This is a genomic window from Streptomyces sp. Tu6071, assembly GCF_000213055.1.
Taxonomy (GTDB): Bacteria; Actinomycetota; Actinomycetes; order Streptomycetales; family Streptomycetaceae; genus Streptomyces; species Streptomyces evansiae.
Genome location: NZ_CM001165.1, coordinates 172,570 through 228,927, shown reverse-complemented (window position 1 = coordinate 228,927; position 56,358 = coordinate 172,570). Strand labels below are relative to the sequence as shown.

The 56,358-nt window shown below is 73.5% G+C and carries 51 protein-coding genes and 1 riboswitch (1 of these 52 only partly in view); of the genes, 24 read left to right on the top strand and 27 right to left on the bottom strand.

The genetic code is table 11. From position 1 onward, the window contains the following. The 3 genes from STTU_RS00945 to STTU_RS00935 all read right to left on the bottom strand — a co-directional run. A protein-coding gene (locus tag STTU_RS00945) for a cell envelope biogenesis protein OmpA (protein ID WP_234019106.1) crosses the window boundary here: on the bottom strand, positions 1-24 show its start. 768 nt of this gene lie to the left of the window's left edge; 24 of the gene's 792 nt are visible here — the first part of the coding sequence; the start codon lies at positions 22-24; its stop codon lies beyond the left edge, outside the window. Positions 25-119: 95 nt separating this feature from the next. Continuing rightward, positions 120-254 (bottom strand): hypothetical protein, encoded by a 135-nt coding sequence (locus tag STTU_RS00940; RefSeq protein WP_010266534.1) that lies wholly within the window; start codon positions 252-254, stop codon positions 120-122. Between the two features lie 29 nt (positions 255-283). Further along, a riboswitch (SAM riboswitch) is annotated at positions 284-424 on the bottom strand. Between the two features lie 277 nt (positions 425-701). Further along, positions 702-1,262 carry a GNAT family N-acetyltransferase gene (locus STTU_RS00935; RefSeq protein WP_007818870.1) on the bottom strand — a complete coding sequence of 187 codons (561 nt, stop codon included), beginning with the start codon at positions 1,260-1,262 and terminating at the stop codon, positions 702-704. A gap of 183 nt (positions 1,263-1,445) precedes the next feature. On the opposite strand from STTU_RS00935, the gene STTU_RS00930 reads away from it, so the two are divergent. The 6 genes from STTU_RS00930 to STTU_RS00905 all read left to right on the top strand — a co-directional run bounded on the left by STTU_RS00930 (position 1,446) and on the right by STTU_RS00905 (position 9,492). Further along, a complete protein-coding gene (locus tag STTU_RS00930) occupies positions 1,446-3,299 on the top strand; it encodes an acyclic terpene utilization AtuA family protein (RefSeq protein WP_007818868.1) in 1,854 nt (617 codons plus the stop codon). Next, entirely contained in the window at positions 3,296-4,894 is a 1,599-nt protein-coding gene (locus STTU_RS00925) for an acyl-CoA carboxylase subunit beta (protein ID WP_043253682.1), read from the top strand. The genes STTU_RS00930 and STTU_RS00925 overlap by 4 nt, the downstream gene beginning before the upstream one ends. A 66-nt stretch (positions 4,895-4,960) precedes the next feature. Continuing rightward, the gene (locus STTU_RS00920) at positions 4,961-6,958 is read left to right on the top strand and encodes a biotin carboxylase N-terminal domain-containing protein (RefSeq protein ID WP_007818866.1); all 1,998 of its coding nucleotides are present in this window, start codon (positions 4,961-4,963) and stop codon (positions 6,956-6,958) included. Next, positions 6,955-8,121 (top strand): acyl-CoA dehydrogenase family protein, encoded by a 1,167-nt coding sequence (locus STTU_RS00915; protein ID WP_043253680.1) that lies wholly within the window; start codon positions 6,955-6,957, stop codon positions 8,119-8,121. The genes STTU_RS00920 and STTU_RS00915 overlap by 4 nt, the downstream gene beginning before the upstream one ends. A gap of 16 nt (positions 8,122-8,137) precedes the next feature. Continuing rightward, positions 8,138-8,872, top strand: coding sequence for an enoyl-CoA hydratase family protein (locus STTU_RS00910; RefSeq protein ID WP_007818860.1), 735 nt, complete (start codon positions 8,138-8,140; stop codon positions 8,870-8,872). Then, entirely contained in the window at positions 8,860-9,492 is a 633-nt protein-coding gene (locus STTU_RS00905; protein WP_043253678.1) for a TetR/AcrR family transcriptional regulator, read from the top strand. The genes STTU_RS00910 and STTU_RS00905 overlap by 13 nt, the downstream gene beginning before the upstream one ends. A gap of 67 nt (positions 9,493-9,559) precedes the next feature. Here the strand turns inward: STTU_RS00905 and STTU_RS00900 are convergent, their stop codons facing one another. The 5 genes from STTU_RS00900 to STTU_RS00880 form a co-directional block, all read right to left on the bottom strand. Continuing rightward, complete coding sequence (locus tag STTU_RS00900; RefSeq protein WP_010266506.1) at positions 9,560-10,585, bottom strand: ABC transporter permease; 1,026 nt, start codon at positions 10,583-10,585, stop codon at positions 9,560-9,562. Next, the gene (locus STTU_RS00895; RefSeq protein ID WP_009070869.1) at positions 10,582-11,544 is read right to left on the bottom strand and encodes an ABC transporter permease; all 963 of its coding nucleotides are present in this window, start codon (positions 11,542-11,544) and stop codon (positions 10,582-10,584) included. The genes STTU_RS00900 and STTU_RS00895 overlap by 4 nt, the downstream gene beginning before the upstream one ends. After that, on the bottom strand, positions 11,537-13,153 hold the full coding sequence (locus tag STTU_RS00890) for a sugar ABC transporter ATP-binding protein (RefSeq protein ID WP_007818856.1): 1,617 nt from the start codon (positions 13,151-13,153) through the stop codon (positions 11,537-11,539). The genes STTU_RS00895 and STTU_RS00890 overlap by 8 nt, the downstream gene beginning before the upstream one ends. Beyond that, positions 13,153-14,256, bottom strand: coding sequence for an ABC transporter substrate-binding protein (locus STTU_RS00885; RefSeq protein WP_010266499.1), 1,104 nt, complete (start codon positions 14,254-14,256; stop codon positions 13,153-13,155). The genes STTU_RS00890 and STTU_RS00885 overlap by 1 nt, the downstream gene beginning before the upstream one ends. A gap of 190 nt (positions 14,257-14,446) precedes the next feature. After that, complete coding sequence (locus STTU_RS00880; RefSeq protein ID WP_037934217.1) at positions 14,447-15,493, bottom strand: LacI family DNA-binding transcriptional regulator; 1,047 nt, start codon at positions 15,491-15,493, stop codon at positions 14,447-14,449. Between the two features lie 187 nt (positions 15,494-15,680). On the opposite strand from STTU_RS00880, the gene STTU_RS00875 reads away from it, so the two are divergent. Continuing rightward, the gene (locus tag STTU_RS00875; RefSeq protein WP_007818849.1) at positions 15,681-18,413 is read left to right on the top strand and encodes a glycoside hydrolase family 2; all 2,733 of its coding nucleotides are present in this window, start codon (positions 15,681-15,683) and stop codon (positions 18,411-18,413) included. Positions 18,414-18,567: 154 nt separating this feature from the next. Here the strand turns inward: STTU_RS00875 and STTU_RS00870 are convergent, their stop codons facing one another. From STTU_RS00870 to STTU_RS00845, 6 genes are all read right to left on the bottom strand, one after another. Continuing rightward, on the bottom strand, positions 18,568-20,046 hold the full coding sequence (locus STTU_RS00870; protein WP_007818847.1) for a GH1 family beta-glucosidase: 1,479 nt from the start codon (positions 20,044-20,046) through the stop codon (positions 18,568-18,570). A 42-nt stretch (positions 20,047-20,088) separates the two neighbouring features. After that, positions 20,089-21,009 (bottom strand): carbohydrate ABC transporter permease, encoded by a 921-nt coding sequence (locus tag STTU_RS00865; RefSeq protein WP_007818845.1) that lies wholly within the window; start codon positions 21,007-21,009, stop codon positions 20,089-20,091. A gap of 14 nt (positions 21,010-21,023) precedes the next feature. Continuing rightward, a complete protein-coding gene (locus STTU_RS00860; protein WP_007818843.1) occupies positions 21,024-22,019 on the bottom strand; it encodes a carbohydrate ABC transporter permease in 996 nt (331 codons plus the stop codon). A gap of 87 nt (positions 22,020-22,106) precedes the next feature. Next, positions 22,107-23,426, bottom strand: a complete 1,320-nt coding sequence (locus tag STTU_RS00855) for an ABC transporter substrate-binding protein (protein ID WP_007818841.1) — start codon at positions 23,424-23,426, stop codon at positions 22,107-22,109. 1,136 nt (positions 23,427-24,562) lie between these two features. Next, a complete protein-coding gene (locus STTU_RS00850; protein WP_010266473.1) occupies positions 24,563-24,787 on the bottom strand; it encodes a hypothetical protein in 225 nt (74 codons plus the stop codon). A gap of 241 nt (positions 24,788-25,028) precedes the next feature. Then, positions 25,029-25,601 (bottom strand): TetR/AcrR family transcriptional regulator, encoded by a 573-nt coding sequence (locus tag STTU_RS00845; protein ID WP_007818828.1) that lies wholly within the window; start codon positions 25,599-25,601, stop codon positions 25,029-25,031. A gap of 109 nt (positions 25,602-25,710) precedes the next feature. Here STTU_RS00845 and STTU_RS00840 point away from each other — a divergent pair, with 109 nt between their 5' ends. Both STTU_RS00840 and STTU_RS00835 read left to right on the top strand, forming a co-directional pair. After that, the gene (locus STTU_RS00840; RefSeq protein ID WP_043253675.1) at positions 25,711-26,595 is read left to right on the top strand and encodes an NAD-dependent epimerase/dehydratase family protein; all 885 of its coding nucleotides are present in this window, start codon (positions 25,711-25,713) and stop codon (positions 26,593-26,595) included. A gap of 173 nt (positions 26,596-26,768) precedes the next feature. Beyond that, complete coding sequence (locus tag STTU_RS00835) at positions 26,769-27,800, top strand: lactonase family protein (RefSeq protein WP_007818825.1); 1,032 nt, start codon at positions 26,769-26,771, stop codon at positions 27,798-27,800. Between the two features lie 158 nt (positions 27,801-27,958). Here STTU_RS00835 and STTU_RS00830 read toward each other — a convergent pair whose 3' ends face one another. Continuing rightward, positions 27,959-28,897, bottom strand: coding sequence for a sirohydrochlorin chelatase (locus STTU_RS00830; protein ID WP_199784990.1), 939 nt, complete (start codon positions 28,895-28,897; stop codon positions 27,959-27,961). Positions 28,898-29,062: 165 nt separating this feature from the next. Then, positions 29,063-30,049: an N-acetylglucosamine kinase gene (locus STTU_RS00825; protein ID WP_007818821.1), complete on the bottom strand. Its 987-nt coding sequence runs from the start codon at positions 30,047-30,049 to the stop codon at positions 29,063-29,065. Between the two features lie 131 nt (positions 30,050-30,180). Between STTU_RS00825 and STTU_RS00820 the strand changes: the two genes are divergently transcribed. Together STTU_RS00820 and STTU_RS00815 are read left to right on the top strand one after the other, a co-directional pair. Beyond that, a complete protein-coding gene (locus STTU_RS00820; protein WP_009070900.1) occupies positions 30,181-30,858 on the top strand; it encodes a uracil-DNA glycosylase in 678 nt (225 codons plus the stop codon). Between the two features lie 133 nt (positions 30,859-30,991). Beyond that, complete coding sequence (locus STTU_RS00815) at positions 30,992-32,101, top strand: MFS transporter (RefSeq protein ID WP_007818811.1); 1,110 nt, start codon at positions 30,992-30,994, stop codon at positions 32,099-32,101. Here STTU_RS00815 and mmuM read toward each other — a convergent pair. Further along, complete coding sequence (gene mmuM, locus STTU_RS00810; protein WP_043253671.1) at positions 32,064-32,978, bottom strand: homocysteine S-methyltransferase; 915 nt, start codon at positions 32,976-32,978, stop codon at positions 32,064-32,066. The genes STTU_RS00815 and mmuM overlap by 38 nt on opposite strands. Positions 32,979-33,148: 170 nt before the next feature. Here mmuM and STTU_RS00805 point away from each other — a divergent pair, with 170 nt between their 5' ends. Beyond that, positions 33,149-34,252 carry an NADH:flavin oxidoreductase/NADH oxidase gene (locus tag STTU_RS00805; protein ID WP_043253669.1) on the top strand — a complete coding sequence of 368 codons (1,104 nt, stop codon included), beginning with the start codon at positions 33,149-33,151 and terminating at the stop codon, positions 34,250-34,252. A 127-nt stretch (positions 34,253-34,379) separates the two neighbouring features. Further along, positions 34,380-34,739 (top strand): ArsR/SmtB family transcription factor, encoded by a 360-nt coding sequence (locus tag STTU_RS00800; RefSeq protein WP_009070907.1) that lies wholly within the window; start codon positions 34,380-34,382, stop codon positions 34,737-34,739. Here the strand turns inward: STTU_RS00800 and STTU_RS00795 are convergent. Next, positions 34,653-36,215, bottom strand: coding sequence for a nucleobase:cation symporter-2 family protein (locus tag STTU_RS00795; protein ID WP_007818806.1), 1,563 nt, complete (start codon positions 36,213-36,215; stop codon positions 34,653-34,655). The two genes, STTU_RS00800 and STTU_RS00795, sit on opposite strands and share 87 nt — an antisense overlap. Before the next feature lie 383 nt (positions 36,216-36,598). Further along, positions 36,599-37,243 (bottom strand): DUF305 domain-containing protein, encoded by a 645-nt coding sequence (locus STTU_RS00790; RefSeq protein ID WP_007818804.1) that lies wholly within the window; start codon positions 37,241-37,243, stop codon positions 36,599-36,601. A 171-nt stretch (positions 37,244-37,414) separates the two neighbouring features. Here STTU_RS00790 and STTU_RS00785 point away from each other — a divergent pair, with 171 nt between their 5' ends. Both STTU_RS00785 and STTU_RS00780 read left to right on the top strand, forming a co-directional pair. After that, entirely contained in the window at positions 37,415-38,902 is a 1,488-nt protein-coding gene (locus STTU_RS00785; protein ID WP_043253667.1) for an LVIVD repeat-containing protein, read from the top strand. 155 nt (positions 38,903-39,057) lie between these two features. Continuing rightward, positions 39,058-39,342 carry a HEAT repeat domain-containing protein gene (locus tag STTU_RS00780; RefSeq protein WP_007818800.1) on the top strand — a complete coding sequence of 95 codons (285 nt, stop codon included), beginning with the start codon at positions 39,058-39,060 and terminating at the stop codon, positions 39,340-39,342. Between the two features lie 7 nt (positions 39,343-39,349). Here the strand turns inward: STTU_RS00780 and STTU_RS00775 are convergent, their stop codons facing one another. The 5 genes from STTU_RS00775 to STTU_RS00755 form a co-directional block, all read right to left on the bottom strand. Beyond that, complete coding sequence (locus STTU_RS00775; RefSeq protein WP_007818798.1) at positions 39,350-40,063, bottom strand: HAD family hydrolase; 714 nt, start codon at positions 40,061-40,063, stop codon at positions 39,350-39,352. A gap of 31 nt (positions 40,064-40,094) precedes the next feature. After that, complete coding sequence (locus STTU_RS00770; protein ID WP_007818795.1) at positions 40,095-40,787, bottom strand: phosphatase PAP2 family protein; 693 nt, start codon at positions 40,785-40,787, stop codon at positions 40,095-40,097. Positions 40,788-40,898: 111 nt separating this feature from the next. Next, positions 40,899-41,834, bottom strand: coding sequence for a M56 family metallopeptidase (locus STTU_RS00765; RefSeq protein WP_007818793.1), 936 nt, complete (start codon positions 41,832-41,834; stop codon positions 40,899-40,901). A 149-nt stretch (positions 41,835-41,983) separates the two neighbouring features. Next, positions 41,984-42,544, bottom strand: a complete 561-nt coding sequence (locus STTU_RS00760) for a DUF5134 domain-containing protein (RefSeq protein WP_043253664.1) — start codon at positions 42,542-42,544, stop codon at positions 41,984-41,986. 255 nt (positions 42,545-42,799) lie between these two features. Then, positions 42,800-43,732, bottom strand: coding sequence for a sugar phosphate isomerase/epimerase family protein (locus STTU_RS00755; RefSeq protein WP_202532020.1), 933 nt, complete (start codon positions 43,730-43,732; stop codon positions 42,800-42,802). Positions 43,733-43,914: 182 nt separating this feature from the next. On the opposite strand from STTU_RS00755, the gene STTU_RS00750 reads away from it, so the two are divergent. The 5 genes from STTU_RS00750 to STTU_RS00730 all read left to right on the top strand — a co-directional run bounded on the left by STTU_RS00750 (position 43,915) and on the right by STTU_RS00730 (position 48,844). After that, positions 43,915-45,678: an FUSC family protein gene (locus tag STTU_RS00750; RefSeq protein WP_007818789.1), complete on the top strand. Its 1,764-nt coding sequence runs from the start codon at positions 43,915-43,917 to the stop codon at positions 45,676-45,678. Continuing rightward, positions 45,675-46,220, top strand: a complete 546-nt coding sequence (locus STTU_RS00745; RefSeq protein ID WP_010266372.1) for a MarR family winged helix-turn-helix transcriptional regulator — start codon at positions 45,675-45,677, stop codon at positions 46,218-46,220. The genes STTU_RS00750 and STTU_RS00745 overlap by 4 nt, the downstream gene beginning before the upstream one ends. Before the next feature lie 147 nt (positions 46,221-46,367). Then, positions 46,368-46,904: a hypothetical protein gene (locus STTU_RS00740; RefSeq protein ID WP_007818787.1), complete on the top strand. Its 537-nt coding sequence runs from the start codon at positions 46,368-46,370 to the stop codon at positions 46,902-46,904. 150 nt (positions 46,905-47,054) lie between these two features. Then, a complete protein-coding gene (locus tag STTU_RS00735) occupies positions 47,055-47,339 on the top strand; it encodes a DUF3311 domain-containing protein (protein ID WP_007818785.1) in 285 nt (94 codons plus the stop codon). Beyond that, the gene (locus STTU_RS00730) at positions 47,336-48,844 is read left to right on the top strand and encodes a sodium:solute symporter family protein (protein ID WP_043253661.1); all 1,509 of its coding nucleotides are present in this window, start codon (positions 47,336-47,338) and stop codon (positions 48,842-48,844) included. Before STTU_RS00735 ends, STTU_RS00730 begins: the two co-directional genes overlap by 4 nt. 128 nt (positions 48,845-48,972) lie before the next feature. Here STTU_RS00730 and STTU_RS00725 read toward each other — a convergent pair whose 3' ends face one another. Further along, positions 48,973-49,839 (bottom strand): aquaporin, encoded by an 867-nt coding sequence (locus tag STTU_RS00725; RefSeq protein ID WP_043253659.1) that lies wholly within the window; start codon positions 49,837-49,839, stop codon positions 48,973-48,975. Between the two features lie 266 nt (positions 49,840-50,105). Here STTU_RS00725 and STTU_RS00720 point away from each other — a divergent pair, with 266 nt between their 5' ends. Continuing rightward, positions 50,106-50,651: a GNAT family N-acetyltransferase gene (locus tag STTU_RS00720; protein ID WP_007818782.1), complete on the top strand. Its 546-nt coding sequence runs from the start codon at positions 50,106-50,108 to the stop codon at positions 50,649-50,651. A 160-nt stretch (positions 50,652-50,811) separates the two neighbouring features. On the opposite strand, the gene STTU_RS00715 is transcribed toward STTU_RS00720, so the two are convergent. Beyond that, the gene (locus STTU_RS00715) at positions 50,812-51,495 is read right to left on the bottom strand and encodes a glycerophosphodiester phosphodiesterase (RefSeq protein WP_043253658.1); all 684 of its coding nucleotides are present in this window, start codon (positions 51,493-51,495) and stop codon (positions 50,812-50,814) included. Positions 51,496-52,017: 522 nt separating this feature from the next. On the opposite strand from STTU_RS00715, the gene STTU_RS00710 reads away from it, so the two are divergent. From STTU_RS00710 to STTU_RS00700, 3 genes are read left to right on the top strand one after another with little or no spacing between them, the layout of a single operon-like run. Further along, positions 52,018-53,415 (top strand): DUF6421 family protein, encoded by a 1,398-nt coding sequence (locus STTU_RS00710; RefSeq protein WP_043253656.1) that lies wholly within the window; start codon positions 52,018-52,020, stop codon positions 53,413-53,415. Continuing rightward, complete coding sequence (locus STTU_RS00705; RefSeq protein ID WP_009070952.1) at positions 53,412-54,209, top strand: SDR family NAD(P)-dependent oxidoreductase; 798 nt, start codon at positions 53,412-53,414, stop codon at positions 54,207-54,209. Before STTU_RS00710 ends, STTU_RS00705 begins: the two co-directional genes overlap by 4 nt. Beyond that, a complete protein-coding gene (locus STTU_RS00700) occupies positions 54,206-55,276 on the top strand; it encodes a threonine aldolase family protein (RefSeq protein ID WP_199785054.1) in 1,071 nt (356 codons plus the stop codon). The genes STTU_RS00705 and STTU_RS00700 overlap by 4 nt, the downstream gene beginning before the upstream one ends. 127 nt (positions 55,277-55,403) lie before the next feature. Here the strand turns inward: STTU_RS00700 and STTU_RS00695 are convergent, their stop codons facing one another. Beyond that, the gene (locus STTU_RS00695; RefSeq protein ID WP_007818772.1) at positions 55,404-56,132 is read right to left on the bottom strand and encodes a lysophospholipid acyltransferase family protein; all 729 of its coding nucleotides are present in this window, start codon (positions 56,130-56,132) and stop codon (positions 55,404-55,406) included. Between the last annotated feature and the right edge of the window lie 226 nt (positions 56,133-56,358).

Here is a 56,358-nt window from a genome sequence, read left to right as displayed (position 1 = left end):
GGAGGGGGCAAGGGTTCCGGACATGGTTCTCCCAGACGAAGAGAGGGGGAGGAAGGCACGGCACAGGGGACGCACGGGGGCGCCGGGAGGTGGTGTGCGGACAGGGGCGCGGGGGCCCGTCAGCGGACGGGACGGCCCGTCGCCCCGCACACGCGCAGCAGGTCGATGTGGAGCCTGCGGGTGAGAGTGCGGCGCCGGGGGCGTACGGGCGCGGGGGCGCGGTCGGCGAGGCGCACGACAACGACTGCGGACATGACACCCACCCCTCCCCGGCCGCCCACGGGGGCCGCGCTTGTCCCGCCGCCGTGGCGGGACCAGGTCGTCACCCGGGGCACCCCATCGCGGTCGAAGGGTTGCCTGTCAGCGGGCCGGGGCCGATGAACCACGCGCGGGACGAGCCGCGCGGGCGCTGACGATCGTGACCGTCCCCCTCAGTGTCACGGCGCCACGACGGACCGTCAAGACGGTGTCCACGCGGCGGCTCGCCCCGGTGCGGGGGCGGCGACGCGGCGACGTCCGGTGAGGGTGTCCGGTGCGGCACGTCCGTCGCCCATGGTCCGCCTCGCCGCGCCCGTCGCGCGGCTCGCGGCGCCGCTGAGATCGGACGGTGGCTGACCGGACCACCCCGGCGCCGGAGGACACGACTCCTGGCTGTCGAACGGACGCTCCGCCCTCGCCTCACCCGAACTCACGCCCTCGCCTCATCCCCCGAACTCCCGCGCCAGCAGCCCGTAGACGAACTCGCTGCCCCATTCCCCCTCCCGCAGGTCGTTCTCCACCAAGTGGGCCTCGCGGCGCATGCCGAGGCGTTCGCAGACGCGGACGGACGGGGTGTTCTCGGTGTCGACGCGGGCGTGGAGACGGTGGGCGTCCAGGGTGGTGAAGGCGAAGGCCGCGAGGGCGCGGGCCGCCTCCGTCGCGTAGCCGTGGCCCGCCGCTCCCGGGTGCAGGGACCACCCGATCTCCGCCTGACGGGCGCGCGTGTCCCGCAGATTCACGCTCACCTCGCCCGCGAGCGCGGGCACCCCGGGCGCGGGCCGCGCCGGGCACACCGCCAGGAGCAAGCGGTCGCCGTCCCGCTCCCAGGCGGGCGCGACGGCGATCGTCGCCGCGCACTCGGCGCGCGTGCGGGGCGGGCGGTACAGGTAGCGGGCGACCTCGGGGAGGCGCTGGTAGGCGTGCATCGCGTCGGTGTCCTCCGGTGTGAAGGGACGCAGCGTCAGGCGCGGGGCGCGCAGGGGGAGGGCGGCGAGGAGATCCACGGGGGCGGCTCCGGGGTCGGGAACGGACGGCCCCGCCGATCCTTCGCCCGCGGGCCCGCCGGGAGCAAGCGGGATTCCGCTCCGCCGGGCCCGGGGAAAATCATGCAAGCACGCTTGCTTGTTTTCGTCCGCGCTGTGATGCTGCACTGTGCGTCGCCCCAACGTCCGTGAGGAGCAACCACGTTGACCCCCTCCGCCGTACCCGCCCCGCTCCGTGTCGGCAACGCCTCCGGCTTCTACGGGGACCGCTTCTCGGCCGTGCGCGAGATGCTGTCGGACGGGCCGCTCGACGTGCTGACGGGGGACTACCTCGCCGAGCTGACGATGCTCATCCTCGGCCGCGACCGGCTGAGGGACCCGGCCGCCGGGTACGCCCGCACCTTCCCGCGCCAGCTCGCCGAGTGCCTGCACCTCGTCGCCGAGCGCGGCGTCCGCGTCGTCACCAACGCGGGTGGCCTCAACCCGGCGGGACTCGCCGAGGAACTGCGGCGGCTCGTGCGCCGCGAAGGGCTCGACCTCCCCGTCGCGTACGTGAGCGGGGACGACCTCCTCGCGCACCCCGAGGCGGCGGGCCGCGAGAGCTGGGGCGAGGGGGTCCTCACCGCCAACGCCTACCTCGGCGGCCACGGCATCACCGCGTGCCTGCGGTCGGGCGCCCAGCTCGTCGTGACCGGGCGCGTCACGGACGCCGCGCTCGTGAGCGGAGCCGCCGCCGCGCACTTCGGCTGGGACCCGGGCGACCACGACCGCCTCGCGGGCGCCGTCGTCGCGGGCCACCTCCTGGAGTGCGGCGCCCAGGTCACGGGCGGCAACTACAGCGACTTCACCGCCCACGACGTCCGCCGCCCCGGCTTCCCGCTCGCCGAACTCTCCGCCGACGGCGGCGCGGTCCTCACCAAGCACCCCGGCACGGGCGGCGCCGTCACGACCGGCACCGTCACCGCCCAGCTCCTCTACGAGACAGGACCGGCCCGCTACCTCGGCCCCGACGTCGTGGCCCGCCTCGACACCGTACGGATCGAGCAGGTGGGCCCCGACCGGGTCCGCGTGCACGGGGTGCGCGGCGAGGCGCCGCCGCCCACGCTCAAGGCCGGCCTCAGCCGCCTGGGCGGCCACCGCGGCGAGGTCGTCTTCGTCCTCACCGGCCTCGACATCCCCGCCAAGGCCGCACTCGTCCGTGCCCAGCTCACCGAAGCCCTCGCGGAGCGGCCCCCGGCCCGCGCCGACTGGGAACTCGTCCGCACCGACCACCCCGACGCGGCCACCGAGGAGACCGCGAGCGCCCTGCTCCGCCTCGTCGTGCGCGACGCCGACCCCGAGGCCGTCGGCCGCAGGATCGGCGCCGCCGCCGTCGAACTCGGTCTCGCGGGCTACCCCGGCTTCCACCTCACCGCGCCCCCGGGAAAGCCGTCACCGTACGGCGTGTTCACCGCGACGACCGTCCCGCAGACCGCCGTGCGCCACACCGCCCACCTCGCGGACGGCACCACGCTCGACATCCCGCCGCCCCCGCACACCGCCGTACCCCCGCTGACCCCGCCCGCCGCGGAACTCCCCGCGCCGCCCCCGGTGGGACCCGTACGGCGCGTCCCGCTCGGGTACGTCGCCGGGGCGCGCAGCGGCGACAAGGGCGGGGACGCCAACCTCGGCGTGTGGGCGCGCGAGCCCGCCGCGTGGCCCTGGCTCGTCCACCACCTCACCACCGAGCGCCTGCGCACCCTCCTCCCCGAGACGGCGCGCCTCCCCGTGACCCGGCACGTCCTGCCGCACCTGCGCGCCGTCAACTTCGTCGTCGAGGGCCTGCTCGGCGAGGGCGCCGCCGCCCGCCACCGCTTCGACCCGCAGGCCAAGGCGCTGGGGGAGTGGCTGCGGGCCCGCCACGTCGACGTACCGGCCGGGCTGCTCGGCCCCGTGCCGCCAACACCGCCCGACACCGATCCCGCGCCCCCGCCGCGGACTTCCCCCGGCCCCGTTCCGCCCGCCCCCGCCCCCGGGCCTCCCGAGTCCCCCGACGCCCCTGAGGAGAGCCGCGCGTGACCGTCCTGCCCACCCTCGTGGACCCCGCCGCACCCGCCCACCTCGCGCGCCGCGCCGCGCTCCTCGACAAGCTCGCCGCGCTCGACGCGGAGCACGCCAAGGCCCTCGCGGGCGGCGGCGAGAAGTACGTGACGCGGCACCACGGACGCGGGAAACTCCTGGCCCGCGAGCGCGTCGAACTCCTCCTCGACCGCGACACCCCGTTCCTCGAACTGTCCCCGCTCGCGGGCTGGGGCAGCGACTGGACCGTGGGCGCCTCGCTCGTCACCGGGATCGGCACCGTCAGCGGCGTCGAGTGCGTCGTCACCGCCAACGACCCGACCGTGCGCGGCGGCGCGAGCAACCCGTGGACGCTCAGGAAGGCGCTGCGCGCCAACGAGATCGCCCGCGCCAACCGGCTGCCCGTCATCAGCCTCGTCGAGTCCGGCGGCGCCGACCTGCCCTCGCAGAAGGAGATCTTCATCCCCGGCGGCGCGCTCTTCCGCGACCTCACACGCCTGTCCGCCGAGGGCATCCCGACCGTCGCCGTCGTCTTCGGCAACTCGACGGCGGGCGGCGCGTACATCCCCGGCATGTCCGACCACGTGATCATGGTCAAGGACCACGCGAAGGTCTTCCTCGGCGGGCCGCCGCTCGTCAAGATGGCCACGGGCGAGGAGAGCGACGACGAATCACTGGGCGGCGCGGACATGCACGCACGCACCTCGGGACTCGCCGACCACCTCGCCCTCGACGAGCCCGACGCCCTCCGCCTCGCCCGCCGCGTCGTCGCCCGCCTCAACCACCGCAAGACCCACCCGGCCCCGGAACCCGCCGCGCCACCCCGTCACGACCCCGGGGAACTCCTCGGACTCGTCCCCGAGGACCTGCGCGAGCCCTTCGACCCGCGCGAGGTCGTCGCGCGGCTCGTCGACGACTCCGACTACGACGAGTTCAAGCCGCTCTACGGCACCAGCCTCACGACCGGCTGGGCACGCCTGCACGGCTACCCGATCGGCATCCTCGCCAACGCGCGCGGCGTCCTGTTCAGCGAGGAGTCCCAGAAGGCCGCCCAGTTCATCCAGCTCGCCAACCAGCGCGACATCCCCCTCCTCTTCCTCCACCACACGACCGGCTTCATGGTCGGCAAGGAGTACGAGCAGGGCGGCATCGTCAAGCACGGCAGCATGATGATCAACGCCGTCGCCAACTCCCGCGTCCCGCACCTGTCCGTCCTCATCGGCGCCTCCTACGGGGCCGGGCACTACGGCATGTGCGGACGCGCCTTCGACCCGCGCTTCCTCTTCGCCTGGCCCAGCGCCAAGTCCGCCGTCATGGGCCCCCAGCAGCTCGCCGGGGTCCTCTCGCTCGTCGCCCGCGCCTCCGCCGCCGCGAAGGGCCGCCCGTACGACGAGGATGCGGACGCCTCGCTGCGCGCGATGGTCGAGCAGCAGGTCGAGGCCGAGTCCCTGCCCGTCTTCCTCTCGGGCCGCCTCTACGACGACGGCATCATCGACCCGCGCGACACGCGCACCGTCCTCGGCCTGTGCCTCTCGGCCGTCCACACCGCCGAAGTCCGCGGCAACCGAGGGGGCTTCGGTGTCTTCCGCATGTGACGTACGGGACGCGGCACCACAGCCGCCCGCGCGCCCCGACGACGACTCCGCGAGAGGAGCCACCCCATGACCGCGGGACCCCGCCCCGTCACCCGTCTCCTCGTCGCCAACCGCGGCGAGATCGCCCGCCGCGTCCAGCGCACCTGCCGCGCACTCGGCATCACCACCGTCGCCGTCCACTCCGACCCCGACACGCACGCCCCGCACACCACCGAGGCCGACCTCGCCGTCCGCCTCCCCGGCGCCGCGCCCGCCGACACCTACCTGCGCGCCGACCTGCTCCTCGACGCGGCCAGGACCTCCGGGGCCGACGCCGTCCACCCCGGCTACGGCTTCCTCTCCGAGAACGCCGCCTTCGCGCGCGCCGTCACCGACGCCGGGCTCACCTGGATCGGGCCGCCGCCCGGGGCGATCGCGGCGATGGCGTCCAAGACCCGCGCCAAGGACCTCATGGCCCGCGCGGGCGTCCCCCTCCTCGCCGCCGTCGACCCCGCCGAGGCCACGGAGAAGGACCTCCCGCTGCTCCTCAAGGCCGCGGCGGGCGGCGGCGGGCGCGGCATGCGGCTCGTACGGCACCTCGCGGACCTGCCCGCCCAGCTCACCGCCGCGCGCGCCGAGGCCCGCGCCGCCTTCGGCGACGACGAGGTGTTCGCCGAGCCGTACCTCGACCGGGGCCGGCACGTCGAGGTGCAGATCCTCGCGGACCTGCACGGCACCGTGTGGGTCCTCGGCACCCGCGACTGCTCCCTCCAGCGCCGTCACCAGAAGGTGATCGAGGAAGCACCCGCCCCCCACCTGCCGCCCGCCCTGCGCGAGAGCCTGCACCGGGCCGCCGAGGCCGCCGCGCGTGCCGTCGCCTACACCGGTGCCGGAACCGTCGAATTCCTCGTCGACGAGGACCGCGCGCACTTCCTGGAGATGAACACGCGCCTCCAGGTCGAACACCCCGTCACCGAGGCCGTGCACGGCGTGGACCTCGTCGCCCTCCAGATCGCCGTCGCGGAGGGCGAGCCCCTGCCCCCGGGCCCGCCCGCCCCGAGCGGGCACGCCGTCGAGGCCCGCCTCTACGCCGAGGACCCCGCCGACGACTGGCGCCCCCGCACCGGCCGCCTGCACCGCTTCCGCGCCCCCGGCCACCTGCGCACGGACTCCGGGGTCACCGACGGCGACACCATCGGCGTCCACTACGACCCGCTCCTCGCCAAACTCGTCGCCCACGCCCCCACCCGCACGGCGGCGCTGCGCGCCCTCGCCGACGGCCTCGCCCGCACCACCCTGCACGGCCCCGTCACCAACCGCGACCTCCTCGTGCGCACCCTGCGCCACCCCGAAGTCGTCGCGGGCGGCGCCGACACCTCCTTCTACGACCGCCGCCTCGCCGCACTCACCGCACCCGGCGACGCCCGTGCGGAGGAACTGGCCGCGCTCGCCGCCGCCGTCGCCCAGGCCCGTACCGCCGCGCGAGAACGCGGCGGCCTCGGCGGCGGCTGGCGCAACCTTCCCTCGGCCCCCGCACTGCGCGCCTACCGCGCCGAACCCGCCGGTACCGTCCACGAGGTCCGCTACCACACGACGCGCGACGGCATCCGCCCGGAGGACCATCCCACCGTCACCGTCGAGCCGGAGACCCGGCCCGGCACCGTCCACCTCACGAGCGAAGGCGTCCGCCGCACGTACCACGTCACCGTGTACGGCCACGAGGTGTACGTCGACACCCCCGGCGGCACCTCGCACGCACTCACCGCCCTGCCCCGCTTCCCCGCACCCGCCGCCACCACCGCGCCCGGCTCCCTCCTCGCCCCGCTCCCCGGCACCGTCGTCCGCCTCGCGGAAGGACTCGCCGAGGGCGTCGAAGTCGCCGAGGGCGCGCCCCTGTTGTGGCTGGAGGCGATGAAGATGGAGCACCGCGTGAGCGCCCCGCGCGCCGGGGTCCTCACCCGCCTGCCCGTCGAGGCCGGCCGGCAGGTCGAGGTCGGCACGCTCCTCGCGGTCATCGAGGACGCGGAAACCGCCCCCGAGACGCACGACACCGCCCGTCCCCCGAAGGAGGACCCCGCACCATGAGCGCTTCCGACATCGTGGAGAGCCAGGAGCACCAGGACCTGCGCGCCGCCGTCGCCGCCTTCGCCCGCTCCTACGGCCGCGACTACCTCACCCGCGCGCTCGGCGCCGGGGAACCCCCCAGCGAGCTGTGGCGCGAGGCGGGCAAGCTCGGCTACCTGGGCGTGAGCATCCCCGAGGAGTACGGGGGAGGGGGCGGCGGGATCAGCGAACTCGCCCTCGTCCTCGAAGAACTCGGCGCCGCCGGGTCGCCGCTGCTCATGATGGTCGTGTCCCCGGCGATCTGCGCCACCGTCATCGCCCGCTTCGGCACCGAGGCGCAGAAACGCGCCTGGCTGCCCGGCCTCGCCGACGGCAGCCGCGTGATGGCCTTCGGCATCACCGAACCGGACGCGGGCTCCAACTCCCACCGCATCACCACCACCGCGCACCGCGACGGCGGGGACTGGGTGCTCACCGGGCGCAAGGTCTTCATCTCGGGCGTCGACCTCGCCGACGCCGTCCTCGTCGTCGGGCGCACCGCCGACGCCCGCAGCGGTCGCCTCAAGCCCTGCCTCTTCCTCGTCCCGACGGACGCGCCCGGCTTCACGCGGACACCCATCGCGATGGAACTCAAGGCCGCCGAGAAGCAGTTCGAGCTGACCCTGGACGACGTCAGGCTCCCCGCCGACGCGCTCGTCGGCGACGAGGACGCGGGACTCCTCCAGCTCTTCGCCGGGCTCAACCCCGAACGCGTCATGACCGCCGCCTTCGCGATCGGCATGGGCCGCTACGCGCTCGGCCGCGCCGTCGCGTACGCCAGGGAACGCACCGTCTGGAAGACGCCCATCGGCGCCCACCAGGCCATCGCCCACCCCCTCGCCCAGGCCCACATCGAACTCGAACTCGCCCGCCTCATGACCCGCCGCGCCGCCGCGCTCTACGACGCGGGCGACGACATCGGCGCCGGCGAGGCCGCCAACATGGCCAAGTACGCCGCCGCCGAAGCCTGCGCGCACGCCGTCGACCAGTCCGTGCACACCCTCGGCGGCAACGGCCTCACCGCGGAGTTCCAGCTCGCCTCGCTCCTCACCGCGAGCCGCGTCGCCCGCATCGCGCCCGTGAGCCGCGAGATGATCCTCAACTACGTCTCCCACCAGACCCTCGGCCTGCCCAAGTCCTACTAGAAGAACGGGAGTTGTCGTGACCCTCCGCACCGGCCCCGACGAGCGGGGCGTGCGCACCCTCCTGCTCGACGCCCCCGAGCGCCGCAACGCGCTCTCCGCCCCGCTCGTCGCCGCCCTCACGACGGCTCTCACCGACGCCGGGACCGACCCCGGCGTCCGCGCCGTCGTCCTCGGCCACACCGGGACGACGTTCAGCGCCGGTGCCGACCTCAAGGAACCACCCGAACCCGCCGCGATCCTCACCCTGCTCCGTACCGTCGTCGCCCTCCCCAAGCCCGTCGTCGCCGCCGTCACCGGGCACGTACGGGCCGGGGGCCTCGGCCTCCTCGGCGCCTGCGACCTCGGCCTCGCCGGGCCCCGCGCCGACTTCGCCTTCACCGAGGCCCGCCTCGGCCTCGCGCCCGCCGTCATCTCCCTCCCCCTCGCCGCCCGCCTCGACCACACCGCCGCCCGCCGCTACTACCTCACCGGGGAACGCTTCGACGCCGCAGAGGCCGCCCGCATCGGGCTCGTCACCGAGGCCGTGGCGGACGTGGACGCCGCACTCGCCCCCGTGCTCGACGCCCTGCGCGCCTGCTCCCCGCAGGGCCTCGCCGAGAGCAAACGACTCGCCACCGCTACAGTGCTCGCGGACTTCGCCGCGCGCGGCGAGGACATGCTCGCCCTCTCGGCCGGGCTCTTCGCCTCGGCCGAAGCGCGCGAGGGGATGACGGCCTTCCTCGAACGACGGGACCCTCCATGGGCACGGTGACACGCACGGCACGCGGCGGACCGCCCCGCCAGGACCGCAGCCGCGCCACGCGCGAACGCCTCCTCGAAGCGGCCGTCACGTGCGTCGCCGAACACGGCTGGACCCGCTCCACCGTGGCCGTCGTCGCGGAACGCGCGGGCGTCTCGCGCGGCGCGGCCCAGCACCACTTCCCGACCCGCGAGGACCTGTTCACCGCCGCCGTCGCCTACATGGCGGAAGAGCGCTCAGCGGCTCTGCGCGCCCTCTTCCCCGGGCCCCCGCCCGGCCGCCACGCCGTGGTCGCCGCCCTCGCCGACCTCTACACGGGGCCCCTCTTCCGCGCCGCGCTCCAGCTCTGGGTCGTCGCCTCGCAGGAGGAGACGCTGCGCGAGGACGTCGTCGCGCTCGAAGCCCGCGTGGGCCGCGAGACCCACCGCATCGCCGTCGCCCTCCTCGACGCCGACGAAGCACGCCCGGGCGCCCGCGAAACGGTGCAGGGCCTCCTCGACATGTGCCGCGGCCTCGGCCTCGCCGACCTCCTCACGGACGACGGCCCCCGCCGCGAACGCGTCGTACGGCAGTGGGCGACCCTTGTCGAGGCGGCCCTGGGGGAGACCCGGTCCGGCGCTTCCGGCGGCTGAGGAACGGGGTCCGGCGCGGAGCCCCGTGACGGCACCGCACCAGGAACCCGCGCGCGGGCTTCCGCCCTCACCTCATGCGCCGCCTCCGCCTTGCCAGCCACGTCTGCGCGATCACCACGACCGCCAGGAACGCCCCGGACACCACCTGCTGGTACGAGGAGTCCAGCGAGCCGATCTGGTTGATGATGTTCTGGATCACCTTCAGGAGCAGCACACCGACGAGCGAACCGCTCAGGAATCCGGCGCCGCCGCTCAGGAGCGTCCCGCCGATCACCACGGCCGAGATCGCGTCCAGCTCCATGCCGTTGCCGAGGATCGTCACGCCCGAGGCCAGCCACGCCGCGTTCAGGGCGCCCGCGAGACCCGCGCACAGCCCCGAGAGCGTGTAGACGTACGACTTCGTACGGGCCACGGGCACCCCCATGAGCGCCGCCGCGTCCTCGTTCCCGCCCACCGCGTACACGTACTGCCCGAAGCGGCTGCGGCGCAGCGCGACCCCGCCGAGCAGGAACAGCGCCACCGTGATCCACACCGGCACCCCGACGCCGAGCAGCTTGCTCTGCCCGAGGTGCGTGAACCACGTCGACTTGTCCACGAGATACGTGTTCGCGCCCTCGTCCGTCACCGCGAGCAGCAGCCCGCGCGCGCCCAGCATCGACGCCAGCGTCACGATGAACGGGGCGAGCCGCGCCCGCGCGATGAGCAGCCCGTTCACCAGGCCGATGAGCCCGCACACCGCGAGCGGCAGCAGCAGCGCCACCGCCGTCCCGTACCGCGAGCCCCACGCCGCGAGCACCCCGCCGAGCGCGAAGAGCGAGCCCACCGAGAGGTCGATGCCGCCCGTGACGATGACGAAGGTCATGCCGAGCGCCACCACGGCGAGGAACGACGAGGACAGCGCCATGCCCTCCAGGTTGTCCCCGGTCAGGAAGGTGTCGAAGCACAGGCTCGCGACGACGACGGCCACGACGAGCGTGAGCAGCGCCCCGTGCTGCTGCGCGAGCGCGCTCAGCCGCTCCCCGCGGCCGGGCCCCCGCTCCTCGGGGAACACCTGCTTCTCCCCGGCCGGGACCTCGGCGATCGTGCCGTTCACCGCTTCCCCCTCTCCCGCGCCGCGTAGACCGCGAGGACGATGACGACCGCCTGCGCGATCTGCGTCCACGAGGGCGGCAGGTCGTGCTTGATGAGCGTGGCCGTCAGCAACTGGATGAGCACCGCGCCGGCGACCGTGCCGCCGATCCGTACCCGGCCCCCCGACAGCGGGGTGCCGCCCACCACGACGGCGGTGATCGCGGAGAGTTCCATGAGGGTGCCCAGCGAGGTCGGGTCGCTCGCCTGGAGCCGCGCCGTCGCGAGGATTCCCGCGACGGCCGCGAGCAGCCCCGACACCACGTACACGATGACGAGCACCCGCCGCACCGGGAGCCCGGCGAGCTTCGCCGCCGCCCGGCTGTCGCCGATCGCGAGCAACTGCCGCCCGAAGGTGGTGCGCCGCACCACGAAGGCCACCACGACCGCGAGCACCGCCGCGATGATCACCAGATACGGGATGCCGAGCACGGAGCCCGTGCCGAGTGTGTTCATCCCGCTGTTGCGCACGTCCTTGAGCTGGGGGAGCAGTACGAGCGCGAGGCCGCGACCGCCCACCATCAGCGCGAGCGTCGCCACGATCGGCTGCACCCCGACGAAGGCGACGAGCGCACCGCTCGCGAGCCCCGCGAGCACCCCGCCCAGCGCCGCCATGAGCAGCGCGACCACGAGCCCGTACCCGAGATACAACGAGAGCAAAGACGTCGCGAGCGCCATCACCGCGCCCACCGACAGGTCCACGCCCTCGGTGCCGATCGCGAGCGCCATGCCGAGCGCGACGATGACGATCGGCGCGACCTGCACGGCCTGGGTACGGAAGTTCTCGGTCGACAGGAAGTGCGGTGTGAAGGCGATGTTGACGAGGAGGAGGACGACGACGCCCGCGTAGACCCCGTACTCCTGGAGCAGGTGGCGCAGCCGCTGCCGGTCGGCGAGCGTGGCGCGCAGCGTCAGCTCAGTCATCCCCCTCCTCCTTCCCGGCCGCGCCGGTCCCGCCGCCGCTCCCGCCGAGGAGCGCGTCCTCGGGCGGCACCACCGAGGCGATCTCCGCCTTGCCCGACTGCTCGTCCGCCGAGGGGGCGGTGGCGATCGCCGCCATGAGGTGGTCCTCGCTCACCCCGTCCCCCGACAGTTCGGCGACCACCGCGCCGTCCTTCAGCACCACCACGCGGTCCGAGCCCTCCACGAGTTCCTCCGGATCGGAGGAGATGAGCACGACGCCGAGGCCCTCCCCGGCCAGTTCGTCCACGAGCCGCTGCACCTCCGCCTTCGCGCCGACGTCGATGCCCCGGGTCGGCTCGTCGAGGAGCAGCACCTTCGGGTGCATCGCGAGCCAGCGCGCGAGCAGCACCTTCTGCTGGTTGCCGCCGGACAGCTCGCCGACCTTCTGGCCGACGCCCGAGGTCTTGATGCGCAGCCGCTTCACGAAGGTGTCCACGATCTCGTCGACGCGCTTCTCGTCGACGAGACCGAAGCGGGAGAGCCCCGGGAGCGCGGCGAGCGCGATGTTCTCGCGCACCGAGAGACCCGGCACGATGCCCTCGGCCTTGCGGTCCTCGGGCAGCAGGCTGATCCCGGCGCGGATGGCGGCGGGCGTCGAGCCGGTACGCACCGGGGCGCCGTCCACCGCGACCGTGCCCGCGTCGGGCGGCAGCGCGCCGGCCACGGCCCGTACGGTCTCGCTGCGGCCCGAACCGAGCAGCCCGCCGAGCCCGACGACCTCCCCGGGGCCGACCGCGAACGACACCTTCTCCAGCTGGTGCCGCACCGACAGGCCGTCCACGGCGAGCACCGGCCGCCCCTCGCGCGCGTGATTGCCGGTGAACTTCGTGACGCCCTCGGCGCGCACCTCGCCGAGCTGCCTGCCCAGCATGAGCGAGACGAGCCGCAGCCGCTCCAGCTCCGCGAGAGGCCCGGTGTGCACCACCTTGCCGTCGCGCAGCACCGTCACCTGGTCGCACACCTCGTACAGCTCGTCGAGCCGGTGGCTGACGTACACCACCGCGATGCCCCGCTCGCGCAGCATCCGGATGACGCCGAAGAGCGTCTCCACCTCGCGCGGTTCGAGCGAGGACGTCGGCTCGTCCATGATGACGACCTTCGAGTTCACCGAGACCGCGCGGGCGAGCGCCACCATCTGCTGGGTACCGACGCTCAGTTCGCCGAGCGGACGGCGCACGTCCACCCGCACGCCGAGCGCCGCGAGCGCCTGCGCGGCCTCGCGGTGCATCCGGCCGAAGTCCACGAGGCCGAGGGCGCGGCGCGGCTCGCGGCCCAGGAAGAGATTGCGCGCCACGCTCATGAGCGGGACGAGGTTCACCTCCTGGTAGATCGTGGAGATCCCCGCCTCCTGCGCCTGGAGCGGCGTCGCGAACCGCACCTGCTCGCCCTGGTACGTGACGCTGCCCCCGTCGGCCCGGTAGACCCCCGTGAGCACCTTGATGAGCGTGGACTTCCCGGCCCCGTTCTCCCCGATGAGCGCGTGCACCTCGCCGGCGCGGGCGGTGAAGTCCACGCCGTCGAGGGCACGCGTCCCGGGAAAGACCTTGGTCAGCCCCGTGACGGAGAGCATCAGAACGCCTTGCCCAGGTCGGCCTCGGCGTTGGTCTTGTCGTAGGCGCTGTCCTTGATGACGATGTCCTGCTGGACCTCCTCGCCCTTCGTGAAGGTGTCGAGGGTCTGGAAGGCGAGCGGGCCGAAGCGCGGGTTGGACTCGATGACCCCGGAGATCCAGCCGTCCACGATCTGCTTGACCGCGTTGCGCGTCCCGTCGACCGTCACGATCTTGACGGCCCCGGGCTTCTTGCCCGCGCTCTTGAGGGCGTTGACGGCGCCGAGCCCCATCTCGTCGTTCTCGGCGTAGATGCCCTTGATCCCCGGCTTGGACTGGATGAGCTGCTCGGTGACCGACTGGCCCTTCTCGCGAGCGAAGTCCCCCGTCTGCTCGAAGACCACCTTGAGGTCGGGGGCCTTCTCGGCGATACGGTCCTTGAAGCCCTTGGTGCGCTCGGTCGTGACGTTGTTCCCCGCCGCGCCGAGCAGGATCGCGACCTCGCCCTTGCCGCCCGTCGCCTCGATCATCTTGTCCGCCGCGCGCTTGCCCTGCTCGACGAAGTCCGAGCCGATGAAGCTCACGTAGTCCTTGCACGGATCGGCGTTGATCTTGCGGTCGATCGTCACGATGGGAATCTTCTTGGCGCTCGCGGCCCGGAGCACCGGCTCCCAGCCGTCGGAGTTGAGCGGGGCGATGACGAGCAGGTCCGCGCCCTTCGCGATGAGGTCCTGCACATCGCTGATCTGCTTCGAGAACTGCGACTGCGCGTTGACGGCCAGGAGCTTGACCCCGCGCTTCTTCGCCTCGTCCTTGAGCGAGGCCGTCTCCGCGATGCGGAAGGGGTTGGCCTCCTTCTCGGACTGCGAGAAGCCCACCGTCGCCGAGGAGAGGTCGATCTTCTTCGCCCCGTAGGCGTCGAGCGTGCAGCCCTTGCCGCCGGCCGCCGGGGTCTCGACGACCTGCCCCGCGTCCTTGCTCTCCGTCGCGGTCGCGTTCTTGTCCTTCGACCCGCTGTCGTCGTCCTCCGACTTGGCACAGCCGGTGGCGAGGGCGAGACTCGCGGTCAGGGAGACGGCCACGAGGGCCTTGAGGGTGGTGCGGTGGTACGCGGACGACTTCATGGAGTTCTCCCGTAGCGGCACGGACCCGTGCGAGCACACGGGCACGAGGGAAAGGAACGTGGTCGTACTGCGGTCGGCCCCGTGACGCGGCGCCAACTCCGCTTGTGCGTCTGGTTTTTACATCGTTGGAAGGTGGCTGTAAACCCCTCCCGGCCAAGGCGGCCGGACGGGGTGCCCCCGGGCGCCGGTCTCAGCGCCGTCCGAGTGTGCTCTCGCGCTCCAGGAGCCGGAAGGGGGCGAGCACGGAGGGCTGCTGCTCGGGCGGCGCGTCCCCGTTCCCGTTCACGCGCTGCGCCGCGGCCCGCTCCAGCGAGCTGACCAGCGAGGACACCGCGAGCCGCGCGATCGCCTTCTTGTCCGGCGAGATCGTCGTGAGCGTCACGGCCCCGTACCGCGACTCGGGCACGTCGTCGAATCCGACGACCGCCACGTCCCACGGGACCCGCAAACCCCGCTCGTGCAGCACCCGCATCGCGCCCACCGCTACCAGATCGTTGTAAGCGAACACCGCGTCGGGACGCACCCCGGAGTCCAGCAGCCGCGCCATGCCCTCGGCGCCGTCCCCCCGGTCCCAGCCCCCCGTCGGCGCCGCGAGCCGCTCCCCGCCCTCCAGGCCCGCCGCCTTCAGTTCCTCCCGCCAGCCCTGAAGCCGCAGCTGGGCGGGCCTGTTCGGGGAATCCGTACGCGCCCCGAGGAAGGCGATCCGCGTCCGGCCGAGCCGGATCAGGTGCCGCACCGCGCTGCGGGCCGCCGCGACGTTGTCGATCGCGATGTGCGGGTACGGCAGCGCGTACTCCCGCTCCCCGAGCAGCACGAGCGGCACGTCGTCCGTCCGGGCCGACAGGTCCTCCGGTTCCAGTTCGAGCGGCGAGAGGATCAGCCCGTCGATGACCCGCGCCCGGAAGCCCTGGCTGACCAGGACCTCGCGCTCCCGCTCGCCGCGCGTGTGGTCGAGCAGCACCGTCAGCTCGTGCTCCGCCGCCGCGTCGATCACCTCCCCCGCCAGCTCGGCGAAGTAGGGATTGCCCAGCTCGGGCACCGCGAGCGCGATGATCCCCGTCCGGCCCTTGCGCAGGTTGCGGGCGGTCAGATTGGGGCGGTACCCCAGTTCGTCGATGGCCCGCTGGACCCGCTCCCGCATGGCCGGCGTGACGTGCTCGTAGTGATTGACCACGTTCGAGACGGTCTTGATCGACACGCCCGCCAGTTGCGCGACGTCCTTGAGGCTCACCCGCACGAAAACCCCTCCGCTTCACTCCGCGTCCCGGCGTCCGGGCGCGTCCGTCATGACCCTGGACAGTAGGCGAGAGGGCGTGCTCTCATGCCAACTGCCGTTCCTTGCAACGTTGTACAGACTGGAGCGGCGAGCCGCCACCCTTCCTCGACATGACATCGGGGGACCTTGCGCAAAGGCCCCCGTGGCAATGCCCCACGGCAAGAAGGAGGAGCACGTGCGCAACCGCAGCAGATTCTCCCCGGCAGGGGGCGTGGGACGCCCCCTCGCCCTGTGCGCCGCCGCGCTGCTGGGCCTCGCGGGACTCACCGCGACGTCCACCGCGAGCGCGGCGGACCCCGGGAGCACTCGCCCCGCGGCAGGCACCCTCACCCCCCACCCCACCTCCACCTCCACCTCCCACCGGACCGGCACCGCGGACGCCGCGGAGCTGCACGGCCTCCGGGGCGACTACTACACCCAGTCCGCCCCCGGCGCCTTCGACTTCGACCAGCTCAAGGCCACCGCCTTCGACCCCTCGCTCGACTTCGACAGCCTGGAGTCCCGCCTGCAACAGGCCACCGGGCAGGCCGACGACGTCAACGTCCGCTGGACGGGCCGCCTCGTCCCCGGCAAGAGCGGCGAGCACACCTTCCAGATCAAGGGCGACAACGGCTTCCGGCTCTGGATCGGCGACGAACTCGTCATCGACCACTGGGTCGACGACTGGGACAAGGAACAGGTCTCCCGGCCCGTCACCCTGGAAGCGGGCAAGGCGTACGACATCAAGCTGGAGTACTTCGAGCACGAGGGCGGCTCGAACCTCCACTTCTCCTGGACCCCGCCCGGCGGCACCCAGGCCCCCGTCCCGCAATCCGCCTTCCTCACCCCCGAGAACTGGGCCTACGACGGCGCCACCTCCGCGACCGTCACCAGCACAGGCCGCACCCTCGAACTCGGCTTCCCGCACTCCCTCGCCACCCCGCCGAGCACCGTCGCCCAGCACCTCAGCGCCAACATCGGCGGCGCCGACTGGCCCCTCGGCACCGTCCGCAAGGACCCCGCCGACCCGGCGAAACTCCTCGTGTCGCTCAAGGAACCCGTCGTCGGGGCGGGCGGCTCCGTCGACGTGCGCTACGACGGCGAGGGCGGCCTGCGCACGAAGGCCGACGCCGGGGACACCGCGATCGGCGCCTTCTGGGCGGGCGGCGCCAACGAGTCCACGTACCAGCTCAGCACCCGCTGGGCCAAGGACGTCGGCCCGAAGAACGCGCACCCCGAATACCCCCGCCCCCAGCTCACCCGCGACCGCTGGCAGAACCTCAACGGCACCTGGCAGTTCGCCGCGGCCAAGCAGGGCGAGGCCCCGCCGCTCGGCAAGAACCTCGCCGAGCGCGTCCTCGTCCCCTACCCGATCGAGTCGCAGCTCTCCGGCATCGAGCGCCACGAGGACCGCATGTGGTACCGGCGCACCTTCACCGTGCCGGCGAACTGGAAGGTCGGCCACGGGGAGCGGCTTCAGCTCAACTTCGACGCCGTCGACTGGCAGGCCGACATCTGGGTCAACGGGCACAAGGTCACCAGCCACAAGGGCGGCTACGACCGCTTCTCCGCGGACGTCACCGACGCGCTCAAGCCCGGCCGCACCCAGGAACTCGTCGTCGGCGTCTACGACCCGACCGACGCGAAGAACGGCGAGAACCCGCCCGTCGGCAAGCAGCGCCTCGACCCCAGCGGCATCTGGTACACGCCCAGCTCCGGCATCTGGCAGACCGTCTGGATGGAACCCGTCGCGGCCGAGCACACCGACACGCTCAAGCTCACGCCCGACGTCAAGAACCAGCGTCTGGCCGTCGACGTCAACGCCACCCGCGCCGGGCTCCCCGTGACCGCGACCGCCTTCGACGGCAAGCGCAAGGTCGCCACCGTCCACGGCCGCACCGGCACGACCCTCCGGCTCCCCGTCAGGAACCCGCACCTCTGGTCACCCGACGACCCCCACCTCTACCGCCTGGAGGTCACCACCGGGAACGACCGCGTCGGCAGCTACTTCGGGATGCGCGACATCGCCGTTGAGAACGTCGACGGCACCCCGCGCACCGTGCTCAACGGCAAACCCGTCTTCATGATGGCCACCCTCGACCAGGGCTTCTGGCCGGACGGCCTGCACACCGCGCCCACCGACGAGGCCCTGAAGTACGACCTCGTCCAGCACAAGAACCTCGGCTTCAACTCCGTGCGCAAGCACATCAAGGTCGAGCCCGACCGCTGGTTCTACTGGGCCGACAAGCTCGGCCTCCTCGTGTGGCAGGACATGCCCGCCATGTCCTCCGTCCCCGACAGCGCGAGCGAGAAGGCCGAGTACGAGCACGAGATGAAGCAGATGATCGACCAGCACGCGAGCAGCCCCTCGGTCATCATGTGGGTCACCTTCAACGAGGGCTGGGGCCAGTACGACCAGGCCCGCATCGCCGACCAGGCGAAGAAGTGGGACCCCAGCCGCCTCGTCAACAACATGAGCGGACTCAACTGCTGCGGCGCCGTCGACGGAGGCAACGGCGACATCGCCGACGCGCACGGCTACCCGAGCCCGGCCCTCCCGGCACCCGACGGCAAACGCGCCCTCGTCAGCGGCGAGTTCGGCGGCCTCGGCCTCGCCGTACCGGGCCACGCCTGGCCGGTCCAGCAGAGCTACATCGGCGTCGAGAAGGAGGCGTACACCGACGAGTACCTCAAGAAGGTCGACGAGGTCCACGCCCTCGCCTGCGAGGGCGGCAACGGCTCGGTCTACACGCAGATCGCCGATGTCGAGGGCGAACTCAACGGCATCATGACCTACGACCGCTCCGTCATGAAGGCCGACGTCGGCAAGGTCCGCGCCGCCCAGCGCGCCCTGATCGCCGACGCCTCGCGGGACACGGTACGGGGGTGCCCGACGAGCTGACCACGGCGCCGGGCCCGTACGGGACACCCCGTACGGGCCCGGCGCGCACGGCGAAGGGCGGGGCGCCCCCACGCGGCCCCCGCCCCCCACCGGGAGCGGGCGGTCGACCCCCACGGCGCCCGCCCGCTCCGTCCCGGCCCCCCGGCCCGGTGGCTCAGCCCGGCAGCCCGCCGCGCCGGATCACCTCCGCGTACCAGTGGGCGCTCGCCTTCGGGATGCGCCGCTGCGAGGCGTAGTCCACGTACACCGCGCCGAAGCGCTTCGCGTACCCGTAGGACCACTCGAAGTTGTCGAGCAGCGACCACAGGAAGTACCCGCGCACGTCCGCGCCGTCCGCGACCGCCTGCCGCACCGCCTCCAGGTGGGAGTGCAGGTACGCGATGCGCTCGGGGTCCTCGACGCGGCCCTCCGGCGAGACGTAGTCGTCGAACGCCGCGCCGTTCTCGGTCACCATGAGCGGCAGCTCGGGGTGCGCCGCGTGCAGTTCGGTGAGCAGGGTGTGCAGCCCCGAGGCGTCGACCGCCCAGTTCATCGCCGTGCGCTCGCCGGGGGCCAGGTGGAAGGCGACGTCCTCGGAACCGGTCCACGGCGAGTGGTCGCTCGCACCGTGCCCGTCGTCGCGCGAGTCGCCCGCCCCGTCCGAGGCGGAGACGATCGTCGGCGTGTAGTAGTTGACGCCGAGCACGTCGAACGGCGTCGCGATGGTCTCCAGGTCACCCGGCCTGACCAGCTCCTCCCAGTCCACGAGCGGCGTGGTGCGCCGGACCAGGTCCTCCGGGTAGCCGCCGTCGAGCAGCGGCCCGGTGAAGACCCGGTTGCCCACCTCGTCGATCCGCCGCGCCGCGTCCGCGTCCCCGGCGCTCGTGGTGAGCGGACGCACCTGGTGCAGATTGAGCGTGATCGAGGTCTGCGCATCGGCGGGGAGCAGCCCGCGCAGCACCTGGACGCCCTTGCCGTGCGCCAGGTTGAGGTGGTGCGCCGCGCGCAGCGTCGCCGCGGCGTCCGTACGTCCCGGAGCGTGCACGCCGGATCCGTAGCCGAGGAACGCCGAACACCACGGCTCGTTGAGCGTCGTCCACATCGGCACGCGGTCGCCGAGCGCGCCCGCCACGAGCGCCGCGTAGTCCGCGAACCGCTCGGCCGTGTCGCGCAGCGGCCACCCGCCCGCGTCCTCCAGCTCCTGCGGAAGGTCCCAGTGGTACAGCGTCGCCACCGGCGTGATCCCGGCCTCCAGGAGCGAGTCCACCAGGCGCCGGTAGAAGTCGAGCCCCCGCTCGACGGCCGGGCCGCGCCCCGTGGGCTGCACGCGCGACCAGGAGACGGAGAAGCGGTAGGCGCCGAGCCCCAGCTCCTTCATCAGCGCGACGTCCTCGCGGTACCTGTGGTAGTGGTCCGCCGCGATGTCACCGGTGTCGCCGTTGCGCACCTTGCCGGGGGTGTGGCTGAAGGTGTCCCAGATCGAAGGGGTCCGGCCGTGCTCCGTCGCCGCCCCCTCCACCTGGTACGAGGCGGTGGCGGCACCCCACAGGAAGCCGGTGGGGAAGCCGGTGGCGGACTCGGAGGGCGAGACGGAGGGCGAGGCGCCGGGTGCGGCACCCGGCCGAGAGCCGGACTCGGGTCGTACAGCGGTCATATGAGAGCGCTCCCATGATGTGGAGGGGAAGGAAGAAGAAGCTCAGCCCTTGACCGCGCCGGCCATGATGCCGCCCACGATCTGCTTGCCGAAGACGATGAACACCACGATCAGCGGCAGGGTGCTGATGAGCGCGCCCGCCATCACGATCGACTGGTCGGGGGTGTACGAGGCGCTGAGCTGGCCCAGCGCCACCTGGACCGTCGGATTGGACTGGTTGAGCGCGAGGAACGGCCAGAAGAAGTCGTTCCACGCCTGCACGAAGGTGAGCATGCCGAGCACCATCATGGCGGGCCGGGCGGCGGGCAGGACGACGCTGCGCACGACGCGCAGGTTGTTGGCACCGTCGACCTTGGCGGCCTCGATCAGTTCGTACGGCAGCGCCTCGATGAGGTACTGCCGCATGAAGAAGACGCCGAAGGCGCTCACGAGCGTCGGGAAGATGACGGAGGGCAGCTTCCCGCCCCAGCCGATGTCCGACATGATCATGAACAGCGGGACGACGCTGAGCTGCGGCGGGATGGTGAGCGTCGCGATCACCGCGGTCATGAGGACCCCGCGACCGCGGAAGCGCAGCTTGGCGAAGGCGTACCCGGCCAGCGTGCAGAAGAACAGCGTCGCCGCGGTGATGCAGCCCGCGACGATCAGGGTGTTGACAAGCGCCTTGCCGAGGCTCGCCTGCTCCCAGGCCGCCTGGAGGTTGTGCCACAGACGGCCGCCCGGCAGGAACGGCGGCGGGCTGTCGAGCACCCGCTGCTGATCGTGCGAGGCGGCCACCAGCGTCCAGTACAGCGGGAAGACGGAGAGCACGCCGACGACCGCGAGGGCGAGGTACGTGAACGGGCCGCCGCGCAACTGCTCGCCCGCGCCGATGCGGAAGCGGCGCCTGCCGGAGGTCTGCGGCCCGGGGGCGGCGGGGTCCGCGGCGGCGAGCACGGAAGGAGTGGGTGTGGTCGTGGTCATGGATTCGCTCCCTCTCAGCCCGCGCTCTTGCGCAGGAAGCGGCCGATCAGCCACTGGATCAGCGCGATCAGCAGCAGCAGGGCGAGCATCGACCAGGCCACGGCGGCGGCCGGGCCGAGGTGGCCGAGCTTCCAGCCGTAGTTGTAGAGATAGATGCTCAGCGTCTCGTACTGGTGCTCGCTGCCCCCGGTGGCGCCGAGCGTGCCGCCCTCCAGGAGCAGCGGCTCCCCGAAGAGCTGCATCGAGCCGATCGTCGAGATGACGATGGTGAAGAGGATCGTCGGCCGCAGCGAGGGGATCGTCACCTTGCGGAACTGCTGCCAGCGCGAGGCCCCGTCGATCGAGGCCGCCTCGTAGAGGTCGGCCGGTACGGCCTGCATCGCGGCGAGGTAGATGAGCGCGTTGTAGCCGGTCCAGCGCCAGATGACGATGACCGAGATGGCGATCTTCGAGGTCCAGTGGCCGTTGGCCCAGTTGGTGTCGCCCAGGCCGACGAAGTGCAGCAGGTAGTTGAGCAGGCCGCCGTCGGGACGGAAGACGAGCGCGAAGACGAGCGCGGCGGTGGCGACCGAGGTCGCGTACGGGGTGAGGATCACCGTCCGCCAGAACGTCGAGGCGCGCAGCCGGTAGTTGAGCAGGTGCGCGAGGCCGAGCGCCACGAGGAGCTGCGGCACGGTCGAGATGACACCGATGACGAAGGTGTTCGCGACCGCGTCCCAGAACTCGCCGTCGCCGAGGACGCGCTGGAAGTTGTCGAGACCGATCCAGGTGGACTGGTCGAGCCCGGTCAGCTCGACGCGGTGCAGCGCGATCCAGCCGGTGTAGAGCAGCGGGTAGAGCCCGAAGGCGGCGAAGACGAGGAAGAACGGGGCGATGTAGGCGTACGGGGACGCCTTGTCGTCCAGGCGCCACAGCCGGCTGCGCAGCCGGCGGCGGGCCTCGGCGCGCGCCGCGTCCGCCGCCGGGGGCGGGGGAGTGGCGGACGGCCTGGTGGGGGTTGAGGTGGCCACGGTTGTCCTTTCCTTCAAGGACGGACGGACGGGGAAAGGGGGCGCCCGGGGCGGCCCGCTCGCGCGCGGACCACCCCGGGCGGGCCGTCAGCCGATCGACTTGTCGATGGTCTGGGTGGCCGCCTTCCAAGCGTCGTCGGGCTTGGTGCCGCGCTGCTCCATGTTGTTGATCTGCTTCGAGATCTCGTCCTTGATCGAGGCGTCCTTCGCGCCGAGGACGGCCTCGGGGATCGCCTGCGCCTCGGCCGCGTAGATCTCACCGATCGGGGCGTTGTTGAAGTACGGGAGCGTCGCGCTCTTCACGTCCGCGAGGTCGTACGCCTTCTTGTTCGACGGGAAGATGCCGACCGCCTTGAAGGTCTTCGCCTGCTGCTCGGGAGCGGTCAGCCACTTGACGAGCGCCGTGGCCTCCTTGACGTGCTTTCCGCCCTTGGGAACGCTCAGGAAGGAGCCGCCCCAGTTGGCGGCGGTGTCACCGGGGGCCTTGGCGATGTCCCACTTGCCCTTGAAGGCGTCACCGGAGTTCGTCGAGATCTGCGCGGCCATCCAGGCGGGGCAGGCCACGGTGGCGATCGTGCCCTTGCGCAGCGCGTTCGTCCACGGGTCCTGGAACTGCGCGAGTCCCTGGCTCAGCTTCTTGTCGGCGACCTCGGCGGCCAGGTTCCAGCCCTGCTTGACGCTGGCGCTGTCCTTGTAGATCGCCTTGCCGCTCTTGTCGTAGTACTGCTCGGCGTTCGAGGAGACGACGGCGTTGAACATCGCGCTCGCGGAGTCCATGAAGTACGTGCCCTTGGGCGCCTTCTTCTTGTACTCCTGGCCGAGCTTGATGTAGTCCTCCCAGCCGCCCGCGACGGCCCTGGCCACGGTCTCGCGGTCGTCCGGCAGCCCCGCCTGCTCGAAGAGGTCGCGGCGGTAGCACAGGGACATCGGGCCGATGTCGGTACCGGCGCCGATGACCGCGCCGTCCTTCGTGGTGGCCTGCTTCTCCTTCCAGGAGACCCAGTCGTCCACGTTGAGCGACTTGCTGAGGTCGACGAACTTGTCCGCCTGGGTGTCCGTGACCTCCTTGACGCGCCCGACCTCGACACCGACGACGTCGCCGAGACCACTGTTGCTGTTGAGCTGCTGGAGCAGCTTCGGGTAGTAGTCCGCCTCGTTCGCGGTGGTGTCCTCCTTGACCGTGATGTTCGGGTGGAGCTTGTGGTACTCGGCGAAGAGCTTCGCCTCCTTGTACCCGAACTGGCCGTAGTCGGCGACGGTCAGGGTGATCGAGCCGTCGGACGCCTTGTCCGAGGAACCGGAGTCGTCACTGCAACCGGTCAGTACGAGGGCGCAGGCCGTCAGGGCCGTGGTCGCGAGGACCACGCTCTTCCTGGCGCGGCCCGGGGCCGTGCGGGTGATGCGCATTCCACTACTCCTAGGTTCCGGCAACGGTGCCGGGTCGAGAAAGCGGCGTGTGGGAGCGGGTGGTGAAGCGGGCCGCCAGGCGGGCCGGGCCGCGCATGCGTGCGGCTTGCCTGTGGAGCGCTCCCACGCCCGACGTGGGAGCGTTCCCACGTGATGCCGGAAGGTTGCTGCCTGGCTGGCGGCCTGTCAAGAGATGAAGTCGGTTCTGTTGCTGGCGCATGTCGTACGGGAGGCGGATACGGGCCTCGCGGGGGCGGAACGGGGCTCCGCGAAGCCCGAAAGACGCAGCTCAGGCGGTCCGTTGCGCCCGATGGCCTCGCTTTGGTAGCCGTGGGGTCACGAAGAGGCCACGTTCAGGACCTGACGGTTGGGAACGGTGACCTGGGCGGGGGAGGGGGTGAGGCGGGGTCAGGGAGGTGGGGGAGTGTGGCCGTTCGGGGGCGTGGGGTTCGCGCGTGCGCCGGACGAGGGGGTTTGCGAAGTGGGCGGTCGCGGGGGGCTTCGCTGTCTCTGGTCGGCGTGAGGAAAGCCGGTCGGGGTTTGCCGCAGTGAACGCGGCGCACAGTTGTGGGGGGTCTCGGTTCGCATCGGGCCGGACGCCTCTGTGCAACTCGCCGTTTTGCAGGTCTTGGTAGAGCCGTGCGAGGTGCGCGCGCGGGAAGCCCGGCGCGGCGGTGTCGCTCCCGTGGACGGCCGGAAGGTGGTCGGCCCCACGTCGCGAGGTGCGCGCCGGGCCCGTGGCTTGCGTACTGGTTCGCCATCGCCAAGTGCAACGTCGTGGGCATCGCCGCACCGCGTGCTGGGCCGGGAGGGGTGCTGAGTGTCGGCGCCCTGCCCCGGTTTTCGTCGCTCCGGAGCGGCACCCCGCGGTTCGCGCGGATGCCGCGTGCGCCGACCGGGACCGATCAGGAAGAAGTACGGGACTGCCGTACGTCACCTCGCGCCATCAGCCGATCGCGTCGGCCTCCGGTCCGTCGTGATCGTGTTCCTGGGGCCGCCGTCGTGCTTCGGTGAGGGTGGCGGCAATCAGCGTCTGCACCTGCCCCGCTGCGTTGCCACGCGCTCGGTCACTGGGGGCGAGTTCGCGCCGCTACGGCCGGTCGACCCTGGACCGCTCGCACGCGGCGAACGGCCGCTCAGCGGGTGCCCCGGCCCGTTGTCGCGGGGGGCTGGGGGGTGGAGAGCGCGGGGTTCTCGTCCGCCGAGTCGGGGACCTTGACCATCACGAGCCTGCGGGCGGCGCCGAGCCTGCGGCGCAGGCCGCGGTGGGTGTGGCGGGCGAGGACGAGGCCGAGTGCCAGCGAGGCGAGGAGCCATGCCCCGAGGACGACGAGAATCACGCCGAGAAGAGTCACGGCCATCGCCGCCTTTCCGTCGTAGAGGCCCGAACGGCATCCGTACCCGTCGTGTGACCGCTGAGGGTAGTCGTACACCTGTGCTGTACGGGAAACAGTATGCCCTTGACAGCGGCTCAGGCGGAGAGCCGGTTTGGGGAGGGATTGTGTGCGGGCCGCCGCGCGGTGTCGTCGCGCAGGGTGGGGGCGGCCCGCCCGCCGCGTACCGCCGGGGCCGTGCCCGCCCCGGCGTCGGAGTGGTGCCCGCTCACGCCAGTGCCGCCGCCGCGTCACGCAGTTCGGTCAGCGCTTCCCCGGCCAGGAGACCGAGGGATTCGGCGTTGTCCGGAGCGGTCCAGCGCGCGTAGGCCGTGTCGAAGGCGCGGGCGCCGAGTTCGGCGGCGAGGCTCGCGGACGGCTCGGGAACGCCCCGGGTGCGCAGCGCCTCGGCCATCGCCCCCGCGAGGCCCGCGTGCTTGAAGGCCGCGCGCTCACAAAGCTCCGGGTGGTGGGCGACGACGGCGAGGAGCCGGGCGCCGAAGTCCCGGCGCCCCGCCGGGAAGGACGCCGCGAGCGCGTCGAGCCCGGCACCGACGGCTTCGAGCGGGCCCGCCGCGCCCGGAGCCGTGCCGATCGCCTCCGAGAGCAGCCGCGCGTGCGTGTCCTGGCCCGCGAAAAGCACCTCCCGCTTGTCGGGGAAGTGCCGGAAGAAGGTGGTCCTGGTGAGGCCCGCCCGGTCGGCGATCTGGCGCACCGTGGTCGCGTCGTACCCCTGTTCGGCGAAGAGGTCCAGCGCGGCGACGACCAGGCGCTCCCGCGCGTTCGGTTCCCATCGAGCCATGCCTCACAGGATAGGTGAGGGGACTCGGTACCGTCACTCGGGTACCGTTGACGGTACTGAGTCACATCACTCCGCCCGGTGCCGGGCGGACCGGCACGAGGAGCTGTCCATGCGGGTATTCGTCACGGGTGCGAGCGGCCACATCGGTTCCGCCGTCGTGGAGGAGCTGACCGGGGCGGGGCACGAAGTGCTCGGCCTCGCGCGCTCCGACGCGTCGGCGGCGGTCGTCTCCGCCCTCGGCGGCGAGGTGCGGCGCGGCGACTTCGCCGACACGGCCGCGCTGCGGGACGCGGCGCGCGAAGCGGACGCGGTCGTCCATCTCGCCTTCGACCACGCCACCATGACCGCCGGGGACTTCGCGGGAGCGGCGGCCACCGACCTCGGCGTCGTGCGCACGATCGGCGACGCCCTCGCGGGCACGGGGAAGGCGCTGCTCGGCGTCGGCATGACCCCCACCGGGGACCCGGCGACGGACGCCGTCATCGCCGCGAACCCGCGCTCGGCGGTCTCCCGCGCCCTCGCCGCGTACACGGAGCGCGACGTACGCGTCGTGCACGTCGCCATCCCGCCCGTCACCCACAGCGCGCGCGACACCACGGGCTTCCTCCCGACCCTCATCGGGATCGCCCGCGCCCGCGGCGTCTCCGGCTACCTCGGCGAGGGCGCCAACCGCTGGCCGGCCGCGCACGTCCAGGACGTCGCCCGCCTCTACCGCCTCGCCGTGGAGAAGGCCCCGGCGGGCGCACAGCTCCACGCCGCGACCGAGCCCGGCGTCCCCGTCCGTGAGATCGCCGAGCGCATCGCCCTCCACCTCGGCATCCCCGCGCGCGGCGTTCCCGCCGAGCGGGCCGCCGCCCACTTCCGCGGCTTCCCCTTCATCGGCCTCGACCTCACGATGCCGAACGACTCCACCCGCACCCTCCTCGGCTGGACCCCGAGCCACCCGGGGGTCCTGGGCGACCTCGACGCGGGCCACTACTTCACGACGGCCTGAGCGGACCCGCGCCGCCGCCCGCGTCCGCCCTCGCGCCGACAAAGCGCCGCGCCGGTCCCCGTCCCGGGGTTGCCGCGGCCCCCCCACCAGCGCCGACCCCCGCCCGCCCTGCTGCTACCGTCGCCCCGGGCGCCCCGGAGGGGGGCGTTCGCCGGGTGCGGAGGGGTGGAGCAGTGGACGGTACGTGGGCCGGTCGGGCGTACATCGGGTCTTTCACGGCCGGGGGCGGTGAGGGCATCACGAGCGCCGAGGTGGACGCGGACACCGGGGCGCTCACGCCGTCGGGCGTCACCGCGACGGCGCCCGATCCCTCCTTCCTCGCGCTCGACGCGGCGGGGCAGCGGCTCTACGCGGTCAGCGAGACGACCGAGGGAGTCGCCGTCGCGCTCGCCCTCACGGCGGGCGCGCCCGCGCCGCTCGGCCCGCCCGTCCCCGTGCGCGGTGCGGGCCCCACGCACCTGTGCCTGTACGACGGGCACCTCCTGACCGCGAACTACAACTCCGGAAGCGTCTCGGCGCTCCCCGTCCGCGCGGACGGGGGCCTCGGACCCGTCTCCGGCGTCCTCACGCACAAGGGCTCGGGGCCCCACCCGCAGCGTCAGCAGGAGCCGCACGCCCACCAGGTGCTCCCCGACCCCTCGGGTCGCTGGGCCCTCACCGTCGACCTCGGCACCGACTCGGTACGCGTCCTCGAAGTCGTGGACGGCGTGCCCGTCGTGCACCGCGAGTTCGCGCTGCGGCCGGGCTCGGGCCCCCGGCACCTCGTCTTCCACCCGGACGGGGGACACCTGTACATCCTGAACGAGCTGTCACCCACCCTCACGGTGTGCCGCTGGGACGCCGGGGCGGGCACGCTCAAGGCGGTCATGGAGAGCGCGCTGCTGCCGCTCGCGCCGCAGGGCGACGCCTACGGCTCCGGGGTGCGGGTCTCGCCGGACGGGCGCTGGCTGTGGGCCGCCGTGCGCGGCGAGGACGTCGTCTCGGTCTTCGCGCTCGCGGGCGACGAGGCCCGTCTCGTGACCACCGTGCCGTGCGGCGGCACCTGGCCGCGCGACCTCGCGGTGCACCCCAGTGGCCGCTTCCTCTACACGGCCAACGAGCACAGCGGCAACGTCACGTGCTTCGCCGTCGACCCCGGCACGGGGGTGCCGCGCGAGACGGGCTCGGTCGCCGTACCCGCCGCCTCCTGCGTCGTCTTCGCCTGAGCCGGGCCCCCTCCGCACGGCCCGTGTACAGGGCCGGACCCGCACACACCGCAGGGCCCGCTCCGGCGCTTACGACGCCGGGAGCGGGCCCTGATGGATGAGCACGTGCCGCGCGGGCGGCAACGGGGCGGACGGCGGACAGGTGGCCGCGCGGCGCTTCAGCGCTGCGGGAAGCCCTGGGGGCGGGCCTGGGCGATACCCAGCGCGTCCGTGTACTTGTCGACAACGAGCTTGCCGATCGCCGGGTAGGCGCCGAGCGGCTCGGCCGCCGGGCACTCGGCCTCCTCGGCGGCACCCCGCAACAGCCCTTCGTCCAGCTCGGGGCCGACCAGGTACGGGGCCAGCGCGAGCTGGGTCGCCCCGGCCTCGCGCAGCTCGGCGGCCTTCGCCGCGATCGCGCCCTCCTGGTCGAGCGCCGCCGCCATGACCGGCACGGCGAGCCGCGCGGCGAGCAGCATGCCCGTGATCCCGGCCGCCTGCACGGCCTCCTCGCCGCCCACCGTGGCGAGGATGATGCCGTCCGCCGCGGTCGCCACGGTGAACAGCCGCGCGCGGTCGGCCCGCGCGAGCCCGGCCTCCGACAGACGCACGTGCAGGGCCTCGGCGAGCAGCGGGTGCGGGCCGAGCACGGCGGTCAGCTCGGCGACCGCGCGGCTGTCGTTCACCGCCTGGCGCACGCGGCGCAGCAGCGCGCTGTCGGGCCCGGCGAGCAGCGGCACCACGACGGCGGCGGGACCGTCGTCCACGGGCACGTCCGCGCCGGCCTCGGCGGCCCGCGCGCGGCGCTCGGCGCGCTGCGCGGAGACGTGCGCGAGCACCGCCTTCAGCTGCGGGTACTCGGCCTGGATCGGGTCGGTCTCCTCGCTGTCGAGGTAGCCGACGTGCGCGTCGAGGCCGGGCAGCTCGGAACGGGCGATGCTGGTGACCTCGTCCGCGAGCTGCCGGACCTCCTTGCCCGGGGTCCCTGGCACGGCCAGGACGAGGGCGGGGGCGTTGTCGGGCGCCACCACCGGTTCGGGTCGGCGGTGCCGTCCCGACTGGCGCGGACGGGGCATGCGTACGGGCAGGCCGGATGCGGGCCCAGAGGGGGTGCTCATGGCGCCGCATGGTACTGGTTTCCACCGGCTCGTCGTTCGGGCAGGGGGAGCGTGCGCGGTATCCGTCCGTATTTTTCCGGTCGGTACGGGAACGAGCCGGTGTCCCGCGCTTTCTCCCCCCGCCCCTGACGTCGCGAAGCCCCCGCGAGCACCGCCCGCCACGCCTCAGGCGGCCACCCGATGCACCGTCAGGTGCGCCTCGTCGGCGGGCAGTCGCAGCCCGTCGGTGGCGAGCGCCCGCGCGAGCAGGAGGGCGCCGTCCAGCGGATCGCCCGCCGCCGCCACCCGTGTCGCGTCCGGCAGGACGCGCGCCAGTTCCGTGCCGAGCGGCGCGAGCAGCGGCGCACCCATCCGGAACAGCCCCCCGGTGAGCGCGACGACACCGTCCGGTGGGCAGACGGCCGCCGCCGACGCCGCGATGTGGCCCGCCGCGTCCCGCAGCAGCCCGGCGGCGACTGCGTCCCCGTCCTCGCCCGCCGCGGCGGCGACCTGCGGGGCGAAGGAGGCGAGGACCGCCGCCCGGTCGGTACGCGGGTACAGCAGCGCGGGCAGTCCGGGCAGCGCCCCGAACTCCGCCTCCGCCCGGCGCCTCAGCGCCGCCGAGCCCCCGGGCCGCCCGTCGAGCGCCCGGAGGGCCGCGTCGAGGCCGGCCCGCCCGATCCACGCCCCGCTCCCCGCGTCCCCGAGCAGGTGGCCCCAGCCGTCGGCGCGGTGCCAGGCCCGCAGGTCGGTGCCGAGCGCGATCATCCCCGTACCCGCGGCGACGACCGCACCGGCCCGCTGCCCGAGCGCGCCCGCGTAGGCCGTCGCGGCGTCGGAGGCGAGACCGAGGACCGGCAGCCCGAGCGCGTCGGCGAGCGCGCCCGGGAGCACGGCCCGCAGGTCGGAGCCGAGCGTCGCCATCCCCGCCGCGCCCACCAGGAGCGCGGCGGGCCGCACCCCCTCCGGCAGCGCGCCGCGCACGGCGGGCAGGAGCTGTTCGAGCAGGTGCGCCGCCGAGATCCCCTCGGGGCCCGTCCGTACGGGCACGCGCGAGACGAGCACCCTCGGCTCCCGGTACGGGCCGCCCGCCACCGCGAAGCGCACCCCGGAACCGCCCGAGTCGACGCCCACCACGACGGGCTCACGGCCTGGGGTGTCGTACGGCGGCATGAGCGGGTCTCCTCGGGCTCACGGGACGGGGCGGGCGGCAGCCTAGCCCTCCGCGCGCGGGCCCCTCACGCCGGGGAGCCGCGCGCGAGCCCGGATTGGGACGTACGTCACTGCGCCGATAGAGTGACGCCGTGCCAGCACAACCCTTGAACGAAGTCGTCGAAGCGGGCTGGGCCGAGGCCCTCGCCCCTGTCGCCGGGCGGATCGCCGCCATGGGGGAGTTCCTGCGCGGCGAGATCGCCGCCGGTCGCACGTACCTCCCGGCCGGGAAGAACATCCTGCGCGCCTTCCAGCAGCCGCTGGACGAGGTGAAGGTGCTGATCGTGGGCCAGGACCCGTACCCGACCCCCGGCATGGCGATCGGCCTCAGCTTCGCCGTCGCCCCCGAGGTGCGGCGCCTGCCGGGCTCGCTGGTCAACATCTACCGCGAACTCCAGGCCGACCTCGGCGTCCCGCAGCCCTCCAACGGCGACCTCACTCCCTGGACCAGGCAGGGCGTCCTCCTCCTCAACAGGGCACTCACGACCGCCCCGGGCAGCCCGGCCGCACACCGGGGCAAGGGCTGGGAAGAGGTCACCGAGCAGGCGATCCGCGCCCTCGTCGCGCGCGGCAAGCCCCTCGTCTCGATCCTGTGGGGCCGCGACGCCCGCAACCTGCGCCCGCACCTCGGGGACTACCCCGCCATCGAGTCGGCCCACCCCTCCCCGATGTCCGCCGACCGCGGCTTCTTCGGCTCCCGCCCCTTCAGCCGCGCCAACGACCTGCTCCTCAAGCAGGGCGCCCAGCCCGTGGACTGGCGCCTTCCGTAGCGCCGGGAGCCACAGGACGCGGCGCCGGGGGAGGCGGAATCCACTTGCGCGCGTCCCGCGCGGCGTGTGGTGTGGGCGCGTGAACGCCTTAGCGGAAAGCCGGTGGCGCGCCCCCGCCGTACTCCTCGGGCTCATGCTCGCGGCCTTCACCTTCAACACCGCCGAGAACCTGCCGGTCGGTCTGCTCGGCCGGATCGCCGCCGGTCTCGACGTGCCGCTGTGGGCGGTCGGCCTGCTGGTCTCGTGCTACGGGCTCACCGTCGCGGTCGTCTCGGTCCCGCTCGCCCACCTCACCCGCGCCGTGCCCCGCCGCCACCTCCTCACCGGCGTCCTCGCGGCCCTCGCCGTCTCCGGCCTCGGCGCCGCCCTCGCGCCCGCGTACCTCCCGCTCCTCGCCGCGCGCTTCGTCACCGCGCTCGCGCAGGCGCTCTTCTGGGCCGTGCTCGGACAGGTCGCCGTGGGCCTGTTCGCGCCGGAACGCCGGGGCCGGGTGCTCGGGGTCGTGTCGGTCGCCGGTTCCCTCGCGCTCGTCCTCGGCGTACCGGCCGGGACCTGGATCGGGCGGCACGGCGACTGGCGGCTCCCCTTCGCCCTGCTCGCCGTCCTCGGCCTCCTCGCGCTCCTGCCGGTCGCCGCCCTGCTGCCCATCACGCCGCCGGAGAGCGCCCCGGCCTCGTACGCGAGCGAGCCGGACGCACGCCGCTTCCGCACGGTCCTCGTCGCCGTCGCGCTCTCCGCGACCGGTGGCTTCGCCGGATTCACGTACGTCGTCGAACTCCTCGGCAGCGAGAGCGGATTCGCCCCGGGAACGGTGAGCCTCCTGCTCCTGTGCCTGGGCCTCGGCTGCCTCGCCGGTGTGGCCGCCACGGGCCCCTTCCTCGACCGCTGTCCCTGGGCCGCCCTCACCACCGCCGTCGTGGTGCAGGCCGTAGCGCTCCTCGGCCTCGCCGCCGGGGCCCGCCACCAAATCCTCGCGGTGTGCGGCCTCGCCGTGCTCGGCCTCGCGCTCGGCCCGGTCTTCCTCGCCGCCCAGAACGCCATGCTTCGCTACGCCCCCCGCCGCACCGACCTCGCGCTCGCCGCCAACTCGGGCGCCTACAACGCGGGCATCGCCGCGGGGGCCGCGCTCGGCGGGCTCGTCCTCGCCGGAGCCGGAGTACGCGGCACGTTCCTGACGGGCGGCCTCGTGAGCCTCGCCGCCGGGCTCACGCTCCTGCGCGCAGCACGTCCGCGACACCCCTGATCCCGTCCGGCCCCACCCGGCAGCACCCGCCGACGAGCCGCGCCCCGGCCGCGTACCACTCGGCCGCGAGTTCCGGCGCGAAGCTCGGGTCGCTGCGCCAGCCGCGCGCGTGCGCGTCCCACCGCTCGCCGCTGTTCGGATACGCGACGCCCGGCTTCCCGCTCGCGGCGACGGCGCGCCGCACGGCGTCCGCCACCTCCAGCGGCTCGCAGCAGTTGACCCCCACCGCCACGACCTCCTCCGCCTCCGCCGCGAGCCCGAAGGCCGCGTCCAGCGGCTGCCCCGCCCGCGTCCGCCCGTCCGCCACGCTGTACGAGAGCCACACGGGCACGCCGCAGCCGCGCACGACGGCGAGCAGCGCCCGCGCCTCCTCGGCGTCCGGGACGGTCTCCAGCGCGAGGACGTCGGGCCCGGCCGCGAGCAGGGCCTCGACCCGGGGGCCGTGGAAGCGTTCGAGAGCGGCGCGGCCCACCCCGTACCGCCCCCGGTACTCCGAGCCGTCCGCGAGCATCGCGCCGTACGGGCCCACGGAGGCCGCGACCCACCGGCTCCCCGCGGCGCGGGCCGCCGTGACCGACAGGGCGAGCAGCTCGCGGGTGCGGGCCGCGTCGATGCCGTGCCGCGCGAAGCCCTCGAAGCTCGCCTGGTAGCTCGCCGTCGTCGCGACCTCGGCGCCGGCCTCGGCGTAGGCGCGGTGCGCCTCGGTGAGCGCGGCGGGCTCGTCGCGCAGCAGCCGCGCCGACCACAGCGCGTCCGCGAGGCCGTGCCCCGCCGCCTCCAGCTCGTTCGACAGCCCGCCGTCGAGGACGACGGCCCGCTCGCCCAGCGCCCGGACGAACCCGGCGGAGCCGGTCCCGCGCGCATCCGTACCGTCCATGCCCCCAGGCTAGGGCGCGGCGCCGGGACCGCCACCGGTCGGGCGCCGGGACCGCCATCCGACCGGGCGGCGGGACGGTCACCGGTCGCTTCGTACGAGAGGTTTCGTATTACGAGGGAATTCGTACTATGCTCGGCCGCCTCGCCACTTCACCATGAAAGGGGAATCGCGTGAGCGCGCTCTTCGAGCCCTACGCCCTCCGGTCGCTGACCGCCCGCAACCGGCTCTGGATGGCGTCCATGTGCCAGTACAGCGCCGTCCCGGACGGGCCCGAGCAGGGCGTGCCGAACGACTGGCACTTCCAGCACCTCGCCGCGCGCGCCACCGGCGGCACCGGGCTCATCCTCACCGAGGCGACCGGCGTCAGCCCCGAGGCCCGCATCAGCCCGTACGACCTGGGGCTGTGGAACGACGCGCAGGTCGAGGGCTTCCGCCGCATCACGCGCTTCCTCGACGAGCAGGGCGCCCTCTCCGGCGTCCAGCTCGCTCACGCGGGGCGCAAGGCATCGACGGAGCGCACGTGGGTCGACCGGGGCGCCCCGATCCCCGCCGGCGCGGAGCACGGCTGGACGCCCGTCGCCCCGAGCGCGCTCGCCTTCACGGAGGCGCACACCGTGCCCGAGGAGCTGACCGAGGACGGCATCCGCGAGATCGTCGGCCAGTTCGCCGACGCGGCGCGCCGCGCCCTCGACGCCGGGTTCCGTACCGCCGAGATCCACGGCGCGCACGGCTACCTCATCCACCAGTTCCTCTCCCCGTACAGCAACCACCGCACCGACGCCTACGGCGGCTCCTACGAGAACCGCACCCGCTTCGCGCGCGAGGTCGTCGACGCCGTACGCGCCGTGTGGCCCGAGGGGCTGCCGCTGCTCTTCCGCATCTCGGCCACCGACTGGTTCGAGGAGGACCCCGAGGACCCGCGCACGGGCTGGACCGCCGACGAGACCGTCGCCTTCGCCCGCACCCTCAAGGAGCACGGCGTCGACCTGCTCGACGTCTCCACGGGCGGCATCTCGCCCACCGCGCCGATCGCGGCGGGCCCCGGCTACCAGGTGCGTTTCGCCGAGCGCGTCAAGAACGAGACCGACCTCGCCGCGGCGGCCGTCGGGCTCATCACCGAGGCGCGGCAGGCCGAGAAGATCCTCGCGGACGGCCAGGCCGACGCGATCCTCCTCGGCCGCGAACTCCTGCGCGACCCGTACTTCGCCGCGCACGCCGCCACGGAACTCGGCGAGCAGCCGTACGTGGCACAGCCCTACCACCGCGCGTACTGAGCCCACCCGCGCACCATCCGCCGTGTGCCGGTGCCGCCCCCGTCGTCCGGGGAGCGGTACCGGCACGCGTCGTACGATGGCCGCGCACCGACCGCCCGTACCCCGTCCGCCCCGCCTGGAGCCCGCCGTGACGACCCCCGCCGCAGGCAGCCGCGCCCTGCCGCACCCCGAGCGCGCCGACATCCGGCTCGAAGCGGTGCTCCACGCGCTCGCCGACCCGCTGCGGCTGCGCATCGTGCGCGAACTCGCGGCGCGGCAACGGGAGCTGAACTGCTCGGAGTTCCCCCTCCCGGTCACCAAGTCGACCTCGACGCACCACTTCCGTGTCCTGCGCGAGAGCGGAGTGGTGCGCCAGGTCTACCGGGGCACGGCGAAGCTCAACGGGCTGCGCAGGGACGACCTAGACGCGCTCTTCCCCGGGCTTCTCGACCACGTCCTCGACGCCGCCGCCCGCGAGGCCGACCGGCTCGGCGAGCCCGTCCGCTGAGGAGGCCGAGGGCGCGGGGGGCGCCGAGGGCACAGGGGGCGTCGAGGGGTCGGGAGAGGCGGAGGAATCCGGGGAGTCGGGGGATTCCGGGGACACGGGGGAGACGGCGGCCTCGTCGGCCGGTTTCCCGTCGGCTTCCGGTGACCCCTTGCCGCCCGGCAGGTGGTTGAAGAGCAGGTTCAGGACGAGCGCGGTGAGGCACCCCGCGCTGATCCCGCTGTGCATGACCGTCTGGAACCAGTCCGGGAAACGGTCGTAGACGGTCGGGACGCCCACCGGGAGCAGCCCCACCGCGAGGGCGACCGCGACCACGGTCAGGTTGTGGTTGCCCTTGAAGTCGACCTCCGAGAGCGTGCGCAGTCCGCTCGCCGCGACCGTCCCGAACATGACCAGCCCCGCCCCGCCCAGCACGGGCGCGGGCACCGCGGCGACCACCGCGCCGAGCTTCGGCAGCAGCCCGAGCAGGAGGAGCATCCCGCCCGCCGCCGCGACGACCCAGCGGCTGCGCACCCGCGTCATCCCGACGAGCCCCACGTTCTGCGCGAAGGCCGTGTAGGGGAAGGTGTTGAAGACGCCGCCGAGCACCGTCGAGACCCCGTCGGCGCGCAGCCCGTCCGCGAGCGTGCCCGGTTCCGCCCTGCGGCCCGTCATCTCGCCGACCGCGATGATGTCGCCCGAGGTCTCCGTCATCGAGACCAGCGAGACGATGAGCAGCGACACGATCGCGCCCGCCTCGAAGGTGGGAGCGCCGAAGTGGAACGGGGTGCTGATCCCCGCCCAGTCCGCGTCACCGACACCGCCGAAGTCCGTGAAGCCGAACGGGATCGCGACGAGGACACCCACGACGATGCCGACGAGCACCGCGATCCGGCTCAGGAACGGCGGCGCGAAGCGCTGCACGCCGATCACCACGAGCAGCACGAAGAGGGAGAGCGCGAGGTTCTTCGGCGCGCCGAAGTCCTTCGCCCCCTCACCACCCGCGACCCACGCCCCCGCGACGGGCATGAGCGAGAGACCGATCACGAGGATGACCGTGCCTGTCACGAGCGGCGGGAAGAAACGCAACAGCCGCCCGAAGACCGGAGCGAGCAGGACCATCGCGAGCCCCGCGACGATCACGGCACCGTAGATCGCGGGCAGCCCGCCCGAGCCCGTGCCGATGAGCACCATCGGGGCGACGGCAGCGAACGTACAGCCCTGCATGAGCGGAAGCCGTACCCCGAAGCGCCACACGCCCACGCACTGGATGAGCGTCGCGATCCCGGATATCAGCAGGTCGGCGGTGATGAGGTACGCGAGGTCGGCGGGCGGCAGCTTCATCGCCCCGCCCACGATCAGCGGGACGGCGACCGCGCCCGCGTACATCGCGAGCACGTGCTGGAGCCCGAAGGCGAAGAGCTGGAGGGGTGGCGGCACTTCGTCCACGGGGTGAACGGCCTTCGCGGGCCGCGCGGCGGCCGGAGGTGCGCTCGGCATGGGCACTCCTGGGGAACGGCGGACCGCACGGGCCCGCGGCGGACGGGGACAGGGCAGAGTGTGGGGGACGGTGCAACTGGCTGGAACCGTAGGGAAGTTAAACATTCTGTTGATGTCCGCGGGGTTTCCGTGCCGTTTCCCCGCCCCCGGCCCCGAGCCACCCGCCGACAACCCCCGCGCGGACATCCCGCTCGGCCCGCCCCGCCGCCATGCTCGATCCGCGCCGCCGCCATGCTCGGCCCGCCCCGCTCACCCGTGCGCCGACAGCCGCTCCGTCCTCGCCGCGAGCTCGCTCGGCCCGCGCCGACGCCGCCGCTCGATCGGCGTGCTGACAGGCAGTCAGCCCTCGCCGAAAGCCCGCTCGATCCGCGCCGACGCCCCGCTCAGCCCTTCGCCAGCGCCTCCATGCGGTGGATCTCGCTGCTCTGCTGCGCCACCACGTCGTTCGCCATCTCCTCGACCCGCATGTTGTTGCCGCCCCCGAGGACGTCGCCCGCCATGTCGATGGCGCCTTCGTGATGCTTCGTCATGAGGCGCAGGAAGAGCCGGTCGAAGTCCTTGCCGCGCGCCGCCTTCAAGCGGGCGAGCTGCGCCTGCGTCGCCATGCCCGGCATCGCGCCGTGCTCGTGCTTCGGGGTGCGGGTCCCCTTCGGGTCGTACTCGGCCTGCCAGCCCTTCATCGCGTCGATCTCCGGGCCCTGCGTGTCCGCGATCCGCTCGGCCAGCGCCTTCACCCCGGCCGAGGACGCCCGGGCCGGAGCGAGCCTGCTCAACTCGATCGCCTGCGCGTGATGCGTCATCATCATCGCCACGTAGCGGAAATCGGCCGTGTTGGGCCGGTCGTCCTCCTTCTTGGCCGATTCCGCGTCCTCGGGAGAGAGCGTTTTCGCGGGCTCGCCGGGCTTCGCCGGCGCGATCACCGAACTCGCCGAGGTCTTGGGCTTCTTGACCCCGCCGTCCGGCTCCTGACCTCCCCCTCCGCACGCCGCGAGTCCCAGGCACAGGGCGAGCGAGAGTACGCCCCGCACGCCCCACCGGACACCAGGGGAACCAGAAGATTCCATGACGATCCTGTTACCCGCTCTTGATATGTGCATGAGGAGCACGATACTTCGATCAGTCCCCGAACCATTCAACTCCGTTCACTCGCCGCCGAGAACAGGGCGAAGACGGACGGAGAAGAGGGAGAAGAGGAAGCAGTGACCCTGTCCAACCACCCCCACACCCGGCGCAGACGCCTCGGCGTCGGTGCCGCTGCGGCGGGACTGCTCGCCGCGCTGCTCGCCGTGAGCCCCGCGGCGGCGACGCCGGGGCCCGGCGACGAGAGCGCGTCCCGTACGGCGGTCAGTTCCGAGGCCGCCGCGTCGGCCAAGAAGGACGTGGCCGCGGGCGAGATACCGGGCCAGGACGAGATAGTCCACTCCCGCAACATCGAGCACCTCAGCAACACCCCCAAGGACGCGCTGGCCGGCACCAACTCCGACCTCGCCTTCCGGGGCAAGTACGCCTTCGCGGGCAACTACGACGGCTTCCGCGTCTTCGACCTGAGCAACCCGAAGAAGCCGCGCACCGTCACGCAGGTCCTGTGCCCCGGCTCGCAGAACGACATCTCCGTCTCGGGCGACCTGCTCTTCCTGTCCACGGACTCCTCGCGCAGCGACGACTCCTGCAACAGCACGACGCAGCCCGCGACCGAGAAGTCCTCGTGGGAGGGCATCAAGGTCTTCGACATCAGCGACGTGCGGCACCCCGAGTACGTCGCCTCCGTCGAGACCTCCTGCGGCTCGCACACCCACACGCTCGTCCCCGAGCGCAAGGACGTGTACGTGTACGTGTCCTCGTACTCGCCGAGCGCCACGTTCCCGGACTGCCAGCCGCCGCACGACGGGATCTCCGTCATCAAGGTGCCGCGCAAGTCGCCGCAGCGGGCGAAGGTCATCGACTTCCCCGTCCTCTTCCCGGACGGCGGCAACCCGGGCGGCTCCGTCAACCCGGGCGTCTCGGCCACGACCGGCTGCCACGACATCACCACGCTGCCCTCGAAGGACCTCGCGGCCGGGGCCTGCATGGGTGACGGCATCCTGCTCGACATCAAGAACCCGGCGAAGCCGCGCGTGATCGACCGCGTCCAGGACAACAAGAACTTCGCGTTCTGGCACTCCGCCACCTTCAACCAGAAGGCCGACAAGGTCGTCTTCACCGACGAACTCGGCGGCGGCGGCGCGGCCACCTGCAACGCACAGGTCGGGCCGGACAAGGGTGCCGACGGCATCTACGACATCGTCGGCAAGGGCGACAAGCGCAAGCTCGTCTTCCGCTCCTACTACAAGATCCCGCGCCACCAGGCCGACACCGAGAACTGCGTCGCCCACAACGGCTCGCTCATCCCGGTCAAGGGCAAGGACCTCATGGTCCAGGCGTGGTACCAGGGCGGTGTCTCCGTCTGGGACTTCACCGACTCGGCCAAGCCCCAGGAGATCGCCTACTTCGAGCGCGGCCCGATCAGCACGGACCAGCTCGCGCTGGGCGGCTCCTGGTCCGCGTACTACTACAACGGCTACATCTACTCGAACGACATCGAGAAGGGCTTCGACGTCCTCAAGATCGACGACCGCAGGACCGATCCCGCCAAGCGGGTCAAGGTCGGCGAACTGAACGTCCAGACCCAGCCGGACTACTTCGACTGAGCCCCCGGGCGCGAGCCCACGAGGTCCTGGCGCGTGCGAAGTCTTCCGCACGTGTCCCGGACCGCGCACCACCGCGACGGGCCGCCTCCCCACGGAGGCGGCCCGTCCGCGCGCCATGGGAGGCTCGCGGGAGGCAGCAGGGAAGGGGGAGTGCGATGACGGAGCCGTTGGAGGGGGCCGACTGGGCCGCGCGCGCCGACGAAGGGCGGCGCCTCGCCCCCCGCGCGGGAGAGCCGGCCGCCGACGCGGTCCTGCTCGCGCTGCTCCTCGACGCGTCGGACAGCGCCGTGAGCCGCCGCACGGCCGAGGCGCTGGCACGTATGGGTTCGCCCGCCGCCGCGCGGCTGCTGACCGAGGCGCTCGCCCGTGCCGACGCCGCCCTCGGCGACTGGATCGAGACTGGCGTCGAGGACGCGACCGCGCCCCCGCCCACCCGCTGAGCCCCTCTCAGCCCCCCGCGTCCACCAGCCCCAGCACCGGCCGCAGCCCCGCCGGGCGGGCGGTCACGGGGAGGTGTTCCACGAAGTGGACCGCGCAGCCGAGAGCGCTCGCGCCGCCGTCCGCCTCGCGGCTGTCGCCCACCATCAGCGTCTCCGGGCCGCTCGCGCCCAGCACCCCGCACGCCGTCGCGAAGAGCCGCGCGTCCGGCTTCTGCACCCCGTGCTCGAACGAGAGCGTGTACGCGTCCACGAAGGCGTCCAGGCCGTGCGCCCGGAAGACCGGGCGGATGTCCCAGCCGACGTTGCTCACCACGCCGACCCTGATCCCCCGCGCCCGCAGCCCCGCGAGGACGTCGTGCGCGTCCGGGTAGGGCCGCCAGCCCTCCGGCCGCATGTGCCGCGCGTACAGCTCCTCGTGCAGCGCGTCGTGCGGCAGCGGTACGTGCCGGGACAGCCCCGTGTACGCGGCCCGGTGCGCCGCCGCGCTCTCGTCCCGTACGGGCCACAGCTCCGCCGTCCGCGCGTCGGGGAACCGTGCCGGCGCCCCCGGAGCGCCGCCCGGCTGCGCCCCCACCCGTTCCAGCGCGGCGGCGAGTTCGACGAGCCGCGCCTCCGGCAGGACGTGCCCCGTCGCGGCGAGCGCCCCGCGCAGCCACTCCTCGGCCGACTCGATGCGCAGCAGCGTGCCGGAGAAGTCGAAAAGGACCGTCTTGATCGTCATACGAAGATCCTCGGGGCGGTCTCCGGCCCGGTCAAGACGCCCCCCGCTCCCGCCGCACCCGTGTCCCGAGCACGACGAGGAGTGCACCGAGCAGCCAGCCGCCCACCACGTCGCTCGGCCAGTGCACCCCCAGCCACACCCGCGTCAGCCCCACCCCTACGACGCTCGCGACGAGCACCGCGCCCACCGCCCCCAGCAGGGGGCGCGGCGCCCCGTACAGCCGCAGCACCCACCACAGCAGCCCGCTCACCACCGTCGCGGTCAGCGCGTGGCCCGAGGGGTACGCGGCGAAGTGCGCGGAGTCCACCGGGTCGGGCCACACGGGCCGCTCCCGGCCCAACGCCGCCTTGACGAGTTGCTGGAGCAGCGTGCCCGCGACACACACCACCGCGATCCGCACGGCGAGGTCCCGTGCCCCGCGCAGGAACAGCCATACGACGAGCAGCGCGGCGAGCAGCCGGAACGTCCACGGGTCCCACACCCAGTCGCTCAGCACCCGGCACGTGTGCGTCAGGCCCTCGTGCCGCACGGCCTGCCGGTGCGCGGAGCGGGCCAGCGAGGAGTCGAGCGAGAGCAGCGGCTGCCACGAGGCGGCCACGAGCGCGAGGAGGAGCGCCGAGAGCGCGCCGAGGACGAGAGCCGCCGCGTCCCCCTGCCCGTGCTCGCCCGCGGGCTTGTCGTGCCCCCGCGGGGTGTGGGGGGTGCCGGTGGTCGCTGGAGCCATACGGGTTCCTCGGTGGGGCCGGGGGCGGAACGAGCACGCACGCCGGATGCCCGGCGGGCGGGGAGCGTGCGACGCGTGCGTCCGCAGAGCCTACGGCCCCCGGCCGCCGTCTCAGCCGAGCGCGCGCAGGGCCGGGACGAGCGCGACGAGCACGGGGACGAGCGGGACGAGCGCCCCCGCCGCCGTCCACTGGAGCCTGCGGCCCGCCGTCAGTCGCGGGTGGGCCTCCAGGAGCCGGTCCACGCGGCGCGGCACGTCGGCGTGGGGCGTGGGTGCCGGGCCGAAGACACCCCGGTCCTCGTTCAGCTCGACGAGCGCGAGGGCCGTGGTCAGCCGTCCGAAGCGGCGCGAGGCGACGTCGTCGGCCGCCAGCTCGACGAGCCGGTGCATCTCGTCGCGGAACGCCGCGAAGACCGGGACCTGCGGAAACCCCCGGGCGAGCGCGCCCGAGCAGTACAGGAGCCAGTCGTGGCGCGCGTGCGCGTGGCCGAGTTCGTGGGCGAGGACCGCGTCGAGCTTGCGGCCCTCCAGGCGGCGCAGCGCCGCCGTGGTGATCACGAGCTGCGGGGGAGTGCCGGGCAGCCACCACGCCTCGGGCTTCTCGCCCTCCAGCACCCGCAGGCGCTCCTTCGCGGGTCCCTCGCCCGGGAGCCGCGGCGCGCGCGTCCTGAGCGCCGCGCGCTCGGCGCGCCTGCGCCGCCTGCTCTCGCGGATCTCGCGGGTCAGCATCGCCGCCGTCCAGGCCCCGCCCGCCGCGAGGACGAGCGCGGTCGCCCCCGCCCAGGGGCCCGCGGTGCCGAGCGCGTACGCGTCGATCACCCCGTGCGGCGCGGAGGCGAAGAGCTGCCCGCGCACCGCCTTCCAGGCCGCCGCCGCGCTCAGCGCCATCGCGAGCGCGCAGCACATGAGCACGCCCCCCACGGCGCACTGCCACAGCCACAGCGCCACGATCGGCTCGCGGTCCGTCCAGGGGACACGGGCGATCACGCGAGGAGCGAGCACAGCGGTGAGCGCGCCGAGCAGGAGCAGGGCCACCGGGACCATCATGCGTCCAGCCTATGGGGGCGGCCGGTTCGGAAGATACAGGCTTTCATGGCAAGTGACGCACGCCACGAGGAATCGCGCCCCGCCACAGGGCGCGCACGCCCCGTGCTCGCGAGGCGCCCGTGTCGTCGGGCGAGAGTCAGGGGCCGGGTTCACACCGTGAGCAGCATCGCGAGCATGCCCGTCGCCATCGCGAGCCGACAGGCCCGTACGACCTCGGTGCGGCCCGTCCAGTGCGACGGCGCGGGCCCCTCCGTGCCGCCTGCGGGAACGAGACGCGTACCGGTGTAGAGCACGTAGCCCGCGTAGTAGACGAGGAGCAGCCCCGTGACCAGCGGCACCCCGCCGGACATGTGGCCGCCGCCGTGGCCGGCGTGCCCGCCGGGCGTGCTCGCCATCGCCCAGGCCATGTAGACCATGGCGAGGGTGCCGACGAGGTGGTGCGCGTGGTGCGCCGAGCCCGCGCGCGCCGCCCACAGGGCCCGCAGCGCGGCGGCCCCGAAGACGACGGTGTAGCAGACCCAGGCCCACGCCGGAGGACGGAGCACGGCGGCGGGCACCGCCATGACCGCCATCGCCAGCCCCATCAGCGCTTCCCCGCCCGCCGTGCTCCGCACGCCCCGACCGGGATCGCGCATCCGCAGCAGGCAGTACGCCGACGTGGCCGCGCACAGCGCGACGAGCAGCCAGGCGGCCGGTCCCGGAGCGTGCACGGCGGTCCTCCCCGTCGAGGGCCTCGAAGGGCCGAGAGTCGTGACGGAGAGGACCTGCCCACGGCAGGCGGCGCCCAAGGGGTCGCACAGGGGTACGCGGGGGAGTGCGGGGGCGCGGAGGCGCGGGCGGGTGCACGCGGCCCGTGCTGTTCGGGCGGACTGTCCTACGGGTTCGGCCTCGCGGGGCCGCCCGTGTCCGGGTGCCGCGTCGCAGGGAGCGCGGTCTCACAGGGCTCCCGGCATCCGGGTGCCGCCTCAGAGGGCTCCGGGCATCCGGGGGCGGCCGTGCGGGAAGGCAGGGGGGAGGCCGGTGGGGGCCTGGTCCCCGGCCGCCGGGGCGGGGGAGCGGACGCCGTCGACGGGGAGGCCGGGGAAGCAGGCTTCCTCCAGGACGCCGACGCACGCGCGGTGCACCTGGCGGGCGGTGAGGCGCGGGTCCTGGACGTCGAGCATGTCGGAGACGACCTCGGCGGCGAGCGAGGCCCGTACGCCGTGGGCCCGCAGCGTGTCCAGCATCCCGGCCACGTGGCCGCCGCCCTCGCCCGGCAGGAGCCGGTGGTGGCGGGCCTCGTAGCGCGGGTCGCGCAGCGGGGTGCGCAGCGCGTCGGCGAGCTGGACGGCGATGATCCGCTCGGCGGGCACGGGGGCCAGGTCGGCCGCGGTCGCCCCGGAGCGCGCCCAGTGCCAGCAGTCGACGAGGATGCCGCCGTTCGCGTCCCCCGCCGCCGCGACGACCTCCCAGGCCGCGCCGATCGTCGGGATGCCCGCGTACGGGAGGAATTCGAGCGCGGCGCGCGCCCCGCTCGCGGCGGCCTTCCGGCACACGCCCGCGAAACCTGCGGCCAGCTCGTCGAGCGGGCGCGCGGCGAAGACCGTGGCGTGGACGCGCTCGGGGCGGAACAGCTCGACGAGCCGTTCGGCGACGGCGTCGTCCTCGCGGGCACCCCGCCCGGCGCCCCCGCCCCAGGCGGTGAGCAGTTCGATCTCCGTCACGCGCAGTCCGCGCGCGGCGAGCAGGTCGACCATCCTGCCGTCGGTCCACCCGGCTTCCAGCGCGTCCCTGTACTGCTCGACGGACAGGCCGAGGCCCCGGAAGCCCGCCTCGGCGGCAGCCCCCACCCGGGTGCCGAAGGGCACGGCGCGAAGAGTCTGGGCACTGAGGGTCAGCTCGTAGGACACAGGGCTCATCCTAACTTCGGCGCGCTCAACTGGGGAAACCCCGGCCCCTGCGAGTGAATTCCGGGGGAGAGGAGCGGTCCTCGCCCGACTCTCGTGCCGCGAAAGACGGCCTGCGGGCCGTGCCTCGGCCGCGAAGCTGGCACTCCGTGCCTCAATCATTTACGAGTAAAACACTTGCTAAGCTTGTGGGCATGAGTCGTCCCGTCCCCTCCAGCCCCACCGGGAAGCACCCGTCCACGCCGCCCGCCCCCGGACCGCGCGCCAAGAAGCTCCCCCTCGCCGGTGCGCTCCGCCTCGGCGGGCTCAACGACACGTGGTTCAAGCCCGCCACCGGCGCCTCGTCGGCCGCGGTCGTCCCGCTCTTCACCCTCCTCGCGCTGGACCGGCTCGACCTCGCCGCCTACACGATGGCCGGTTCCCTGTGCGCCCTCTACGGCCACAACCTCCCGTACGCGCGCCGCGCCCGCGCCGTCCTCTGGGTCATCCTCGGCATGGTCGCCGGCGTCGCCCTCGCGATGCTGACCTCCGCCGCCACCGACTCGATCCCCGTGCTCATCGCGGTCGGCGCCGCGATGGCGGCCGTCCAGAAGACCCTGTGCGAGAGCACGGGCATCGGCGCCCCCGGGCCCGTGATCTTCGCCTTCGTCAGCTCCGCGACCCTCTTCGTGCCGCAGACCTTCGCCGCCGTGCCCGGGCACCTCGCCCTCACCGCCGGCGCCGCCGCGCTCTCCTGGTGCGTCACGATGGCCCCGGCGCTCGTGCGTCCCACCGGCCCCGAGCGCCGCGCCACGGCCCGCGCGCTCGAAGCCGTCGCCGCCTTCCTCAGGACCCCTGCCGGGAACCCCGCGCGCGACCGCGCCCGCGCCGCCGCCGTCACCGCCGTCCACGCAGGCTGGCAGTGCCTCTACGCGACGGGCCGCCGCACCTCCGTCCGCCGCGACCTCGAACGACTCCTCGTCCGCGCCGAGACCGCCCTCGCGGCGCCCCACGAGGCGGACGCCGCCCTCCTGGAGGAGCAGGCCGGGCGCACACGGGGCACCGGGCCGCTGCCCCGCCCCGCCGACCTCGACGAAGCCGCCCTCCAGGAACTCGCCGGCATCGACATCGAGCGCGCCCGCCGCCCGCGCGCCGCGCACCCCGTCCTGCGCGCCTTCGCCCCCGGCTCCCCCCTGCTCCCCGTCATGGCGCGCGCCTTCCTCGGCTCGCTCCTCGCCGGGCTCCTCGCCCGGGAACTCGGCAGCGACCGCCCGTACTGGGCGATCGTCACCGCCGTCGCGATCTTCCAGACCAACGTGACCCTGAGCTGGACCCGCGCGATCCAGCGCACGGTGGGCAACGTCGTGGGCGTCGGCGTCTTCGCGCTGATCGCGCCCCTCGCCCACACGACCCCGGCGGCCATCGTCGTCCTGATCATCGTCCTGGCCTTCGGCGCGGAAGCCCTCATGCCGCGCAACTACTGGCTCGGCAGCATGTGCGTGACCCCGATGGCACTCCTCATCGGCGAGTTCGGCGGCAGGCACGGCACGGGCCCGCTCGTCGGCGACCGCGTGCTCGACACCGTCGTCGGCGCCGCGGCCGGTCTCGTCGTCGCCTTCCTCGTCACCAACCGCCGCGCGAGCGCCGAACTGGCACGCTCCCTCGCCACCGCCGACGCGGTGCGCGAGGAGACGGAGGCCCTCCTCGCCCGTACGGGAGCGAGCGCCGTCGACCTGGAGCGGGCCCGTCGCCGGTTCGCCGCGACCCTCGTCGCGCTGCGCGCCGCGGCCGACACGGCGGGCGGCGAGTGGTGGCAGCGCGCGGTGCCCGAACGGCGGGTGCTCGACGCCGAGCGCGCCGGACACCGTACGCTCGCGGCGACAGTGACACGGCAGGGCCTGCTCGCCACGCGGCCCGCCCCGAAGGACCCGCGGCCCGTGCCCCCCGAGCGGTCCCACCAGGAGGACACACCGGTATGACGACGGCGAACGACCCGGCCGAGGCCCCCGCGGGGAGCCACCACGACTCGGTGGCCGCCGTCGTAAGGCAGTGGCGCTCGGTGCATCCCGGCATCGACACCGCGCCGATGGAGCTGATCGGCCGGGTCAATCGCTGCGCCGCCCTCCTCCAGCAGGCCGAGGACGCGCCCCTGCGGCGCGGCGGGCTCAGCCGCGCCGAGTTCGACGTGCTCGGCGCGCTGCGCCGCACGGGCGACGAACTGACCCCCGGCGAGCTGGCCCGCGAGACGTACTCCTCGGGCGCCGCCGTCACCAAGCGGCTGCGCAGGCTCCAGGAACGCGGACTCGTCGAGCGCAGGACCGATCCGCACGACCGACGGGTCAGCAGGCTCACCCTCACCGAGGCGGGCACCGCGCTCGTCGACGACCTCCTGCCCGACCAACTCGCCTTCGAGTCCACCGTCCTCGGCGGACTGCCGCAGGACGAACGCGAGCGGCTCGTGGGCCTGCTCGGCACCCTCCTCGGACAGCTCGAAGGACGCCTCGGCGGGCCGAGGTACTGAGCCGGGGACCGGAAAACCCGCTCCTCCGCGGGACCGGAACACCGGCTGCCGCACGGCACCAGGGACCGGAAGAACCGGCTGTTCCATGGGACCGGGGGCCGGAAAACCGGCTGCCCCGCCGGGCCGCCTCTGTGAAGGTGGCCCGTCATGACCACCTACGAACTTCTCCTCATCGGCGGCGGCGCGGGCGTCGGCAAGACCAGCGTCGGTTTCGAGGTCTCCGCCGTCCTGCGCGCGGCGGGGACGGCGCACTGCCTCATCGAGGGCGACTTCATGGACCAGATCCACCCCGCCCCCGCCGACGACCCGCACCGCTCCGCCGTCACCGAGCGCAACACCGCCGCCGTCTGGGCGAACTACGCGGCCCTCGGCCAGCGCCGCCTCGTCTACACGAACACCGTGAGCATCCTCGAAGCGCCCATGCTCGCGCGGGCCATGGGCGGCGACGAGGTCAGGACCACCCTGATCCTCCTCACCGCCACCGAGGCCACCGTCCGCGAACGGCTCACCGCGCGCGAGATCGGCTCCGAGGCCGCTGCGCACCTCGCGCGGAGCCTGCGCATGGCGCGCCGCCTGGACGCGGAGGCCCCGGCGGGCACGGTGCGCGTCGCCACCGACGGGCGGACCGTGCCGGACATCGCGGCCGAGGTGGTGCGGGCGAGCGGCTGGGCGGCGGGCGCCTGAGCCGCCGCCCTCCACGCACCGGCCGCCGCCCGCCCCGTAGCAAGATCGTCGGGTTGACCCCGCCCCCGCGCCGGGGAAGAGTACGCCCGGCCCCGCTCCCCGCGAGGCCGCCGTCCCCCGCAGTCCCGCCCACGAAGGACCCCGATCCCCATGCCCCCCGCACCTGCTGACGAGGCGCCCGAGACCCCCCGCGTGCGCCGTCCCGCACTGTGGCTGCTGCTCGTGCCCGCCCTGCTCTACGTCCTCGCCCCGCTCGTCGCCGACCGCGTCGAACCGCGCGTGTTCGGCCTGCCCTTCCTGTGGGCCTGGGTCATCGGCGCCACGATCCTGAGCCCGCTCCTCATCTGGCTCACCGCCCGCCTCGACCCCGTCTACCGCGAGAACGCCCCCGAACCCCTCGCGGGCGACACCAGCGCGGAAGGCCACCGGTCATGAGCGGTTCCGCCGTCCTCGCCACCACCGTCTTCGGCCTCGCCATGGTCGCGACCGTCCTCATCGGCCTGTGGAGCGCGCGCGGGCGCGCCAAGGGCCTCGCCGAGTGGTCCCTGTCCGGGCGCGGCCTCGGCGTGCTCTTCGTCTGGGTCCTCATGGCGGGGGAGACGTACACGAGCTTCTCGTTCCTCGGCACCGCCGGGTGGACGTACTCGATGGGCTCGCCGATCCTCTACCTCGTCGCCTACCTGACGGTCGGTTTCGCCGTCGCCTACCTCGCGGGCCCCGCGCTGTGGACCTACGCCGGCCGCCACCGCCTCGTCTCCATCGCGGACATCGCCGAGCACCGCTTCCGCTCCCGCCCGCTCGGCATCCTCGTCGCCCTCGTCGCGACCGTCTTCCTCGTGCCGTACATCCAGGTGCAGATCCAGGGCATGGGCGTCGTCGTCAACGCCATGACCTACGGCAGCGTCGACCTCAAGGTCGCCGCCGTCGTCTCCTTCGTCGTCGCCGAGCTGTTCGTCCTCGTCTCGGGGCTGCGCGGCTCGGCGTGGGTGAGCGTCTTCAAGGACGTGCTCGTCATCGGCAGCGTCGTCTTCCTGCTCGTCTACATCCCCGCCCACTACACCGACGGCGTCGGCCACCTCGTGGACCGCATGGTCGCCGAGAAGCCCGAGTGGCTCACCTTCCCCGGGCACGCCTCGGGCGGCAAGGGCGCCGCGTGGTTCATCAGCACGGTGCTCCTCAACGCCGTCACCATCACCGTCTTCCCGACCACGGTCTCCGGCTACCTCAGCGCGGGCAGCCCCAACGCCCTGCGCCGCAACTCGATCCTGCTGCCCTGGTACCAGTTGCTCCTCTTCATCCCGATGACGGTCGGCGCGGTCGCGCTCTTCGCGCTGCCCCAGCTCGGCAACCCCGACCTCGCCCTCTACCGCCTCGTCACCGACTCGCTCCCGGCCGGGGCCGTCGCCGTCATCGGTGTCGCGGGCGCGCTCTCGGCGATCGTGCCGATGAGCGTCTTCATGCTCTCCATCGGCACGCTGTGGGGCCGCACGATCCTCGGCGGCGGCAACGGCGCCGACCCGCGCCATCCGCTGCGCCACCGCGACGAGGCCGATGCCGCGCGCGCCGACCAGCGCGCGAAGACCCTCTCGCAGCTCGTCTGCCTCCTCGCGGGCCTCCTCGCCCTCCTCGGCGCCCTCATCCACCCGAGCACCCTCGTCGAACTCTCGGTCCTCTCCTACGAGGGCATCGCCCAGCTCGTGCCCACGGCGCTGCTCGCGCTCTTCTGGCCCCGGCTCGGCAAGAGCGCCGCCGTCAGCGGCATGCTCGTGGGACTCGCCGTGATGACCCTGCTCTGGGCCACGGACCACGACCCCTGGCACGGCGTCAACGGAGGTCTCGTCGCGTTCGCCGCCAACCTCCTGGTGGTCCTCGCGCTCACCGCCCTGCGCCCCGCCGGGCCACCCCGGGCCCAGGTCCCGGCGAAGACCGCGCGGGACTGAGCGGGCGTACGCACGAGAGGGGCCCGCCCGCCGCGAACGGACGAGGGCCCCGCATACGTACGAGAGGGCCCGCCTCCCCGGGGGAAGCGGGCCCTCTCGCCCGGGCGCCGTACCGGCGCGCGTGTTTCTCACTCCAGGTCCTTGTCGCGGCGCTCGGCCTCGGTCTCGGCGGCACCCGCCGCACCGGCCGCCGAGCCGGCCGGGCTCTCGGTGGCCGGTACCGGCGGGGTCCCCGCCTCGTGCTGGTCGGGCAGGCCGTGCGTCAGGAAGTGCACGATCACCGCGATGACCGCGCCCGCGAGCGGGGCGACGAGGAAGAGCCACACCTGGCTCAGCGCGTTGTTGTCCGCGAAGATCGCCGGACCGAGCGCCCGCGCCGGGTTGACCGAGGTCCCCGTGAGAGGGATACCGAGGAGGTGGATCACCGCGAGGCTCAGGCCGATCGCCATCCCCGCGGGTCCCTTGGCGCCCTTGCCGTGCGTCGTGCACAGCACCACGAAGACGAGCAGCGCGGTCAGGATCGTCTCGGCGAGGAACGCGCCGCCCGCCGAGATGTGCACGACCGAGTTCGCCCCGTACCCGTCGGTGCCGAAGGACCCGCGCCCGTCCGCCTTGAAGATCGGGATCGAGCGGGCGAGCCAGGCCAGCAGCGCCGCACCGGCCACACCTCCGGCCAACTGCGCCACCCAGTAGCAGACACCGGTCAGCGGCGAGATCCGGCGGCCGAGCACCATCCCGAGCGTGACCGCCGGGTTGACGTGGCAGCCCGAGATGGGGCCGATCGCGTACACGAGGGCGAGCAGCACGAAGCCGAAGGCGAGCGCGATGCCGAGCACCCCCACGAAGGGCTTGGCGAAGATCGCCACCCCCACCGCGAAGAACACCAGCGCCAGGGTGCCGAAGAACTCGGCGGCCAAGGCGTGCGGATCGACGTCGAGGGCGGCCCGGTGGCTCCTCGTGGCCGAGGGCGCGTCCCGCGTGGCAGTTGTGCTCATGACATCCCCTTCGAGGGTGAGCGAGCCGGGACGAGCGGGCGGCGCGGGTCGACGATGACGAGGCCGATGTGGCTTACGTCCCATTTATGACTGTTCGACCGTATCGCTCCGATCGGGTGATGTCGCGCGGAGTCGCGGTGAGGGGGTGACGAAGCGGGAGGAGGAGGGTGTACGGGCGCGGGGACCGCCCCGCCCCGGAGGCGGGCGCGCTCGTTACCCTGGACGCCGCCCGCCCCCCGCCGTCCCAGCCCGAAAGGCCGCACGCCATGACGACCCTCCCCGCCCCCGCAGGACTGTCCTTCCGCCCCGCGGGGCCCGCCGACGTCCCGACCCTCGTCGCCCTCGTCCAGTCCGCCTACCGGGGCGACAGCAGCCGGAGCGGCTGGACCACCGAGGCCCACCTCCTCGAAGGGCAGCGGACCGACCCGGAGTCGATGCGCGAGGTCATGGAGACGCCGGGCACGGTGCTGCTCGCCGTCGAGCGCGAGGGCGAACTCGTCGCGTGCTGCCAGGTGGCCCGCGAGGAGGGGCACGGCTACTTCGGCATGTTCGCCGTGCGCCCGGGTCTCCAGGGCGCGGGGCTCGGCAAGGCCGTCCTCGCCGAGGCCGAGCGCATCGCCCGCGAGGACTGGGGACTCACCGAGATGCGCATGACGGTGATCTCGGCCCGCGAGGAACTGATCGCCTACTACGAGCGGCGCGGCTACCGCCGTACCGGCGAGCTGACCCCGTTCCCCTACGACGACGAGCGCTTCGGACTCCCGCAGCGGCCCGGTCTCGCCTTCGAGCTGCTGATCAAGCCGCTGGCCTGAGCCGGAGGACCGCTGGGGCGCGCTGATGCGTGCGGGCGGCGGGGCGCGGTGGTGCGTGTGGTGCGCGGGACGCGGCGGTGGATGTACGGGGCGGGGGCGATACGGAGTGGGGCCGCGCACTCGCGGAGGTGCGCCACCCCGTACCGCCCTGTCCCCGGGCTCAGCCCGCCTTGTGCGCCGCCCGCACGATCTCCGGCTCGTCCGTCGTCACGCCGTCGAGTCCGAGCGCGCGGGCGAGCGCGAAGCGCTCCGGCGTGTTGACCGTCCACGCCGTGACCCGCAGCCCCGCCTCGCGCGACCGCTCCACGGTCTCCACCGTCAGCCGCCGGATGTTGAGCACGAGCCCCATCGCCCCGCACACGGTGGCGCGCTCGACGACCTCGGGCCCGAAGCGGCTCGCCACGAGGCACGTCCGCACCCCGGGCACGAGGCGGGAGATCTCCACGAGCGCCTCGTCATGGAAGGAGATCACCTCGACGCGCTCCACCAGGCCCCGCGCGTGCATCACGTCCGCGAGGGCCTGCGCCGCCGCGACGTCCTTGATCTCGGCCTGGAGCGGCCCGCGCAGCGCGTCGAGCGCCTCCTCGAAGACCGGTACGCGCTCGCCGAGCCCCGCGTCGAGCGCGCGCAGCTCGGCGAGCGTCTGCTCGGCGATGCGCCCGCTGCCGTCGGTCGTGCGGTCCACCTCCGCGTCGTGCATCACGACGAGCGCCCCGTCCTTGCTCAGGTGCAGGTCCAGCTCGACGAGGTCGACCCCCTCCCGCTCGGCGCGGACGAAGGAGCGGAGGGTGTTCTCCGGCTCGACGCCCATCACTCCGCGATGGCCGATGGCGAGGAAGGACACGGTGGACTCGCTTTCCGTTCAGGCGCTTGGCGCTCGCTGCGGGACGCCGCCTTGCTCTCCGTACGGGCGTCCCGCTCGACCCTAGGCCCTGGCGAGTGACAGGCGGGTGGCGGGGAGGCGGCGCGTCCGTGCGCGTCGAGCCCGCTGATGCCGAGCAGGACGCCGGTTGCGACGGCGCTCAGGACGAGGGTGCGGCGGGTCACGGGGCCTCCGGGGTGTACGGGACGGGTGCGTCGCTGAGCGTCGTACCGCCGCCGCGGGGCTACGGGCCATGACCTCGCCCGTCCGTGGGCGCGCCCCGTACCGCCCTTGACGCCCGGCCCCCGCGACGCCGTGTCGGCGAGACCGGAGAGTCGCCTTCGGCGAGAAACGGACGGAACACGCGCATGAACCCCGAGATCGCCGGAAAAACGTCGGTGGAAGGTCGTGTGGGCGGGATTATTTCCCGAGGTGACCTTGTCGAGGTCCACACCGGACGCCTACGGTGGGATGCACAGCGGTTTCTTCTGTGGAGGGTGTGGCATGACGGAGATTCTTGAGCGGGCGACCCAGGAGGGGCGCAAAGCTTCCGGCGAACGACTCGCCGACCAGCCTGCCTGGAACCGCCTGAAGGACGCCGTCGAGCGCATCCGTCCCTGGCAGCGCAAGGACGGCTCCGTCGACTTCGAGGCCGAGGGGGCGCCGCGCGCCGAGGAGGTCCGCGCGGCCGTCGAGGCCATGGTCGCGGCCGTGGAGGAGCTGGGGCCGCGCGTGCCGCACGACGCCGCGTACCTCGAAGCGCTCGTCAAGGACCTGCGCCGCTGGGCCGACGACGGCTTCCAGGTGCCCGACTTCCTCGACTCGCTGCTCGCCTTCCAGCCCGCCGCGCGCCGCGAGGACGGCCTGGAACACCTCGTCGTCTTCCCCATGTACACGCAGAACGGCAACCCCGACCGCAACTTCGAGGCCGTCGCCCTGCGGATGGTCTGGCCCGAGTGGCTCGCGGAACTGGAGCGCACCCGCTACGACAACCCGCTCTTCTGCGGCATCGCCTTCGAGGACTTCACGGCCGGCTACGACACCAACTCCGCCGTCCTCTTCCCCGAGACGATCGCCGTCCGCGAGGCCCCCGAGCGCTTCACCTGGGGCGGCATCTTCTGCGACCGCGAGGCCGCCCGCTTCCGCCGCGTGAGCGAGGCAGCCGTCGATGTCCTCGGCATCGCGCTCCCCGACGACGTCCGCGCCCTCCTCGCCGACCAGGACCGCTGCCAGGAGGCGTTCGTCCTGTGGGACATGGTCCACGACCGCACCCACAGCCACGGCGACCTGCCCTTCGACCCCTTCATGATCAAGCAGCGGCAGCCTTTCTGGATGTACGGGCTCGAAGAGCTGCGCTGCGACCTGACCGCCTTCAAGGAGGCCGTCACACTGGAGGCGGACGGCGTCGCCCAGGCCCGCGACGTGCAGACCGCCGTCCTCTTCGACCGCATGTTCCGTTTCCCCGTCACCGGTGAGCGGCAGCGCAACTACGACGGCCTCGGTGGCCAGCTCCTCTTCGCGTACCTCCACAAGCACGACGTCGTGCGCTGGACCGACAACACGCTCAAGATCGACTGGGAGCGGGCGCCGCAGGTCACCAACGCTCTGTGCGCCGAGATAGAGAGCCTCTACCGCGACGGCATCGACCGCCCCAAGCTCGTCCACTGGTTCGCCGGCTACGAGCTCGTGTCCCGGTACCTCGCGCCGCACCCGGGCTCGCGCTGGGCCAAGGGCCCCGATGCCCTCGACCTGTCGCTGCCCCCGCGCAAACTCGTCGACGACGTGCTTCCGGACGAGTTTCCGCTCAGCATGTTCTACGAGGCCCTTTCCAAGAAGCTCAAGCGCGTGATCGCCGCGACCCGCGGCATCACGGCGACGAGCCCGGAAGGCGCCGCCGCATGAGTGAGGACGGCCTGGAGGTGACCGGCATGGACGGTATCGAGAACAGCACCGGGAACGGTTCGCTGGAGGGCGCCGTCATCGCGGTGGCCGGGGCGGGCGGCCCCGCGGGACACGCGACCCTGCTGCGCCTCGCGCAGGCGGGCGCCACCGTGGTCGGCGCCGACGCCGACCCGGAGCGACTGGCCGAGGGCGTCGACGCGGCCCGGTACGCGCACGGCGGCGCCACGGTCACCGCGGACACCGTCGACCTGCTCGACGGCCCCGCGACGACCGCGTGGGCCGAGGGCATCCAGGAGGAGTTCGGCCGTATCGACGGCCTCGTCCACCTCGTGGGCGGCTGGCGCGGCTCCTCCTCCTTCGACACCACCGACCTCGCCGACTGGGACTTCCTGGAGAAGCTCCTGATCCGCACCGTCCAGAACACCTCGCTCGCCTTCGACGCCGCGCTGCGCCGCAGCGACCGGGGACGCTACGTCCTCATCAGCGCGGCGGGCGCCTCCAAGCCCACCTCCGGCAACGCCTGCTACGCGGCGGCCAAGGCCGCCGCCGAGGCGTGGACCCTCGCCCTGGCCGACTCCTTCCGCAAGGCGGGGGGCGAGGCGGGCCCGACCGCGGCGGCTGCCATCCTGGTGGTGAAGGCGCTGGTGAACGACGCGATGCGCGCCGAACGTCCCAGCGCGAAGTTCTCGGGCTTCACGGACGTCAAGGACCTCGCCGAGGCCGTGGCCGGCGTCTGGGACCGCCCCGCACAGGAAGTGAACGGACAGCGCCTGTGGCTGACCAAGAAGCCCTGACCGAGGCGGGCACAGCGACCCGCCGCCACCACGACCCCGCGATACGCGGCTTCGCCAGCGACAACTACGCCGGCGCCCACCCGGAGGTCCTCGCCGCGCTCGCCGTCGCCAACGGCGGACACCAGGTGGCGTACGGCGGCGACGCCTACACCGAGCACCTCCAGGTGATCATGCGGGACCTCTTCGGCCCCCGCGCCGAGGCGTTCCCCGTCTTCAACGGGACCGGCGCCAACGTCGTGTCGCTCCAGGCCGTCACCGACCGCTGGGGCGCCGTCATCTGCGCCGACTCCGCGCACATCCACGTGGACGAGGGCGGGGCGCCCGAGCGCGTCGGCTCGCTCAAGCTCCTCACCGTGCCCACCCCGGACGGCAAGCTCACCCCCGAGCTGATCGACCGCGAGGCGTACGGCTGGGACGACGAGCACCGCGCGATGCCGCAGGCCGTCTCGATCACCCAGTCCACCGAACTCGGCACGCTCTACACGCCCGAGGAGATCGCCGCGATCTGCGCGCACGCCCACGAGCGCGGCATGAAGGTCCACCTCGACGGCTCCCGCCTCGCCAACGCGGCGGCGGCGCTCGGCGTCCCGGTCAAGGCGTTCACCACCGACGCGGGCGTCGACCTGCTCTCCTTCGGCGGCACGAAGAACGGCATGGTCTTCGGCGAGGCCGTCGTCGTCCTGGACCCCGACGGCATCCGCCACATGAAGCACCTGCGCAAGCTCTCGATGCAGCTCGCGTCCAAGATGCGCTTCGTCTCCGCCCAGTTCGAGGCGCTCCTCGCCGACGGCCTGTGGCTGCGCTCCGCCGCCCACGCCAACGCGATGGCCCAGCGCCTCGCCGCCGGGGTGCGCGGGATCGACGGTGTCGAGATCCTCTACCCCGTCCAGGCCAACGGCGTCTTCGCCCGCCTCCCGCACGAGGTCACCGAACGCCTCCAGAAGCGCTACCGCTTCTACTACTGGGACGAGGCCGCCGGCTCCGTCCGCTGGATGTGCGCCTTCGACACGACCGAGGACGACGTGGACGGCTTCCTCGCCGCGCTGCGCGAGGAGATGACGCGCTAACCGGCTCCGCCCCCCGGCGTGACGACGAAGCGGCCCGGCCCCACCTGGGGCCGGGCCGCTTCGTCGTGCGCGGGCCCGCTTTCTCCCGTACGAGCGGTGGTACGGGGACGACGGGGCCGCGCCGCGCTCAGCCGGCCTGCGCCTTCGCGACCTCCGCCGCCGTCGGGGCGCTGCCGCCGAGGTGCGCCGGCATCCACCAGCTGTCCTCGGGGCCCTTCGGCCGCGCCGGGTAGGCGCGCTGCGCCGCCTCCAGCAGCTCCTGCACGTGCTCGCGCAGGCGCCGCGTCAGCGAGCCCGCGTACTGGTCGGCGGGGGCGTGGAAGCGCTCCCCGATCCGCATGGTGATGGGCAGGTGGGACCGCTTCAGGTTGCGCGGCCTGCCCTTCGTCCACATCCGCTGCGTCCCCCACAGGGCCATGGGCACGAGCGGCACCCCGGCCTCCTGCGCGAGCCGCACGGCACCCGTCTTGAAGGACTTGAGCGTGAACGACGGTGAGATGGTGGCCTCGGGGAAGACCCCCACGACCTCGCCCGCGCGCAGCGAGTCCAGCGCGTGCGCGTACGCGTTCTCGCCCTGCTTGCGGTCGACCGGGATGTGCTTCATCCCGCGCATGAGCGGCCCGGAGATCTTGTTCTGGAAGACCGACTCCTTGGCCATGAACCGCACGAGCCGCTTCTGGGGCAGCGCGGCGAGGCCGTCGAAGATGAAGTCGAGGTAGCTGATGTGGTTGCTGACGAGGACCGCGCCACCGGTCCGGGGAATGTTCTCCGAGCCCTTGCAGTCGATTTTGAGGTCGAGCGCCGCGAACATCGTGCGCATGAGACCGATGACCGGACGGTAGACGAGCTCAGCCATGGGTGGCGAGGACCCTTCATCTCTGCCGGCCCCCGGGGACGAGCGGTCCGGCGTGAAGTTACGCAGCCGTAGGTTTGCGGCATTGCGCAGATCGTGCCCGATGAACGAACGAGGAGCCAGCCCTGGTGCCCGAAGCGCGGGAGATTCACGTCACGTCCGCTCCGGGAACCCGGGCCCCACGCAGGCCATCGAGCCTTCTTCCCTGCCTTTCCCCGAACGCGGGGCA

Coding starts and splice junctions, on each gene's coding strand:
- STTU_RS00920 (WP_007818866.1), top strand. CDS start 4,961: ATGACCGCGGGACCCCGCCCCGTCACCCGTCTCCTCGTCGCCAACCGC.
- STTU_RS00710 (WP_043253656.1), top strand. CDS start 52,018: ATGACGGAGATTCTTGAGCGGGCGACCCAGGAGGGGCGCAAAGCTTCC.
- STTU_RS00815 (WP_007818811.1), top strand. CDS start 30,992: ATGCTCGCGGCCTTCACCTTCAACACCGCCGAGAACCTGCCGGTCGGT.
- STTU_RS00770 (WP_007818795.1), bottom strand. CDS start 40,787: ATGGCTCCAGCGACCACCGGCACCCCCCACACCCCGCGGGGGCACGAC.
- STTU_RS00905 (WP_043253678.1), top strand. CDS start 8,860: ATGGGCACGGTGACACGCACGGCACGCGGCGGACCGCCCCGCCAGGAC.
- STTU_RS00895 (WP_009070869.1), bottom strand. CDS start 11,544: ATGACTGAGCTGACGCTGCGCGCCACGCTCGCCGACCGGCAGCGGCTG.
- STTU_RS00865 (WP_007818845.1), bottom strand. CDS start 21,009: ATGACCACGACCACACCCACTCCTTCCGTGCTCGCCGCCGCGGACCCC.
- STTU_RS00855 (WP_007818841.1), bottom strand. CDS start 23,426: ATGCGCATCACCCGCACGGCCCCGGGCCGCGCCAGGAAGAGCGTGGTC.
- STTU_RS00850 (WP_010266473.1), bottom strand. CDS start 24,787: ATGGCCGTGACTCTTCTCGGCGTGATTCTCGTCGTCCTCGGGGCATGG.
- STTU_RS00885 (WP_010266499.1), bottom strand. CDS start 14,256: ATGAAGTCGTCCGCGTACCACCGCACCACCCTCAAGGCCCTCGTGGCC.
- STTU_RS00840 (WP_043253675.1), top strand. CDS start 25,711: ATGCGGGTATTCGTCACGGGTGCGAGCGGCCACATCGGTTCCGCCGTC.
- STTU_RS00845 (WP_007818828.1), bottom strand. CDS start 25,601: ATGGCTCGATGGGAACCGAACGCGCGGGAGCGCCTGGTCGTCGCCGCG.
- STTU_RS00725 (WP_043253659.1), bottom strand. CDS start 49,839: ATGAGCACAACTGCCACGCGGGACGCGCCCTCGGCCACGAGGAGCCAC.
- STTU_RS00745 (WP_010266372.1), top strand. CDS start 45,675: ATGACGACGGCGAACGACCCGGCCGAGGCCCCCGCGGGGAGCCACCAC.
- STTU_RS00720 (WP_007818782.1), top strand. CDS start 50,106: ATGACGACCCTCCCCGCCCCCGCAGGACTGTCCTTCCGCCCCGCGGGG.
- STTU_RS00780 (WP_007818800.1), top strand. CDS start 39,058: ATGACGGAGCCGTTGGAGGGGGCCGACTGGGCCGCGCGCGCCGACGAA.
- STTU_RS00825 (WP_007818821.1), bottom strand. CDS start 30,049: ATGCCGCCGTACGACACCCCAGGCCGTGAGCCCGTCGTGGTGGGCGTC.
- STTU_RS00755 (WP_202532020.1), bottom strand. CDS start 43,732: ATGAGCCCTGTGTCCTACGAGCTGACCCTCAGTGCCCAGACTCTTCGC.
- STTU_RS00940 (WP_010266534.1), bottom strand. CDS start 254: ATGTCCGCAGTCGTTGTCGTGCGCCTCGCCGACCGCGCCCCCGCGCCC.
- STTU_RS00875 (WP_007818849.1), top strand. CDS start 15,681: ATGCCCCACGGCAAGAAGGAGGAGCACGTGCGCAACCGCAGCAGATTC.
- STTU_RS00775 (WP_007818798.1), bottom strand. CDS start 40,063: ATGACGATCAAGACGGTCCTTTTCGACTTCTCCGGCACGCTGCTGCGC.
- STTU_RS00765 (WP_007818793.1), bottom strand. CDS start 41,834: ATGATGGTCCCGGTGGCCCTGCTCCTGCTCGGCGCGCTCACCGCTGTG.
- STTU_RS00705 (WP_009070952.1), top strand. CDS start 53,412: ATGAGTGAGGACGGCCTGGAGGTGACCGGCATGGACGGTATCGAGAAC.
- STTU_RS00695 (WP_007818772.1), bottom strand. CDS start 56,132: ATGGCTGAGCTCGTCTACCGTCCGGTCATCGGTCTCATGCGCACGATG.
- STTU_RS00730 (WP_043253661.1), top strand. CDS start 47,336: ATGAGCGGTTCCGCCGTCCTCGCCACCACCGTCTTCGGCCTCGCCATG.
- STTU_RS00915 (WP_043253680.1), top strand. CDS start 6,955: ATGAGCGCTTCCGACATCGTGGAGAGCCAGGAGCACCAGGACCTGCGC.
- STTU_RS00795 (WP_007818806.1), bottom strand. CDS start 36,215: ATGCCGAGCGCACCTCCGGCCGCCGCGCGGCCCGCGAAGGCCGTTCAC.
- STTU_RS00870 (WP_007818847.1), bottom strand. CDS start 20,046: ATGACCGCTGTACGACCCGAGTCCGGCTCTCGGCCGGGTGCCGCACCC.
- STTU_RS00735 (WP_007818785.1), top strand. CDS start 47,055: ATGCCCCCCGCACCTGCTGACGAGGCGCCCGAGACCCCCCGCGTGCGC.
- STTU_RS00830 (WP_199784990.1), bottom strand. CDS start 28,897: ATGAGCACCCCCTCTGGGCCCGCATCCGGCCTGCCCGTACGCATGCCC.
- STTU_RS00740 (WP_007818787.1), top strand. CDS start 46,368: ATGACCACCTACGAACTTCTCCTCATCGGCGGCGGCGCGGGCGTCGGC.
- STTU_RS00890 (WP_007818856.1), bottom strand. CDS start 13,153: ATGCTCTCCGTCACGGGGCTGACCAAGGTCTTTCCCGGGACGCGTGCC.
- STTU_RS00750 (WP_007818789.1), top strand. CDS start 43,915: ATGAGTCGTCCCGTCCCCTCCAGCCCCACCGGGAAGCACCCGTCCACG.
- mmuM (WP_043253671.1), bottom strand. CDS start 32,978: ATGGACGGTACGGATGCGCGCGGGACCGGCTCCGCCGGGTTCGTCCGG.